The sequence below is a fragment of the Streptosporangium sp. NPDC001681 genome, from assembly GCF_040298085.1.
GTDB lineage: Bacteria > Actinomycetota > Actinomycetes > Streptosporangiales > Streptosporangiaceae > Streptosporangium.
Genome location: NZ_JBEOZN010000060.1, coordinates 1 through 57,303, shown reverse-complemented (window position 1 = coordinate 57,303; position 57,303 = coordinate 1). Strand labels below are relative to the sequence as shown.

39 protein-coding genes and 1 pseudogene are annotated in these 57,303 nt (G+C 70.5%); 30 read left to right on the top strand and 10 right to left on the bottom strand.

Annotated features, from left to right (window positions below; translation table 11 throughout):
• A pseudogene (locus tag ABT130_RS25855) lies at positions 1-303 on the top strand (hypothetical protein); the annotation flags it as partial.
• A 147-nt stretch (positions 304-450) separates the two neighbouring features.
• Here the strand turns inward: ABT130_RS25855 and ABT130_RS25850 are convergent.
• Together ABT130_RS25850 and ABT130_RS25845 are read right to left on the bottom strand one after the other, a co-directional pair.
• Positions 451-885, bottom strand: coding sequence for an SRPBCC family protein (locus ABT130_RS25850; RefSeq protein ID WP_350959421.1), 435 nt, complete (start codon positions 883-885; stop codon positions 451-453).
• Positions 885-1,259 carry an ArsR/SmtB family transcription factor gene (locus ABT130_RS25845; protein WP_350959418.1) on the bottom strand — a complete coding sequence of 125 codons (375 nt, stop codon included), beginning with the start codon at positions 1,257-1,259 and terminating at the stop codon, positions 885-887. The genes ABT130_RS25850 and ABT130_RS25845 overlap by 1 nt, the downstream gene beginning before the upstream one ends.
• 62 nt (positions 1,260-1,321) lie before the next feature.
• Between ABT130_RS25845 and ABT130_RS25840 the strand changes: the two genes are divergently transcribed.
• The 4 genes from ABT130_RS25840 (at position 1,322) to ABT130_RS25825 (ending at position 7,455) form a co-directional block, all read left to right on the top strand.
• Positions 1,322-1,780: a DUF1579 family protein gene (locus tag ABT130_RS25840; RefSeq protein ID WP_350959415.1), complete on the top strand. Its 459-nt coding sequence runs from the start codon at positions 1,322-1,324 to the stop codon at positions 1,778-1,780.
• Between the two features lie 142 nt (positions 1,781-1,922).
• Positions 1,923-2,942, top strand: a complete 1,020-nt coding sequence (locus tag ABT130_RS25835) for a FecCD family ABC transporter permease (RefSeq protein WP_350959412.1) — start codon at positions 1,923-1,925, stop codon at positions 2,940-2,942.
• A gap of 2 nt (positions 2,943-2,944) precedes the next feature.
• Positions 2,945-3,967 (top strand): FecCD family ABC transporter permease, encoded by a 1,023-nt coding sequence (locus ABT130_RS25830; protein ID WP_350959424.1) that lies wholly within the window; start codon positions 2,945-2,947, stop codon positions 3,965-3,967.
• Positions 3,968-4,053: 86 nt separating this feature from the next.
• Positions 4,054-7,455: a non-ribosomal peptide synthetase gene (locus tag ABT130_RS25825; RefSeq protein WP_350959409.1), complete on the top strand. Its 3,402-nt coding sequence runs from the start codon at positions 4,054-4,056 to the stop codon at positions 7,453-7,455.
• A 26-nt stretch (positions 7,456-7,481) separates the two neighbouring features.
• On the opposite strand, the gene entS is transcribed toward ABT130_RS25825, so the two are convergent.
• Entirely contained in the window at positions 7,482-8,723 is a 1,242-nt protein-coding gene (entS, locus tag ABT130_RS25820; RefSeq protein ID WP_350959406.1) for an enterobactin transporter EntS, read from the bottom strand.
• Positions 8,724-8,801: 78 nt separating this feature from the next.
• On the opposite strand from entS, the gene panD reads away from it, so the two are divergent.
• Positions 8,802-9,209, top strand: a complete 408-nt coding sequence (gene panD, locus ABT130_RS25815) for an aspartate 1-decarboxylase (protein ID WP_350923836.1) — start codon at positions 8,802-8,804, stop codon at positions 9,207-9,209.
• A 3-nt stretch (positions 9,210-9,212) separates the two neighbouring features.
• A complete protein-coding gene (locus tag ABT130_RS25810; protein ID WP_350959403.1) occupies positions 9,213-10,787 on the top strand; it encodes a (2,3-dihydroxybenzoyl)adenylate synthase in 1,575 nt (524 codons plus the stop codon).
• Positions 10,788-10,870: 83 nt separating this feature from the next.
• On the opposite strand, the gene ABT130_RS25805 is transcribed toward ABT130_RS25810, so the two are convergent.
• The gene (locus ABT130_RS25805) at positions 10,871-12,154 is read right to left on the bottom strand and encodes a salicylate synthase (RefSeq protein ID WP_350959400.1); all 1,284 of its coding nucleotides are present in this window, start codon (positions 12,152-12,154) and stop codon (positions 10,871-10,873) included.
• A 167-nt stretch (positions 12,155-12,321) separates the two neighbouring features.
• On the opposite strand from ABT130_RS25805, the gene ABT130_RS25800 reads away from it, so the two are divergent.
• The 5 genes from ABT130_RS25800 (at position 12,322) to ABT130_RS25780 (ending at position 28,031) form a co-directional block, all read left to right on the top strand.
• Positions 12,322-24,432, top strand: a complete 12,111-nt coding sequence (locus ABT130_RS25800; RefSeq protein WP_350959397.1) for a non-ribosomal peptide synthetase — start codon at positions 12,322-12,324, stop codon at positions 24,430-24,432.
• A gap of 92 nt (positions 24,433-24,524) precedes the next feature.
• Positions 24,525-25,550, top strand: a complete 1,026-nt coding sequence (locus ABT130_RS25795; RefSeq protein WP_350959394.1) for an iron-siderophore ABC transporter substrate-binding protein — start codon at positions 24,525-24,527, stop codon at positions 25,548-25,550.
• Between the two features lie 73 nt (positions 25,551-25,623).
• Complete coding sequence (locus tag ABT130_RS25790) at positions 25,624-26,898, top strand: lysine N(6)-hydroxylase/L-ornithine N(5)-oxygenase family protein (protein ID WP_350923846.1); 1,275 nt, start codon at positions 25,624-25,626, stop codon at positions 26,896-26,898.
• Between the two features lie 119 nt (positions 26,899-27,017).
• A complete protein-coding gene (locus ABT130_RS25785) occupies positions 27,018-27,323 on the top strand; it encodes a hypothetical protein (RefSeq protein ID WP_350959391.1) in 306 nt (101 codons plus the stop codon).
• A gap of 237 nt (positions 27,324-27,560) precedes the next feature.
• Entirely contained in the window at positions 27,561-28,031 is a 471-nt protein-coding gene (locus ABT130_RS25780; RefSeq protein WP_350959388.1) for a hypothetical protein, read from the top strand.
• A 164-nt stretch (positions 28,032-28,195) separates the two neighbouring features.
• Here ABT130_RS25780 and ABT130_RS25775 read toward each other — a convergent pair whose 3' ends face one another.
• Positions 28,196-28,606, bottom strand: a complete 411-nt coding sequence (locus ABT130_RS25775) for a DUF2000 family protein (RefSeq protein ID WP_350959385.1) — start codon at positions 28,604-28,606, stop codon at positions 28,196-28,198.
• A 66-nt stretch (positions 28,607-28,672) separates the two neighbouring features.
• Here ABT130_RS25775 and ABT130_RS25770 point away from each other — a divergent pair, with 66 nt between their 5' ends.
• Positions 28,673-29,509, top strand: coding sequence for a helix-turn-helix transcriptional regulator (locus tag ABT130_RS25770; RefSeq protein WP_350959382.1), 837 nt, complete (start codon positions 28,673-28,675; stop codon positions 29,507-29,509).
• Between the two features lie 112 nt (positions 29,510-29,621).
• Here the strand turns inward: ABT130_RS25770 and ABT130_RS25765 are convergent, their stop codons facing one another.
• A complete protein-coding gene (locus ABT130_RS25765) occupies positions 29,622-30,377 on the bottom strand; it encodes an SDR family NAD(P)-dependent oxidoreductase (protein ID WP_350959379.1) in 756 nt (251 codons plus the stop codon).
• A 372-nt stretch (positions 30,378-30,749) separates the two neighbouring features.
• On the opposite strand from ABT130_RS25765, the gene ABT130_RS25760 reads away from it, so the two are divergent.
• The 6 genes from ABT130_RS25760 to efeB all read left to right on the top strand — a co-directional run bounded on the left by ABT130_RS25760 (position 30,750) and on the right by efeB (position 36,921).
• Positions 30,750-31,904 carry an alkaline phosphatase PhoX gene (locus ABT130_RS25760; protein ID WP_350959376.1) on the top strand — a complete coding sequence of 385 codons (1,155 nt, stop codon included), beginning with the start codon at positions 30,750-30,752 and terminating at the stop codon, positions 31,902-31,904.
• 96 nt (positions 31,905-32,000) lie between these two features.
• Positions 32,001-32,786 carry an SDR family NAD(P)-dependent oxidoreductase gene (locus tag ABT130_RS25755; protein ID WP_350959374.1) on the top strand — a complete coding sequence of 262 codons (786 nt, stop codon included), beginning with the start codon at positions 32,001-32,003 and terminating at the stop codon, positions 32,784-32,786.
• On the top strand, positions 32,776-33,438 hold the full coding sequence (locus ABT130_RS25750; RefSeq protein ID WP_350959371.1) for a TetR/AcrR family transcriptional regulator: 663 nt from the start codon (positions 32,776-32,778) through the stop codon (positions 33,436-33,438). The genes ABT130_RS25755 and ABT130_RS25750 overlap by 11 nt, the downstream gene beginning before the upstream one ends.
• 182 nt (positions 33,439-33,620) lie before the next feature.
• The gene (gene efeU, locus ABT130_RS25745) at positions 33,621-34,472 is read left to right on the top strand and encodes an iron uptake transporter permease EfeU (RefSeq protein ID WP_350959368.1); all 852 of its coding nucleotides are present in this window, start codon (positions 33,621-33,623) and stop codon (positions 34,470-34,472) included.
• A 21-nt stretch (positions 34,473-34,493) separates the two neighbouring features.
• Positions 34,494-35,639 carry an iron uptake system protein EfeO gene (gene efeO, locus ABT130_RS25740; RefSeq protein ID WP_350959365.1) on the top strand — a complete coding sequence of 382 codons (1,146 nt, stop codon included), beginning with the start codon at positions 34,494-34,496 and terminating at the stop codon, positions 35,637-35,639.
• Between the two features lie 28 nt (positions 35,640-35,667).
• Entirely contained in the window at positions 35,668-36,921 is a 1,254-nt protein-coding gene (efeB, locus tag ABT130_RS25735) for an iron uptake transporter deferrochelatase/peroxidase subunit (RefSeq protein WP_350923920.1), read from the top strand.
• Positions 36,922-37,364: 443 nt separating this feature from the next.
• Here efeB and ABT130_RS25730 read toward each other — a convergent pair whose 3' ends face one another.
• The gene (locus ABT130_RS25730; RefSeq protein ID WP_350959362.1) at positions 37,365-38,843 is read right to left on the bottom strand and encodes a hypothetical protein; all 1,479 of its coding nucleotides are present in this window, start codon (positions 38,841-38,843) and stop codon (positions 37,365-37,367) included.
• A gap of 787 nt (positions 38,844-39,630) precedes the next feature.
• Here ABT130_RS25730 and aspS point away from each other — a divergent pair.
• From aspS to ABT130_RS25685, 9 genes are all read left to right on the top strand, one after another.
• A complete protein-coding gene (gene aspS, locus ABT130_RS25725; protein WP_350959359.1) occupies positions 39,631-40,935 on the top strand; it encodes an aspartate--tRNA(Asn) ligase in 1,305 nt (434 codons plus the stop codon).
• A 241-nt stretch (positions 40,936-41,176) separates the two neighbouring features.
• Positions 41,177-41,383, top strand: a complete 207-nt coding sequence (locus ABT130_RS25720) for a hypothetical protein (protein WP_350959356.1) — start codon at positions 41,177-41,179, stop codon at positions 41,381-41,383.
• Between the two features lie 155 nt (positions 41,384-41,538).
• The gene (locus tag ABT130_RS25715) at positions 41,539-43,389 is read left to right on the top strand and encodes a sensor histidine kinase (protein WP_350959353.1); all 1,851 of its coding nucleotides are present in this window, start codon (positions 41,539-41,541) and stop codon (positions 43,387-43,389) included.
• Complete coding sequence (locus tag ABT130_RS25710; RefSeq protein ID WP_350923976.1) at positions 43,386-44,054, top strand: response regulator; 669 nt, start codon at positions 43,386-43,388, stop codon at positions 44,052-44,054. Before ABT130_RS25715 ends, ABT130_RS25710 begins: the two co-directional genes overlap by 4 nt.
• A 42-nt stretch (positions 44,055-44,096) precedes the next feature.
• Complete coding sequence (locus tag ABT130_RS25705) at positions 44,097-45,242, top strand: alpha/beta fold hydrolase (RefSeq protein ID WP_350959350.1); 1,146 nt, start codon at positions 44,097-44,099, stop codon at positions 45,240-45,242.
• Between the two features lie 363 nt (positions 45,243-45,605).
• Complete coding sequence (locus ABT130_RS25700) at positions 45,606-46,829, top strand: cytochrome P450 (protein WP_350959347.1); 1,224 nt, start codon at positions 45,606-45,608, stop codon at positions 46,827-46,829.
• On the top strand, positions 46,823-47,482 hold the full coding sequence (locus ABT130_RS25695) for a TetR/AcrR family transcriptional regulator (protein ID WP_350923949.1): 660 nt from the start codon (positions 46,823-46,825) through the stop codon (positions 47,480-47,482). The genes ABT130_RS25700 and ABT130_RS25695 overlap by 7 nt, the downstream gene beginning before the upstream one ends.
• Before the next feature lie 257 nt (positions 47,483-47,739).
• Positions 47,740-48,966 carry a cytochrome P450 gene (locus ABT130_RS25690; RefSeq protein WP_350959344.1) on the top strand — a complete coding sequence of 409 codons (1,227 nt, stop codon included), beginning with the start codon at positions 47,740-47,742 and terminating at the stop codon, positions 48,964-48,966.
• 38 nt (positions 48,967-49,004) lie between these two features.
• Entirely contained in the window at positions 49,005-49,199 is a 195-nt protein-coding gene (locus tag ABT130_RS25685; protein ID WP_350923953.1) for a ferredoxin, read from the top strand.
• A 55-nt stretch (positions 49,200-49,254) separates the two neighbouring features.
• Here the strand turns inward: ABT130_RS25685 and ABT130_RS25680 are convergent, their stop codons facing one another.
• Both ABT130_RS25680 and ABT130_RS25675 read right to left on the bottom strand, forming a co-directional pair.
• The gene (locus ABT130_RS25680; protein WP_350959341.1) at positions 49,255-50,004 is read right to left on the bottom strand and encodes a Mut7-C RNAse domain-containing protein; all 750 of its coding nucleotides are present in this window, start codon (positions 50,002-50,004) and stop codon (positions 49,255-49,257) included.
• A gap of 81 nt (positions 50,005-50,085) precedes the next feature.
• Entirely contained in the window at positions 50,086-50,685 is a 600-nt protein-coding gene (locus tag ABT130_RS25675; protein WP_350959338.1) for a TetR/AcrR family transcriptional regulator, read from the bottom strand.
• A 69-nt stretch (positions 50,686-50,754) separates the two neighbouring features.
• Here ABT130_RS25675 and ABT130_RS25670 point away from each other — a divergent pair, with 69 nt between their 5' ends.
• On the top strand, positions 50,755-51,486 hold the full coding sequence (locus tag ABT130_RS25670; RefSeq protein ID WP_350923959.1) for an SDR family NAD(P)-dependent oxidoreductase: 732 nt from the start codon (positions 50,755-50,757) through the stop codon (positions 51,484-51,486).
• 233 nt (positions 51,487-51,719) lie between these two features.
• Here the strand turns inward: ABT130_RS25670 and kstD are convergent, their stop codons facing one another.
• The gene (gene kstD, locus ABT130_RS25665) at positions 51,720-53,453 is read right to left on the bottom strand and encodes a 3-oxosteroid 1-dehydrogenase (protein ID WP_350959335.1); all 1,734 of its coding nucleotides are present in this window, start codon (positions 53,451-53,453) and stop codon (positions 51,720-51,722) included.
• A gap of 773 nt (positions 53,454-54,226) precedes the next feature.
• On the opposite strand from kstD, the gene ABT130_RS25660 reads away from it, so the two are divergent.
• On the top strand, positions 54,227-57,303 hold a 3,077-nt coding region (locus ABT130_RS25660), incomplete at its 3' end, for a type I polyketide synthase (RefSeq protein WP_350959332.1).

The window sequence follows — 57,303 nt, the reverse complement described above, 5'->3', positions numbered from 1 at the left end:
GGCCTGTTCGGCAACTTCGGCCAGACGGCCTACGCGGCGGCCAAGGCGGGCATCATCGGCGTCACCAAGACGCTGGCCCTGGAGGGCCCGCTCGTCGCGTCGAGCGGGGAGAGAGCCGGTCGTGACGGGCCCGTTCCGGCCCTCGGTGTCGGGATTCGCCACACCGGGTGGGGCGGCCGGGTCGCTGCCAGAGCACCTCCGGCAAGCAGGGTGGCGAACACGAAGGCGCCGACAAGACTCTGCGGAGGGCATACCGGGCCGGCCAGGATCGGCTGTGGCGGCGGCGCGTCTTCCCGTGGATGAGACGGCGGTGTATCAACCGACCACCACGCGCCCTCGTATTCGTCGGTGTGCTGCGCGACGTACCCGAGGCTGAGCGGCACATCGCCGTTGACGGTGAGCCTCGCCGCGCGAAGACAAGCCTCGGCGTGGTGGTGCGCATTGCGATGGTCAGTAGTACTGCCGTTCCGCCGTTTCGCCGAGACGGTGGAGTAGGTGCGTCCAGCCGTGGCCGGTCTCGTGTTCGAGCAGGGGTGGCAGGCCGCTGTGTCGTAGGGTGAGCTCGGTGCCGCCGCCATCCCGGACGAGGGTGATTTCGACGCGGGAGCTGCCGGGTGGGATGTCGGGCACTCCGGGAGCGGCTTTCCAGCCGAAGGTGAAGACGATCCGTTCATAGGGCACGAGTTCGACGAACTGACCGCACATCACCGGGCGCGGGCCTTCCTGCATGTACACGCGCAAGGCGCCACCAGAGCGGGCGTCCAGTTCTGCCGCACCCCACCATTGGGCCAAGCGGGCCGGATCGGTGAAGAACGGCCAGATCGTCTCGGGCCGGGCCTGGATGCGCAACGTCTGCTCGATCGTCCTGCTCTCCCTGGCGCTCATCATGATCCCTTCACGTCGTCCTCACCGGTGCGCACGCGTTCCTCTCGCTCGGCCGCGTCCTTGAGTCGGCCAAGCGGGGCCGACCACATCGTCTCCAGGAACGTCGCCGCCTCGGCGAGCCCTTCGGGGCGTAGCCGATAGAAACGCCGGTTGCCGGCGCGACGGATGTCGAGGAGCCCGGCTGTGACCAGGATCCGCAGGTGCTGGGAGACCGCAGGGCGGCTGATATCGGAAAAATGCCGGGCGATGTCGCCCGCCGATACTTCGCGGTCGCGTACCAGCATGAGGATCGTGCGACGGGTCGGGTCGGCGACCGCTCGCAACGCCTCGTCCACCATCCACCGCCTTCCCCCAGGTCCGCTTGCGGCATCCACCGGAGCTATTGTAAGTATTTAAGCAATATCTTACATACTTTTCGGATCAGGGGAGACACGTCATGACTGACAAGAATCGAGTCTCGATGTCAGAGAACGAGCGCCTGAACGCGCTGGTCGGCCAGTGGCGTTCACAGGGGCAGACGGTCGCCACTCCGGTCGAACCCGCGATCCAGATCGCCGGATTCGACACATACGAGTGGCTGGGGGGTGGGTTCTTCCTCATCCACCGTGTGGACGTGCGCATCAACGATGACAAGGTCGAAGTCATCGAAATGATAGGCCCCTACGATCCGGCGACCCGGACCTATCCCATGCGCTCCTTCGACAACCAGGGCAACTTCGTCACGATGCGGGCGAGCGTGAACGACGACGGCGTCTGGACGTTCACCGGCGAAACAGAACGGGCCACACTGGTGATCGCTGAAGATCGCAACACCATGACGGCCAGGTGGGAACGCGTCGACAATGGCTCGGATTGGCGGCACTGGATGGACATGACCTTCACAAAGGTCTCCTGACCTCGGCCGCCTTCTCGGGGCGCCGCCAAGCTCCGGGCAAGTGGCAAGGGGACGCCGCCGCAATCGGCTCGCGGCGTAGGTCGAAGAGCAGGCTCGGGGCCGCGCGTCGCCATTCTTATTAGGTTAGGCTAACTTAATCTCTGTGGCTCCCCCCGTGAAGAGCGCGTATATCCGGAGACGGCTGACCGGCCTGTGTCTGCTCGGTGGCCTGTTGCTGCTCACCGTGCTGGCAGGCATCGCGATCGGCGCCAAGCAGATCCCGCTGGACCAGGTCCTCTCGGGCGTGTTCGCTCCCGACGGCTCGGAGAACGCGCTGATCATCCAGGAGTTGCGGCTGCCGCGCACGCTGCTGGGGGTGGCCGTGGGGGCGGCGCTCGGCCTGGCGGGCGCGCTGATGCAGGCGCTGACCCGTAATCCCCTGGCCGAACCCGGTCTGCTCGGCGTCAACGGCGGCGCGGCGATGGCGGTCGTGACGGTGGTCGGCCTGTTCCGGGTGGACGAGGTCCTCGTCTACGTGTGGGCGGCGTTCCTCGGGGCCGCCGGGGCCGCGCTGCTGGTCTACGTGATCGGGTCGCGCGGCCGTTCCGGCGCCACCCCCGCGCGGCTGGTCCTGGCGGGAGCCGGGATCAACGCGGTGTTCAGCTCGCTGACGGCGGGGGTGATGCTGCTCAGCCCGCGTGGTTTCAACGGCTTCCGGTTCTGGCAGGTGGGCTCGCTGTCCGGACGCGACCTCGGCGTCTTCGCGCAGATCGGCCCGTTCCTGCTGGCGGGGACGGTGCTGGCGCTCTGCCTGGCGCGCCCGCTCAACGCGCTGGCGCTGGGGGAGGACACGGGACAGGCGCTGGGCGTACGCGCGGGCCGGATCCGCGCGCTGGGGGCGCTGGCGGTCGTGGTGCTGTGCGGCGCCGCCACGGCGGCGGTGGGGCCGATCGCCTTCGTCGGGCTGGCGGTGCCCTTCGTGGCCCGGGCGCTGGTCGGCCCGGACCAGCGCTGGGTGCTGCCGTACTCGCTGCTGCTGGCGCCGGTGCTGCTGCTCGGCGCGGACATCGTCGGTCGCGTGGTCGCGCCGCCCGGCGAGCTGGAGACGGGCATCGTCACCGCGTTCCTGGGCGCCCCCCTGCTGGCACTGATGGTCCGTCGCGGAAGGGTTCCCCAGCTGTGAGCATGAATCGTGTGCTGCGCGTCGGGAGCATGTCCGTGCGGTGGCGGCCGCGGGCCGTCGCCGTGTGTGCCGTGCTGGCGGGCGTCGCGCTGGGGGCGGCGGTGCTCGTGGTCGGCAGTGGAGACTTCCCCGTCTCCGTCACCGAGGTGGTGGAGGCGCTGGCCGGGCGGGGAGAGCGCGCGACGGAGTTCATCGTGCTCACGTTGCGCCTGCCCAGGGCCGTCACCGGCCTGCTCGCCGGGGCGGCCCTGGGCCTGAGCGGTGCGATCTTCCAGAGCATCACGCGCAACCCGCTGGGCAGTCCCGACCTCATCGGGTTCACCACGGGTTCGGCCACCGGCGCGCTGCTGCAGATCCTGGTCGTCGGCGGCGGCACCGCTGCCATCGCGGCCAGCTCCGTCCTCGGTGCGGTGCTGACCGCGCTCGCCGTCTACCTGGTCGCCTACCGCGGCGGGGTGCACGGCTACCGGCTGGTACTGGTCGGGGTCGCCGCGGCCGCGATGCTGGAGTCGTTCAACGCCTACCTCGTCACCCGGGCCGAACTGCGCGAGGCGTACGAGGCGGCGTTCTGGCTCACCGGCAGCCTGACCGGCAGGGGCTGGCCACACGCGTGGCCGCTGGCCCTGGCCATGGCCGTGCTCGTTCCGGTCACGATGGCGTTCGGGCGCCGGCTGCGGATGGGGGAGCTCGGAGACGACGCGGCCCAGGCGCTCGGTGTGCCGGTCCAGCGGACGCGGGCCGCGCTGGTGGTGACGGGCGTGGGGCTGGTGGCGGTGGCGACCGCGGCGGTGGGACCGGTCCCGTTCGTCGCGCTGGCCGCACCGCAGCTGGTGCGGAGGCTCACCCGCCGGCCCGGCACGCAGCTCGTGCCGGCCGCGCTGATGGGCGCGGCGCTGCTCGTCCTCAGCGACCTGGCGACGCTGCACCTGCCGGTCACGCCGCCGGTCGGTGTGGTCACCGGTGTGCTGGGCGGCGTCTACCTGATCTGGCTGCTGTCGACCGAGGGGATGCGGGGGCGGGCGTGAGCGGGTCGCACGGTTGGCCGGAGACGAGCGTTGACGCCCGAACATCCTTAAATTAGGTTAGCCTTACCTAACTTAGGGAGGGCTCTGTGCTGACCAGGGAAGAACTGCACGATTCGCTGACAGAACTGCTCGGAGAGCCGGTGGAGGCGGACGACAATCTCATCGAACTGGGCATGGATTCGATCCAGCTGATGGGATTGACCGGCCGCCTGCGCCGCCTCGGCGTCGAGATCGGTTTCGCCGAACTCGCGCGGCGGCCCACGCTGGCCGAGTGGTGGGAGCTACTCGCCGAACGCGGTGCCCTCGCCCCGGTTCCGAGTTCAGGCCAGGACCGCGTTCCCGATCCCGAGCGGGAGGCCACGGAGCCGGGCGAGTCGTTCCCTCTCGCGCTCATGCAGCACGCCTACTGGATCGGCCGAGACTCAGGCCAGTCACTCGGCTCCGTCGCCGCACACCTCTACGTGGAGCTCGACGGCCGCGAGATCGACCCCGGCCGCCTTGAGAGGGCGGTCCTGGCACTCGTCGAGCGGCATCCGATGCTACGGGTCGCCGTCCGCGACGACGGCACCCAGCGCGTCCTGCCGGAGCGGCCGGGACCCGCGGTCACGGTGCACGACCTGCGCGCCGCGCCGGACCCCGAACAGGAGCTGGAACGGCTGCGCGCCCAGATGTCCACCCAACGGCTTCCCATCGAGACGGGCCGGGTCTTCGACGCGCGGCTGAGCCTGCTGCCCTCCGGGGCCGCGCGGCTGCACCTGGACGTCGACATGGTCGCCGCCGACGCGATGAGCTACCGCACGCTGCTTGCCGACCTCGCCGCGCTCTACGAGGGCGAGAACCTGCCGCCGATCGACTACAGCTACGCGCGCTATCTCGCCGCCGACCCCCGCGCCAAGGCCCGCGACCGGGACCGCAGGTGGTGGGGCGAGCGGCTCGGCGAGCTGTCCGGGCCGCCAGAGCTGCCGGTCGTGCCGCGCCCGGGAGAGAAGGTCGTGCGCAAACACCACTGGTTGCCCCCCGAGGGCAGGCAGCGGCTGATCGCCCGCGCGCACCGCGAGGGTGTCACACCGGCGATGGCGCTCGCCGCGGTCTTCGCCGAGGTGATGGGGGCCTGGTCGGCGACCCCGCGCTTCCTGCTGAACCTGCCGCTCTTCCACCGTGAGCCCATCCACCCCGACGTGGACGCCCTGGTCGGCGATTTCACCGGCTCCATCCTGCTGGAGGCGGACCTGTCGCGGGAACTGCCGTTCGTCGAGCGCGCCCGCGAACTGCAGGCGCTGCTGCACACGGCCGGTGAGCACAGCGACTACTCCGGGGTGGAGGTGCTGAGAGACCTGTCGCGGGCGCGGGGTGAGCAGGTGCTGGCCCCGATCGTCTACACCAGCGCTCTCAACCTCGGCGAGCTGTTCGGGGAGCGGGCGCGGCGCAGCTTCGGCGAGCCGGAATGGATCATCTCCCAGGGGCCGCAGGTGCTGCTGGACGCCCAGGTCACCGAGGTCTCCGATGGCCTGCTGCTGAACTGGGACGTGCGCGATCCGGCTTTCCCCGACGGCGTCGCCGACGCGATGTTCGCCGCCTACACGGGCGCGATCACCCGCCTGGGCGCGCCGGGCGCCGACTGGAGCGAGCCGCTGGGGATCGGCGCCCCGCCGGACCAGCTGCGCCGGCGGCACGAGCTCAACGCCCAGCCGCCGCCACCCGCGCGGACGCTGCACGAGGGGTTCTTCGCGCGGGCCCGGCGTACTCCGGACCTGGTGGCGCTGCACTGGGGCACCGACGGCACGCTCACCTACGGCGAGCTGGCCGACCGCGCCCTGCGCGTCGCCGCCCACCTCGCCGAGCGGGGGGTGCGGCCCGGCGACCGCGTCTCGGTCGAACTGCCCAAGGGACCCGACCAGGCCGTCGCGGTGCTCGGCACGCTGGCCGCCGGTGCCGCGTACGTACCCGTCGGGTCCGGACAGCCCGCCGCCCGCCGGGAGAGGATCCTGAAGGCGGCGGGGGTCGTGGTCTCGCTCACCTCGGCCGTGACGCACCCCGCGCCGCTGGAAGGACCGGTTCCCGTTCCTCCCGGGCAGGTCGGCTACGTGCTGTTCACCTCGGGCTCCACCGGGGAGCCCAAGGGGGTGGAGGTCTCGCACCTGGCCGCGATGAACACGATCGGGGACCTGGTCGAGCGGTTCTCGCTCGGTGAGGCGGACGTCTCGCTCGCGGTGTCGGCCCTCGACTTCGACCTGTCGGTGTTCGACCTGTTCGCGCCCTGGTCCAGCGGTGGCGCCGTGGTGATCCCGGAAGAGGACGAGCGGCGCGACGCCACCCGCTGGGCCGAGCTGGTCGAGCGGTGGTCGGTGACCGTGCTGAACTGCGTGCCCTCGGTGCTGGAGATGCTGCTGCGGATCGGCCCCGTACCGAGCCTGCGGCTGGTCCTGCTCGGCGGCGACTGGGTCGGCACCCACCTGCCCGCGCTGTTGCGTGACCGTTCGCCGAGGTGCCGGTTCGTCGCGCTCGGCGGTACGACGGAGACGGCCATCCACTCGACGGTGCTGGAGGTCGACGGCGAGGTGCCCACGGACTGGACGGCGGTCCCCTACGGCGTGCCGTTGCGGGGAGTGGCCTGCCGGGTCGTGGACGAGACCGGGCGCGACCGCCCCGACTGGGTGCGGGGCGAGTTGTGGATCGGCGGCGCCGGTGTCGCGGACGGCTACACCGGTGACGCCGAGCGCACCGCCGACCGTTTCGTCGTGCACGAGGGCACCCGCTGGTACCGGACCGGGGACATGGCCAGATACCGGCCGGACGGCACGCTGGAGTTCCTCGGGCGGCGCGACCACCAGGTGAAGGTGCGCGGGTTCCGGATCGAGCTCGGCGAGGTCGAGACCGCGCTGGAGAGCCACCCCCGGGTACGCAGGGCCGTCGGCCTGCTCGCCGGCTCACGGCTGGCCGCCGCGGTCGTGCTCGCGGAGGAGCCCGAAATGGAGACCGGAACGCCGGAGCTGCTCGCCCACGTACGGGAGCTGCTGCCCTCGCACATGGTCCCGGACCTGCTGGTGCCCCTGGCCGGGCTGCCGCTCACGGCCAACAACAAGGTGGACCGCAAGGCGCTCGCCGCCCTGGTCGCCGCCGCTGCGGGGGAGACGGGCACGCCCTACACCGCCCCGGCCACGGCGCTGGAGCGGGTGCTCGCCCGGGTGGTCGGCCAGGTGCTCGGCGTGCCGCGGGTCGGCGCGCACGACGACATCTTCGCGCTCGGTGGCGACTCGGTGCTGGCCACCACCATCATCGCGCGGCTGCGCGAGGCGCTCGACGCCTCGTCCCTGCCGCTGAGGGCGCTGTTCACCGAGCGGACCGTCTCGCGCGTCGCCCGCCGGTTCGCCGAGGTGGAGGAGACCTCCGGCAGGCTGGAGGCGGTCGCGGAGATCTGGCTCATGGTGGAGGGCATGTCCGAGGACGAGCTCGCCGAGCGCCTGGGCACGGGCGGCGGGGGCGACTGACCGGTCGTCACCGCGGGGTGGCGCGGCTAGGCGTCCTGAGGTTCGCTCTCCAGGGTCGCGCCGCGCAGGCCGGTGAGCGTGAGGGCCAGGGCCAGCGCCAGCGCGGCGCTGGCCGCTCCGTACACGACGATCGCGGTACCGGGGGCCAGGTAACGGCCGAGCGCGCCCGCGCCGAGCGCGCCGACGGCCTCGCCGCCGGTCTCCTGGGCGGCCCACAGGGCGTTCACCCGGCCGAGGTAGCCGTCGGGGGTGTGCGCCTGGATGAGGCCGTAGCGGAGGATCTCCTCGATGGACGCGACGAAGCCGTACCCGAAGAGGATCGCGATGGCGAGCGCGGGATGCCCGGCCAGTCCGAGGCAGGCCAGGAGCACGAAGCCGCAGACCGACGCGACGAGCAGTGCCCTGCCCGGTGCGCGCGAGTGCACGACCCACCCGCTGGTGAGCGAGCCGAGCACCGCGCCGCAGGCCGGCGCGGTGTAGAGCAGGCCGATCGTGGCCGGGCCACCGCCCAGCTGCAGGGTCGCGAACGCGGGCATGAGCACCGGGATGCCGCCCGCCACCATGAACAGCAGGCCGAGCAGCATGAGCGAGCCGACGACGCGGTGCGAGGCCACGAACTTCAGCCCCGAGCCGATCGCCCTCAACGGGTTCTCGGTGACCACGACGGCCGGTCTCAGGGCGGGGAGCCTCGTCAGCAGGCCGAGGGTGACCAGGGTGCCGAAGGCCGCGGCCGCGTAGTTCCAGCCGACGCCGAACGCCGAGATGGTCAGGCCGCCGAGCGCGGGAGAGATCATCGAGCCGAGCCGTACGGTCAGCGCGTTGAGCGCGCCCGCCGCGACGAGCTTGTCCGGGGGGACCAGGGCGGGGGTCGCGGCCAGCAGCGCGGTGACGCTGACACCGGTCGCCAGCCCGTCCCAGGCCGCGAGCAGGTAGATCGCGGCCAGCGAGGGGGAGGGCAGGAAGGCGTTCAGTGCCAGCAGCGCGAAGCCCAGACCGGCCGCGCCGCGCGCCAGGAGCATCAACCGGCGCCGGTCCTGCCGGTCGGCCAGCACCCCGCCCCACAGGAACCCGGCAAGCAGGGCGAACCCCTCGGCAGAGGAGACGGCGCCGACGTGTACCGTCGATCCGGTCATCGCATAGACCTGTACGGGCACCGCGACCAGGAGCATGCCGATGCCGAAGACCGACACGGTACGTGCGACGAACACGTCGCGGAAGGCCCTGCTGGTCCTCAGTGGGCTGATGTCCATGGCCAGGCGGCGCAACATCTTCGGGGTTCTCCTCAGCAGGCAGAATTAGTAAGGTGAGGCTAACCTTAGTTGACCTTAAGGAAAGAGGACAGAGCAGTGCAGCGGGTCCTTATGAATGGAAAGATCCACCGTGCCACCGTGACCCAGGCGGACCTGCACTACGTGGGTTCCCTGACGATCGACGCCGAGCTGATGGCCGCCGCCGACATCGTCGAGGGCGAGCAGGTCCACGTCGTCGACATCGACAACGGTGCCCGTCTCGTCACCTACGCGATCACCGGTGAGGCCGGCACCGGGATCATCGGTGTCAACGGCGCGGCCGCCCACCTGGTCCACCCGGGGCACCTGGTCATCATCATCTCGTACGGGACGTTCGACGCCGCGGAGGCGAAGGCACACCGGCCCAAGGTCGTCCACGTGGACGGCGCCAACCGCGTCGTCGCGCTCGGCTCCGATCCGGCCGAACCGGTCGCCGGCGCGGCGGCCCAGATCGCGGGGCGGTGACCGGTGGAGGGGTTCACCCCGTGGCCCGAGGAGTTCGCGGCGCGCTACCAGGCCGAGGGCTACTGGGGCGACCGGCTGCTCGGGGACGTGCTCGGCGGGGGCGAGAAGGAGCGGACCGCGCTCGTGGCCGGGGAGGAGCGGCTGACCTACGCGGAGCTGGATCGCCGCGCCGAACGCACCGCCGCCGGCTTCGCGCGGCTGGGCATCCGGCAGGGCGACCGTGTCGTGGTGCAACTGCCCAACACCGCCTCCTTCGTCGTCGTCTTCCTCGCCCTGGTCAGGATCGGCGCCGCCCCGGTGCTGGCCCTGCCCGCGCACCGGGGGAGCGAGATCGGCTACCTGTGCGAGCTGAGCGAGGCCAGGGCGTACGTCATCCCCGACACTTACGGCGGGTTCGACTACCGCGACCTGGCCCGCTCGCTGGTGGTGGAACATGTCGTGGTGGACGGGGACGCCCAGGAGTTCCGCGCGCTGGCCGACCTCGGCACCGGCGCGGGGACGGAGGTGTCCTACGAGCGGCCCGACCCCGCGGACGTGGGGGTGTTCCTGCTCTCCGGTGGCACCACCGGGCTTCCGAAGCTCATCCCGCGCACTCACCGCGACTACGTCTACAACCTGGAGGCCAGCGCCGAGGTCTGCGGCTTCACCTCCGAGACCGTCTACCTCGTGGTGCTCCCGGTCGCGCACAACTTCGCGCTCGCCTGCCCGGGCATCCTCGGGGTGTTCGCCAAGGGCGGCACGGTCGTGCTGGCGCCCTCCGGGGCGCCCGACGAGGCGTTCCCCCTCATCGAGCGCGAGAGGGCGACGGTGTGCGCGGTGGTGCCGCCCATCGCGCTGCTCTGGCTGGAGGCGGCGTCCTGGTCGAAGGAGGACCTGTCGTCGCTGGAACTGCTGCAGGTGGGCGGCGCCAAGTTCGCGGCCGAGCGGGCCGCGCAGGTCCCCGGCGTGCTGGGCTGTGCGGTGCAGCAGGTGCTGGGGATGGCCGAGGGACTGCTCAACTTCACCCGCCTGGACGATCCCCGGGAGCTGGTCGACACCACGCAGGGCAGGCCGCTGTCGCCGGCCGACGAGATCCTGGTGGTGGACGCAGGCGACGTGGAGGTCGCCCCCGGCGAGGTCGGCGAGCTGCTCACCCGCGGTCCCTACACCCTGCGCGGCTACTACCGCGCGCCCGAGCACAACGCGCGCTCCTTCACCCCCGACGGTTTCTACCGGAGCGGAGACCTGGTGCGGATGCTCCCCTCCGGCCATCTCGTCGTGGAGGGCAGGGTCAAGGACCAGATCAACCGGGGCGGTGACAAGATCTCGGCCGAGGAACTGGAGAACCACCTGCTGGCCCATCCCGCGGTGCACGACGCCGCCGTGGTCGGTGCGCCGGATCCGGTGATGGGGGAGCGCACCTGCGCCTTCCTGATCGTGCGGGACCAGGCGCCGACGCTGCGGGAGATCAAGCGGTTCCTGAAGGAACGCGGCGTGGCGGGATACAAGTGGCCCGACCGTGTCGAGCTGGTCGACGCCTTCCCCCGCACCCCGGTCGGCAAGGTCAGCAAGAAGGAGCTCGCCGCCGGCCTGCGCTGAGCGCCCGCACGCACGAGCCGCCCGGTTCCCCGGGCGGCTCGTGCGTGCGGCGCTCCTGTTTTCACGACCTGAGGAAAGCACCCTCACCCGCGCGCGACCACGTACGGTGCGATGCTGGAGAGCTTCTCGCAGGTCTCCTCGTACTCGCGCTCGGGCGTCGAAGCGGACACGATGCCGGCGCCGGCCCGCAGCCATGCCCGGCCGTTCTCGGCGTAGAGGGCACGCAGCACCAGGGCGGCGTCCATCGACCCGTCCCGCGAGACGGTCAGGACGGCACCGGAGTAGAGCTCGCGGCGCTCCTCCAGCCGGGTGATCGCGTCGATCGCCTCCGGCTTGGGGATGCCGGAGGCGGTCACGCCGGGAAACAGCGTGTCGAGCGCGTCCCAGCAGGTGCGGCCGGGGGCCAGTTCGCCGCTGACACTGGAGCCCAGATGCTGCACGCTGCCGCGCTCCTTCACCGCCATGAAGCCGGTGACCCGGACCGTGTCGGGCGCGCACACCCGATACAGCTCCTGCTGCGAGGTGCGCACCGAGACCGCGTGCTCGAAGATCTCCTTGGGGTCGCTCTCCAGCTCGTGGCGGGTCAGTGAGTCCGTGCTCTCCCCCCGGCCGAAGGCTCGCGTACCGGCCAGTGGCTGGGTCGTGACCGTGCCGTGCCCGTCGACACTCGCCAGCACCTCGGGGCTGAACCCGGTGGCCTGGAAGCCGTCCAGATCGAGGAGGAACGAGCGGGCCGGGGTGTTGGCGGCACGGCCGCACACGTACGTCGCGACGACGTCGACGGGGAACGGGATCGGTAGCCGGCGGGAGACGATGACCTTCTGGTAGAGCCCGGCGGCGATCTCGGAGATCGCCTGGGCGACCCGCGACCGGTAGTGGTCTCCGTCGGAGCGCACGTCGACCGGCGACGGTGCCGCGACCCGGGACGCGCCGGGGGCGGACAGCAGCTTGGCGACCCGCTCGGCCTCGCCGGCGTCGGCGCTCACCACCAGCGCGCGTCCCGCCTCGATGCGCACCTCGGTGCGAGGCACGATCAGATGGGCGAGCCGGCCCGCCGGGTCGCTCGCGGCGAACTCGAACGCGATCCAGCCGTAGGCGTTCCAGGCCGGCCAGGGGGCCGCGCCGAACACCGCCTCCAGCGCCGCGGCGGGCCGGTCCGACCAGGCCTCGTCCACGGCAGGCCCGTCCAGCCAGCGGCTGCGCACGACTCCGGGTTCGAGGATCACCTCGCCCGACACCCCGCCCGCGAAGGTCCACAGGCCCGGTCTTTCGTACACGGTGTAGTCGTCGAACAGCCCTGAGCCGGCCAGACGGGCGACCAGGTGCAGCGGATCGACCAGGCTGTCGACGACCACCTCCGTGCGCATCTCATCTGTACTGATGCCAAAGGACACAAGACCCACCCCTCTGAGGGACCGGAAAATCCGATCAATTTAGGTAAGGCTAACCTTGTGTCGATTTAATAGGCAAGGCTAACCTAACCTTCAGGCGGGGCGGCTGTCCGGCCCCCGGACCCACAAAGAAAGAGTTGAGCGTGCGGGAACAGCAGGACGTCGCACGGCGGCGCGAACTGATGCGGCGGATGATGGCCGAGGCGGGGCTCAGCCCCGGCAGGGACCGGATCGTCCCACGCGGGTCCGGCGATCCCGCACCGCTGTCCTACGCGCAGCAGAGCATGTGGCTGCACCACCGGACGTTTCCCAGCAGCCCGGCCTACAACGTCTGCCTGCTGGTGCACATGTCGGGTGAGCTCGACCCGGAGGCGCTGCGCGAGGCGCTGCGCGCCCTCATCCGCCGCCACGCGGTGCTGCGCACCGTCTACGACGACCATGACGAGAACGGGCCGGTGCAGCACGTCCTCGCCGACGACTCCCTCGACCTTCCGGTGCGCGACTGCGCCGACGCCGAGGCGCGCGCCGGGCGACTCGCGGCGCTCCCCTTCGACCTGCGCGTCGAGAGGCCGATCCGGCTGGAACTGCTCCGGCTCGACGCGCGAAGGTACGCCCTCGTCCTGGTCGTGCACCACATCGCCTGGGACGGCATGACCTGGGGTTCGCTCTCGCGCGACCTGTCGGCGATGTACCGGGCCGCCGTCCTGGGGGAGCCCGACGGTCTTCCCACGCTGACCGTCCAGTATCCGGACTTCGCCGCCTGGGAACAGGGCCGCCCGCACTCTCCAGAGGAGATGGACTACTGGCGGCGGCGCCTCGACCCGCCGCCCGCGCCCCTCGACCTGCCCGCCGACCGCCCACGGGGCGCGACCGTCTCCGAGCGGGGCGGACGCCGGGCCCGCCGTTTCGACGACGCGGTCACCGAGGGGATGCGGAAGCTGGCCGCCGCTGAGAACGTCACCCCGTACATGGTGATGCTCGCCGCCCACGCGGTGCTGCTGCACCGCTACACCGGCGCCACCGACATCGCGATCGGCTCGGCGGTCATGAACCGCGAGCACACCGAGATCGAGCGGCTGGCCGGCAACTTCGGCAACACCCTCGTGCTCCGCACCGACCTGTCCGGCACGCCCACCTTCCGCGAGGTCCTGCACCGGGTCCGTGACACCTGCACCGAGGGGTTCGCCCACCGGACGCTGCCGTACGACACGATCGTCCAGGAGTTGCGGCCCGCCCGGCAGCGCGGCAGGTCGCCGTTCTTCGACACCATGCTGCTCTTCCTCACTCAGGAGATCGGCGACCTGGACCTGCCGGGCGTCACCACGAGCTGGACGCACATCCACAACGGCACCACCCACTTCGACCTGTCGCTTGAGGCATTCGTCAGGCCACAGGGCATGACCGTCGAGGCCACCTTCCGGCGCGAGCTGTTCGACGACGAGCGCGTCGACGCGCTCCTGGTCCACCTGGAGACGCTGCTTGAGAGCGCGCTGAGCTGCCCGGACCTGCGGATCGCCGACCTGGAGCTGCTCGGCGCGGACGAGCTGGCCCTGCTGGCGGAGTGGAACGACACCGCGTGTCCCGTCCAGGACACGACGGTGACCTCCCTGTTCGAGGAGCAGGTCGCGCGCACCCCGGACGCGGTCGCCGTCGAAGGTGGGGTCGACGGTGGGGCCGACGGTGAGCCGGGCACGCTCACCTACGCGGAGCTGGACCGGCGGGCCTCGGGCCTCGCCCGGCTGCTGCGCGAGCGTGGCGCGGGACCTGACCGGGTCGTCGCGCTGGCCCTGCCCCGTACCCCGGACCTGGTGGTCGCGCTGCTGGCCGTGCTGAAGTCCGGCGCCGCCTACCTGCCGCTGGACACCGACCACCCGGCCGACCGGCTGGCCTACATGATCCAGGACGCGGACCCGCTCTGCGTGATCGCGACTGCGGAGACCGCCGCCCTCCTCCCGGAGGGAACCGCCGTGCTGACACCGTCCGGGGCGCTGCCCGAGCCGGAGCCGTCACACCCGGCCCGAGGCGGCGACCTGGCGTACGTCATCTACACCTCGGGCTCGACCGGCCGCCCCAAGGGCGTGGCCATCCCGCACTCCGCGCTCACCGCATTCCTGCTCACGATGCGGGAGCGCCTGGCCCTGGGCGCCGCCGACCGGCTCGTCGCGGTGACCACGATCGCCTTCGACATCGCGGCGCTGGAGCTGTACATACCGCTGATCAGCGGCGCGACCGTCGTGCTGGCCGGACGCGCGACCGTGCGCGACCCCGCGGCGCTGGGCGGCCTGCTCGCCGGGGCGACCATCGTCCAGGGCACCCCGTCGCTGCTGGGCTCGCTGGAGCCGGCCGCCCTCGCCGGGCTGCGGGTGCTCGTCGGCGGCGAGGCCCTGCCGGCCGCGCTCGCCGGGACCCTCCACTCGGTGGCGGCGTCGGCGGTCAACGTGTACGGACCGACCGAGGCGACCATCTGGGCGACCTCCGCCGACCTGCCGGCGACGGGGATCGGCCGCCCGTTCCCCAACACCCGCGCGTACGTCCTGGATCCCGCGCTGCGCCCCGCGCCGGTCGGCGTCCCCGGGGAGCTCTACCTCGCGGGCGAGCAGCTGGCCCGCGGCTACGCAGGCCGCCCGCATCTGACCGCGGAACGCTTCGTCGCCGACCCCTTCGGCCCGCCGGGCGAGCGCATGTACCGAACCGGGGACCTGGCCCGCTGGAGCCGCGACGGGTCGCTGGAGTACCTGGGGCGCGGCGACGACCAGGTGAAGATCCGCGGATTCCGGATCGAGCCCGACGAGGTGCAGGCCGTGCTCGCCGCCCACCCCGGTGTCGTGCGGGTCGCCGTCGTGGTCCGCGAGGACAGCCCGGGCGAGCGGAGACTCGTCGCCTACGTCGTGCCGCGCCCCGGCTTCCGGGAGGCGGACCTGCGGGCCGCCGCGGCCAGAGTGCTGCCCGAATACATGCTGCCCGGTGCGATGGTCACCCTTGAGGAACTGCCGCGGACCGTCAACGGCAAGCTCGACCGGGCCGCACTGCCCGCACCCGAGGTCCAGGTGTCGAGCCGGGGGCCGCGCGACGACCGAGAGGCGGCGCTCTGCGCGGTCTTCGCCGAGACGCTCGGCCTGAAGACGGTCGGCATCGACGACGACTTCTTCGCGCTGGGCGGCCACTCCCTGCTGGCCACCCGCCTCGCCGGCCGGGTGCGCGCCACGCTCGACGCCGAGCTCACCATCGCCGACGTCTTCGAGGCGCCCACCGTCGCCACGCTGGCGCCCAGGCTGGTGCGGGGCACCCGGCCGAGGGTGCGCGACGTGACCAGACCCGAGGTCGTCCCCGCCTCGGCGGCCCAGCGCGGCTTCTGGTTCGAGGAGCGGCTGCGCGGCCCATCGGCCGCCGACGCGCTCCCGCTCGGCCTGCGCCTGCGCGGCCCGGTCGACGTCGACGCGCTGCGCGCCGCGTTCGGCGACGTCGTGGCACGGCACGAGGCGCTGCGCACCCTGCTGGTGGAGGGCCCCGACGGGTTGCCGGTTCAGCGTGTCCTGAAGGCCGGCGGGGTCGCGTTCGACGTGGTGGACGCACGCGGCTGGACCGAGGAGCGGCTGCGCGCTGCCGAGGCGCGGGCCGCCTCGCACGTCTTCGACCTCGGTGCCGACCTGCCGATCCAGGCGACCCTGCTGCGTGTCTCCGCCGAGGAGTCCGTCCTGGTCGTGCTCCAGCACCACGCCGCCGCCGACGAGTGGTCGTTCACGCCGCTGCTCGCCGACCTGTCTCGTGCCTACACCGCCCGCGGCGCGGGCACCGCGCCGGACTGGGCCCCGCTGCCCGTGCAGTACGCCGACTACGCCGTCTGGCAGAGCCGGACCGCCGAGTTCGCCGACCAGCTCGCCTTCTGGGAGCGGACGCTCCACGACCTGCCCGAGGAGAGCACGCCACCGGCCGACCGGCCCCGGCCCGCCGAGGCGAGCCACCGGGGCGGGCTGGCCTCGTTCGAGCTGCCGCTGGCCGGTGCGCGCAGGCTGGCCCTGGAGACCGGAACCAGCGTGTTCATGGTCCTGCACGCCGCCGTGGCCGCGCTCCTGCACCGGGCGGGCGCGGGCGACGACGTGGCGCTCGGCTCGCCCATCGCGGGCCGGACGGACGCGGACCTCGCGGACCTGGTCGGGGTGTTCGTCAACCTCGTCGTGCTCCGCACCGACCTGTCGGGGGACCCGACCTTCACCGAACTGCTTGAGCGGGTCCGGCACACCGACCTGGCCGCGTTCTCCAACTCCGACGTGCCGTTCGAGCAGGTCGTGGAGCGGCTCGCGCCGGAGCGCTCGCTCGCCCGCAGCCCGCTGTTCCAGGTGATGATCGTCCACCAGCGGCTGGAGGACGTGCGACTGTGGCTGCCCGGCGTGCGCGCCGAGCCGTTCCTGCCCGAGACCGGTGGCGTCAAGTTCGACCTGGACATCTACTTCGCCGAGGGCGAGGAGCGGATCGAGGGGTTCGTCGCCTACGCCACCGACCTCTTCGACGCCGGGACCGTCACCGGCCTGCTCACCGATCTCGGCGAACTGCTCGATCGGGTCACCGAGGATCCGGCGCGGCGCCTGTCGTCGCTCGGCGCCCCGGTCACCAGGCCCGACACCGTCCGCGAGTTCCCCCCGCTCACCGTCGCCGAGCGGATCGAGGCACAGGTGGCGCGCACCCCGCACGCCACGGCCGTCGTCTGCGGCGGAACCGCGCTCGGCTACGCCGAACTGGACGAGCGGGCCGAGGCCCTCGCCGACCGGCTCGCCGCCGCGGGAGCGGGCCCCGAGAAGATCGTCGCGATCGCGCTGCCCCGCTCGGCCGAGTTCGTCGTGGCGCTGCTCGCCGTGCTCAAGACCGGTGCGGCCTACCTGCCCATCGACACGACCTATCCCCGCTCCCGGATCGAGATGATGCTCGGAGTCGCCCGGCCCCTGCTGGTGGTCGGCGCCGACGAGCCGCCCCTGGACGCGCCGCCCCGCGCCCGGTCCCGGCCCCACCCCGACCACCCCGCGTACGTGATCTTCACCTCGGGGTCCACCGGGACGCCCAAGGCCGTCGTCGGGACCCAGCGGGCGCTGGCCAACCGGCTCGCCTGGGGTGCCGATCTCGCCGCGGCTGGCGTGAGGGTGGCCAAGAGCTCCCCGGCCTTCATCGACGGCAGCACCGAACTGCTCGGCGGCCTCATCGCCGGTGACACCGTCGTCGTCGCGGACGACGAGACCGCCACCGACGCGCTCGCCCTGGCCGAGCTGATCCGCGGCCACGGGGTGAACCTGGTGACCGTCGTGCCGAGCCTGCTGGCCGCGCTCCTGGAGACCGGGGAGCTCGGCTCCGTGACCACGTGGGTGAGCAGCGGCGAGGCCCTGCCCGCCGCCCTGGCCGAGCGGGTCCCCGCCCGGCTGGTCAACCTGTACGGCTGCTCGGAGGCGGCCGGGGACAGCCTGATCGCCGAGGGCGGCGGCGGGCTGGCCCCGATCGCCAACACCGTCGCGTACGTGCTGGACGCCGGGCTCCGCGAGATGCCGGTCGGCGAGCTCTACCTGGCCGGAGACGGCCTGGCGCGCGGATATCTCGGTGACCCGGCCCGCACCGCCGAGCGGTTCGTGGCCAACCCCTTCGGCCCGCCGGGCTCGAGGCTCTACCGCACCGGCGACCGGGTGCGCCGCCGCCGCGACGGCACCCTGGACTTCCTGGGCAGGGCCGACGACCAGATCAAGATCCGTGGCTTCCGCGTCGAACCCGGTGAGGTCGAGGCGGTGCTCGCCGCCCGGCCCGGCGTGCGGCAGGCGGCCGTGGCGGCCCGCTCGGGCCCGCGCCTGGTCGGCTACGTCGTGGGTGAGACCGGCCTCGACCTCGACGCGCTGCACGCCGGGCTCGGCGAGATCCTGCCGGACTACCTGGTCCCCGCCGTGCTCGTCGGCCTCGACCGGCTACCGCTCACTCCCAACGGCAAGCTGGATCGGCGGGCGCTGCCCGAGCCCGCGGCCCGCGAGGGCAGGGCGCCGCGGACCGACGCCGAGCGCGGCCTCGCCGGGCTCGTCGCCGAGACCCTCGGGCGGGACGGCGTCAACGCCGACGACGACTTCTTCCGCACCGGCGGCGACAGCATCAGCGCGGCCCTGCTCGTGGGACGCGCCCGCCGCGCGGGTCTCTCCTTCACGGTCCGCGACGTCTTCCGGTCGCGTACCGTCGAGGCCCTGGCCCGGATCGCGGTGGCCCTGCCCGGTGATGCGCCCGGTGACGTGCCCGGTGCTGCGCCCGCCGACGTCGCGCGGGCTCACCCCGAGGGCGTGACGGCCGGCACCGCACCCCCGCTCGGCGCCCCCGGCGGGACCGTGACGCCGCCCTCGGGCGGGTCGTCCGAGTTGCGGGCCGAGCTGCCGCTCTCGCCGCTGCAGGAAGGGCTGCTGTTCCACCTGATGCTGGCCGGTGAGGACCGCGACGTCTACGTCCAGCAGGCCGTGGTGACCCTGTCAGGGCCCGTCGACCCCGGCCGCCTCGCCGGGGCCGCGCGCCAGGTGCTGCTGAAGTTCCCCAACCTGCGGGCCGGGTTCCGCACCGACGGCGGCCGGGCCGTGCAGTTCGTCCCGGAGCGGTTCGAGGTCGACTGGACCTATGCCGAGACCGGCGAGGCGGAGGCGCTGGAGGCGTTCGTCGAGGCACAGCGCGCCCGGCCGTTCGTCCCCGACTCCCCGCCGCTGATCCGCTTCGCGCTGGCCAGGGTGGGCGAGGACGACTTCCGGCTGGTGCTCACCTCCGAGCTGATCCTGCTGGACGGCTGGTCGGGTGGCCTGCTGGTCACCTCGCTGCTGGAGTTCTACACCGACGCCGACGCCGAGCGGGACCGCCCCGTGGTCGGTTTCCACGCCTACCTCGACTGGGTGAACGGGCAGGACCGGCAGGCCGCGCTCAAGTCCTGGGGCCGCGCTCTGGACGGGCTCGACGAGCCGACTCTGCTCAGGCCCGAGTCGGCCGACCGCCCCGCCGACCTCGCCGGTGCCGGGGAGATCCACCGCACGCTGCCCGAGGGCCTCACCGCCCGGCTCGGTGCCCTCGCCCGAGAGTCCGGGCTCACCCTCGCCGCCCTGTACGAGAGTGCCTGGGGACTGCTGCTGGCAGGCCTCACCGGCCGTGACGACGTGGTCTTCGGCGTCTCGGTGTCCGGTCGCCACCCCGACGTCGACGGCGTCGAGTCCGTCGTCGGGCTGCTGTTCAACACGGTCCCCGTCCGGGTGCGGGCCGGCGCGGCGGACCCGCTGCGCGCCGTGCTGGAACGGACGCAGACCTTCCAGTCGGAGCTGTTCGACCACTCCTACGTCGCGCTCGCCGACGTGCAGCGGGTGACGGGCCTCGGGACCCTCTTCGACACCCTCTTCGTGTTCCAGAACTTCCCCGGCATGCCCACCGACCGCGGCTTCGGCCCCGGAGGCGACGTGCGGGTGCTCGGCCGCCAGGTCCGCGACGCGACCCACTACCCGATCACCATGGTCGTCGAGCCCGGTGCGGGCCTGCGCGTCATGTACCGGGGCGACGCCTTCACCGAGGCCGAGACCGAACGGCTCACCGACCGGTACGTGCGGGTCCTGGAGACGCTCGCCGCCGCGCCCGAGACCCCCTGCCACCGGCTCGACCTGCTCCTGCCCGGCGAGCACGACCGGCTGCGCCGGGACTGGGCCGAGGCCGAACGGCCGGTGCCCGACCTCACCATCGCCGAGCTGCTCGCCGAGCAGGCCGAGCGCACCCCGCACGAGCTCGCCCTGGTCTCCCAGCCCGACGTGCGGCTCACCTACGCCGAGCTGGACGCCGCCGTCAACCGCCTGGCCAGGCTGCTCAGGGCGCACGGAGCGGGCCCCGAGCGGGTGGTCGCCCTGGCACTGCCCCGGTCGGCGGAGATGGTCGTCGCGCTGTTCGCGGTGCTCAAGACGGGCGCCGCCTACCTGCCCCTGGAGCTGGACTATCCGGCCGAGCGGCTCGACTTCATGCTGGCCGACGCCGCCCCGGTCTGCCTGGTCTCGCACCGCGACATCGCCGCCGGACTGACCTGCCCGGGTGACTCGATCCTGCTCGACGACCCGGCCGTACGGGCGAGGCTGGCCACGCTGCCCGGCACCGGGCTGACCGGGGAGGAACTACCCGATTTCGGCAGGGACGTGCCGGGCCGGCTGGACCATCCGGCGTACGTGATCTACACCTCCGGCTCCACCGGGCGCCCCAAGGGGGTGGTCACCCCCTACCGGGGGCTGACCAACATGCAGTTCAACCACCGGGCCAACATCTTCGACCCGGTGGTGGCCTCGGCCGGGCGCCGGTTGCGGATCGCCCACACCGTGTCGTTCTCCTTCGACATGTCGTGGGAGGAACTGCTCTGGCTCATCGAGGGCCACGAGGTGCACGTCTGCGACGAGGAGCTGCGGCGCGACGCCGAGGCGCTCACCGAATACCTGCGGCGTCACCGGATCGACGTGATCAACGTGACGCCGACCTACGCGCAGCAGCTCCTGGAGGAGGGACTGCTGGAAGGGGAGCACCGCCCGCCGCTCGTGCTGCTGGGCGGCGAGGCCGTCCCCGTGGCGGTCTGGGACCGGCTCGCGCAGGCCGAGGGGGTGCTCGGCTACAACCTCTACGGCCCGACCGAGTACACGATCAACACGCTGGGCGGCGGCACCGAGGACAGCGCCACGCCCACGGTCGGCAGGCCGATCTGGAACACCCGCGGCTACGTGCTCGACGGCTGGCTGCGGCAGGTGCCGCCGGGCGCGCCGGGAGAGCTCTACATCGCGGGCGCGGGCCTGGCCCGAGGCTACCTCGACCGGCCTGGCCTGACCGCCGAACGGTTCGTGGCCGATCCCTTCGGCGGCGGCCGGATGTACCGGACCGGCGACCTCGTACGGGTGCGCCAGGACGGCAACATCGACTTCCTGGGCCGTACCGACGAGCAGGTGAAGATCCGCGGCTACCGGGTCGAGCTTGAGGAGGTCGAGAGCGCGCTGGCGGCCGAGCCCGGCGTCGGGCAGGCGGCCGTCATCGCGGTCGGCACCGACGTGCCCGGTGTGAAGCGCCTCATCGGCTACGTGGTGCCCGACGGCGCCGCGCGGCCCGACGCCGAGCGCGAGCACCTGGCGGAGTGGCGGCAGATCTACGACGCCGAGTACACCGAGATCGGCACGGCGGTCCACACCGAGGACTTCGCGGGCTGGGACAGCAGCTACGACGGGCTGCCCATCCCGCTTGCGCACATGCGCGAGTGGCGCGACACCACGGTGGCCCGCATCCAGGACCTCAACCCCCGGCGGGTGCTGGAGATCGGCGTCGGCACCGGCCTGCTGCTGTCGCGGCTCGCCCCCGGTTGCGAGGAGTACTGGGGTACCGACTTCGCGGCCCCCGTCATCGCCAAGCTCCAGGCGGACCTCGGCCCCGACTCGCCGGTACGCCTGAGCTGCCGGCCCGCTCACGACACCGCGGGGTTGCCCGCCGGTCACTTCGACACGGTGGTCGTCAACTCCGTGGTCCAGTACTTCCCGGGTGCCGGATACCTCGCCGACGTGATCGCCGCCGCGATGGACCTGCTCGCCCCCGGTGGTGCGCTGTTCATCGGCGACGTGCGCGACCTGCGGTCGGTGCGCTGCCTGCACGCGGCGATCCAGCTCGGCAGGGAGGGCGCCGGCGGCGCCGACATCGGTGCGGCGGCGATCGACCGGGCGGTGCGGATGGAGAAGGAACTCCTCCTCGACCCCGCGTTCTTCGCCGCCCTCGACCTGGCCGCGCGGGTGGAGGTCCGTACCAAGCGCGGCGTCCACCACAACGAGCTCAGCAGGCACCGCTACGACGTGACACTCTGGAAGTCACCCGCCGAGCCCCCCACCGTGCTCCCCGCCGAGGCCTCCGTCGTGGACTGGGCGGGCCTCGACGACCTGGCCGGCCGGCTGTCCGGCGGTCTTCCCGGGCCGCTCAGGGTGCGTGCCATCCCCGATCCCAGGCTCTCCGCCGAGCTCGCCGCGCTACGCGCGATCGAGGGCGGGGCCTTCGCGGGGGAGGCGCGCGAGCTGCTGCGGGCATCCCCGCGGGGCGTCGAACCCGAACTGCTGTACGCGCTCGACCCAGGCGTGGTGACCACCCCCTCGGCCGAGATCGGTCACTACGACGCGGTCTTCGGCGGCGGGGCCGCCTTCCTGCCGGCCGATCCGGAGCGCAGGCCCGCGTCGTACGCGAACAACCCGGCGGCGGCCCGCGACCACGGGGCGCTCGCCGCCCGGGTGCGCGAGGGGCTCAGGCGGCGGCTGCCCGGCTACATGGTGCCGAGCGCGGTCATGACGCTGGACGCGCTCCCGCTGACCGTCAACGGCAAGCTGGACCGGCGGGCACTGCCCGCCCCCGACCGGCAGGGGCCGCGCGGCAGTGGCCGCGCCGCCAGGACCGCCGTGGAACAGCTGCTGTGCACGCTCTTCGGCGAGGTGCTCGACGTCGCCGGCGTCGGGATCGACGACAACTTCTTCGAGCTGGGCGGGCACTCGCTGCTGGCGACCCGGCTGGTCGGCAGGGTCCGCGCGGTGCTCCGCGCCGAGCTCGCGATCCGGGACCTGTTCGAGGCGCCGAACGTCGCCGAGCTCGCCACCCGGTTGCACGACAGGGCCGGTGTCGCGCTCAGGCCCCCGCTGACTCCCCGGCGGCGTCCCGAACGCATCCCGATGTCGTACGCGCAGCGCCGGCTCTGGCTGCTCGACCAGATCCTGCGCGAGGACGAGGGGCCCCGCGAGGCGTACCACCTGCCGCTGGCCGTGCGGCTGAGCGGCGAGATCGACGTGGCCGCGCTGGAGGCCGCGCTCGGCGACGTGACGGCCAGGCACGAGAGCCTGCGGACCGTCTTCGCCGAGCACGAGGGCGTGCCATACCAGCGGGTCCTGCCGCCGGAGTCGGCACGCCCCGCCCTGGAGATCACGACCCGCCCGCCGGGGGAGGTGATCGCGCGCCCGTTCGATCTGGCCACCCAGATCCCGCTGCGGGTCGCGCTCATCCCGGAGGGGGAGAACGAGCACCTACTGCTCGCGGTCTTCCACCACATCGCGTTCGACGAGTGGTCCTTCGGGCCGTTCGCCAGGGACGTGGCGCGGGCCTACGCCGCGCGGCTGGACGGAGCGGCGCCCGCGGGGGAGCCCCCCGCGGTGCAGTACGCCGACTACACGCTCTGGCAGCGTGAGCTGCTCGGCGATCCGGTTGACCCGGGCAGCCCGCACGCCCGCCAGCTCGCCTACTGGGCGAAGGCGCTGTCGGGCATGCCGGCGGAGATCCCGCTGCCGGTGGACCGGCCCAGGCCGGCCACCGTCGGCCAGCGCGGCGCGACCGTGACCAGGCGACTGCCCCAGGCGCTGGTCGAGCGGCTCCGCGGGCTCGCGCGCGGGGCCCAGGGGAGCATGTTCATGGTCTGCCAGAGCGCGGTCGCCGCGCTGCTGCACCGCGCGGGCGCGGGGGATGACATCCCGCTGGGCAGTCCCGTCGCGGGCCGCACCGACGAGGCGGCCGGTGACCTGGTCGGCTTCTTCGTCAACACGCTCGTGCTCCGCGCCGACGCCTCGGGCGACCCCTCCTTCGCCGAACTGCTCGCCCGCGTCCGCGACACCGACCTGGCCGGTCTGGCCAACCAGGACCTGCCGTTCGAGGCGCTCGTCGAGGCGCTGCGGCCACCCCGGGTGCCCGGCCGCAACCCGCTCTTCCAGGTGATGGTCGGCTACGAGAACCAGGCCATGGGCGAGGTGCGCTTCCCCGGGCTGCGGCAGCGGGAGGCGCTCTTCAGCCCGCCCGCGGCCAAGTTCGACCTGGACTTCATCTTCAGGGAGCGGGCCGAGGAACTCCATCTCGTCGTCGACTACTCGGCCGACCTGTTCGAACCGGCCACGATCGACACGATGCTCCGCGCGCTCCTCGACGTGCTGGAGGCCGTCGCGGACGACCCGGAGACGCGGCTGAGCGACCTGCCGGTGGCACTCGAGGCCCGTACGGTCACCCAGGCCGGCGCCGGGCATGTCGTCCGGCGCGACGACGACCGCGAGGCGCTGCTGTGCCGGGCGTTCGCCGAGGTCCTGGAGGTGGACGCGGTCGGGCCGCACGACAACTTCTTCGAACTGGGCGGTCACTCGCTGCTCGCCATGGAACTGGTGCGCCGGATCCGCAGGGAGCCGGGCTGCGCCGGAATGAAGATCGCGACGCTCATGACCGCCCAGACCGTCGCCGAACTCGTGAACCGGCTGGAATAAGGCGCTTCACACGGCCTTCAAAGATTGCTAAGTTAGGTTAGCCTTACCTAATCTTTAGAGCCCTTACCGGCTCTGGAAGGACACCCATACCCATGCGCGACACGATGCGCCGCCTGGCCGCGACAGGAACGCTGCTGCTGGGCCTCGGCCTGGTGGGCGCGTGCGCCGGTGACGGCGGCGAACAGCCCGCCGCGAGCGCCTCCGCGACCCAGGCCGCCTCCGGATTCCCGGTCACCATCACGCACAAGCTCGGCACCACCACGATCGAATCCGCCCCCCAGCGCATCGTCGCCCTCGGCGAGGTCGACCAGGACACCCTGCTCGCCCTGGGCGTGCAGCCGATCGCCATGGCCGAACTGACCGGCATCCAGGCCGACGGGCTCGCCCCCTGGACCGCGCCCAGGATCTCCGGGGCCAAGCCGACGCTGCTGAAGGCCGGTGAGTCGGGTTTCTCGCTGGAGCAGATCGCCGCGCTCAAGCCCGACCTGATCCTCGCGGGCGGCGACTACTACATCGACAAGGAGTACGCCAACCTCTCCCAGCTCGCGCCGACCACCGCCTACGAGACCGGCCCCGCCGAGGACTCCTGGCAGACGGTGGCCCGCCAGGTCGCCAAGGCGGTCGGCAAGGCCGACGAGGGCGAGAAGCTCGTCACCGACGTCGAAGCGAGAATCGACTCGGTCAAGACCACCTATCCCGAGCTGGCCGGCAAGAAATTCGCGCTGACCAGCGTCTTCCCCTCGGGGAACATCGGCGTGCTGAAGTCCGACACCGACATCAGTGTCCAGCTCTTCGAGCAGTTCGGGCTGGTACTGCCCGAGGAGATCAGGACGCTTCCCGGCGACGGCTTCGCGGCCGAGCTGAGCATGGAGAAGGTCAAGGTCCTCGACGTCGACCTGCTGCTCAGCCACTACAACGACGACGCCGCCACGCAGAAGAAGATCGAGGCCAACAAGCTCTTCGCCGGCCTCGACGTGGTCAGGCGGGGCTCCTACGTGCCACTGGACCTCACCGCGTTCTGGCCGCTGCGCACGCCGACGCCGCTGGCGGTCCCCCACGTGATCGACCAGGTCGTGCCACGGGTCGCCGAGGCGGCCAAGGCCGTCGGCGCGTCCTGACACACCCCGCCCACCCCTTCCCCCCGCCACCTCGGTGGCGGGGGACCATCTCCTCAATATGTGAGAGGCGAACATGTCGAGCCCGGTCTATGACGTCGTGGGCATCGGTTTCGGTCCTTCCAACCTCGCGCTCGCGGTGGCACTGGAAGAGGAGCACGGCTCCGGCGTGAACGCGGTCTTCTTCGAGAGGCAACCCAGGTTCGGCTGGCACCGCAACATGCTCATCGAGGGCGCCACGATGCAGGTGCACTTCCTCAAGGACCTGGTCACCCTGCGCAACCCCACAAGCCCCTACTCCTTTCTGTCCTACCTCCAGGACAGGGGGAGGCTGATCGACTTCATCAACCACAAGACCATGTTTCCCACCCGGCTGGAGTTCCACGACTACCTGGAATGGGTCGCCGCCTCCTTCGCCGGTCTGGTGCGCTACGACTCCGAGGTCGTCGCGGTGCGCCCGTACGACGACGACACCCTGGAGGTCGTCGTGGAGCGCGGTGACGAGCTGCACACCTGCCTGACGCGCAACCTCGTGATCGCGGCCGGGCTGGAACCCGTGCTGCCCGACGGCGTGCGGCAGGGTGAGCGGATCTGGCACACCGAGGAACTGCTGGCCCGGCTCGAATCCCTCGGCGAGCGCGTCCCGGGACGGTTCGTCGTGGTCGGCGCAGGGCAGAGCGCGGCCGAGGCCGCCGAGCACCTGCACCGCACCTACCCGTCCGCGGAGGTCTGCGCCGTCTTCACCAGGTACGGTTACTCGCCGGCCGACGACAGCCCCTTCGCCAACCGCATCTTCGACCCCCAAGCCGTCGACCACTTCTTCTCCGCCCCCGAGGAGGTGAAGCGCATGCTGCTCGCCTACTCCAGAAACACCAACTACTCGGTGGTGGACCTCGACCTCATCGACGAGCTCTACCGGCGTTCCTACGCGGAGAAGGTCGCCGGCGTCGAGCGGCTGCGCATGCTGAACGCCTCCCGTCTGCTCGGCGTGGACGACGACGGCGACAGCGCCCGGGTCAGGATGTGCTTCCTGCCCACGGGCGAGGTGAGCACGATCGAGGCCGACGCGGTCGTCTGCGCGACCGGCTACCGCGAGCGTGACCCGCGAGACCTGCTCGGCGAGGCGGGCGAGCACTGCCTCACGGGTGAGACGGGCGAGCTGCTGGTGGAGCGCGACTACCGGGTCGCCACCGCCCCCGGCCGGACCTGGGGCGTCTACCTCCAGGGGGCCACCGAGGACACCCACGGGATCGCCTCCTCGCTGCTGTCCATGACGGCCGTCCGCACCGGAGAGATCGTGCGCTCCATCGCCCGGCGCTCGGCGGGGGTCCCCCAGGGGGCCGAGCCGTAACCGGCGTTCCGGAAGGTGGTGCCGAACGTCCCGACACGGGGCGATCGGCTACGTGACTCCATGTGTTCACATGATTACCTTTGGTGTTGTCGTGTTCCGTAGATAACCCGAGGAGGATCATGAACACCTTCATCCGCAGTGCCCGCATCGGCCTGGCAGGGGCGGTTCTGGCCGGTGCCGGCCTGCTCGGCGTGCTTCCCGCGACCGGCGCCCACGCCGCGTCGTCCCAGGCCGCACCGGCGGTCGTCTGCTCGCACACGACCGCGGACGGCTGGATCTGCTACCTGCGGTACTGCGACCGTTACTACTGCTACTACGACTGCTATCCGACTCTGACCGCGCGCAGCAAGGGAGAGAAGCCCTCCGACACCATCCGGGTTCCCAAGCCCGAGGGGACACCTCCCGCCCAGATCACCAGGCCCTGACCGGCGGAGCCGTGACACCGTGGACCGGGTGCGCGCGGTCGTGCCGTCCACACTGGGAAAAGCGCACCGCGGGGGTTCCCGCGGTGCGCCGGGCGGCCACCCGGCGCGGCCGTCCGGGTAGCCGCGGCCGGCCTCCACCGTCGACGGGGCCGGGCTGAGCTCTTCTCGTCCCGGGGCTCGCTCCAGGACAAGCCGGACGCAAGAGGCTTCCAAGTCGACGGGGATATCCCTTTAGCCATGCGTAAGGGATTGATCGGTGTGATGTTGACGGCGCTGCTCGCCGGAGGACCGGCCGTGGCGGCGGAGGCCGCGACGGGGAAGGCGACCGCGGGAGCGGCGAGCGGGGACCTGCTCCACTGGGGGCCGGTCCGGTCGGCGGGCGGGCACGGCGGGTACGCCAGGGCCAACGTGTGGATCACGGACTTCGGCGCCGAGACGTTCACCGTGTCCGGGACGCTCCACGACCGCGACGGACACCGCGGCCACTGCGCCTACATCCGCGCCAGGTTCCACTACACCGGAGGCGGTACGGGCTGGGCCCGGCCGCGCTCGACCTGCCACGCGAACGACCTGTTCAGGCTGTCCTCGGACGGGCAGATCACCCGGGTGGACGTCAGGGTCTGCGTGCTGGACCGTGGGAAGCGCAGAACCTCGCACTGCCACGTCGACGTCATCCGCGCCGAGACCGTCGCCAACTGGCCGCGCTAAGGCGCGCCTCGGAAACGGAACACGACGACCTGTTCGAAGGAGGCTCACCCCACCGCGCGACTCCTCCGGCGGGCTCGTTCGGTGACCGGGACGTTCGGAGGCGTCACCGGACCAGGGCACGCCGTCGAGCGGCTCCGTCCCCGTCGGGCGATGGGACGTCCGGTTCAAGGGTGGAGGGCGAGCCCCTTGAGCACCTTGTCGACCCCGTTGCGCGGCCCGTGCACCGCGAGCCCGACCAGGCGGAGCTCATCGGAGGGCACGGCGCGCACCGCGGCCCTGTTGTCCTCGTCGTTGTCGGTCTTGAACAGCTCCTCCGTGTACAGGGCCACCTCCAGCCCGCGTGCCAGCGCGCGGGCGTGTGCCGCGGCGAGGCCGGGGCCGTCCGCGGCGTAGACCAGGACGGGCTGGCGGAACATCGCCAGGTAGTGGTTGCCGGACCCGTCGGCGTACGGCTCGCCCATCACCTCGGGCCCGCCACCGGCCACGCCGCTCGCCAGGAACGCGGTGACGTTGAGCTTCTGCCAGACGGCGAGGTCCGCGCGCACCACAATGCCGATCTTCGTGTCGAAACGCATGTCCCGCAGCATCGTCGGACCCGTCTCGCCGGGTCTTGAACGCTCGTGCGGCACCAGAATGGATTCATGTCGGGTGACTGGTCGCGCTACTGGCGCTCGCCCCTGCCGGGGCTGGAGGCGATGCACGCCCACTTCGAGCGGCACACCTACCACCGGCACAGCCACGAGACCTACTCCTTCGGGATCACCGACGACGGCCGGCAGGCGTTCACCTGCCGGGGATCGGGCCACACGAGCACGGCGGGGATGGTGCTGGCGTTCAACCCGGACGACCCGCACGACGGCCGGGCGGCCGACGAGCTCGGTTTCACCTACCGGATCGTGCACATCGGCCCCGAGCTCGTCTCCGGTGCGCTGGCCGGGTTCGCGGGCCGCGCGGCCGGGCTGCCGCTGTTCGCCGAGCCGATCGTCCACGACCCGGTGCTCGCCGGAGGGCTGGGCCGCCTGCACGCAGCACTCCTCGGCGGAGCCCCCGCCCTGGTCGCCGACGAGCTGCTGGACGCGGTCATCCCCGCCCTGGTCCGCCGCGCGGCCCTCAGCGGCCCCGCCGCGAGGGGCCCGCGGTTCCGGGCGGGGAGCCGGGGTGCGGCGGGCGTCGCCGAGCGCGTGGCGGAACTGCTCGAGGACGACTACCGGACCGACCACACCGCCGACTCCCTGGCCGCCGTGTCCGGATCCAGCAGGTTCACCGTCTACCGGGCCTTCCAGGCGGTGTACGGGATGGCGCCGAGCGAGTACCAGCGGCAGGTCCGCCTGCGCGTGGCTCGCGGGCTGCTGTCGCGGGGCACGCCGATCGCGGACGTCGCCGCGGAGACCGGTTTCGCCGACCAGAGCCACCTGACCCGCTGGTTCGTCCGCTGGTACGGCATCACTCCAGGGGTCTACCGCCGTGCCGTCCGCTGACGGTGAATCGCCGGCCCGCCCGGACCATGGCCCACCGGATTCCTCCGGCGGGCTTCGCCTGCTGACCTGGACGGTCAGCGGCCGCCATCCCGGCGAAGGTCTCCGGCCACGGCTAGTCGATCAGTGAGCCGCAGCTGATGTTGGCGGTGGCGGCGGTCATGGCGCGAGCGCGGTCGGAGGCGACGAAGGCCGCCACGTTGCCCACGTCGTCGAGCGTCGCGGCCCGTCCGAGCATCGTCATCTTCTCGATTCCCTCGACGATCGCCTCGCGCCCCTCGAAGCCCTCGGGGAGGGTCTCGGGCACGCCGCCGGTGCGCAGGGTCACGACGCGCACGCCGTGCGGTCCGAGCTCGGAGGCCAGCTGCCTCCGCATGGATTCGATCGCTTCGAACGCGGCCTGGATGCCTCCCAGGTAGTGGCCGCGCAGCGGGTGGCCCGAGCCGCCGAACGCCAGGATCACCCCCGAGCCCTGCCGCCTCATGTGGCGGGCGGCGGCCCGCGAGGTCAGGAACATCGTCCTCACCGCGGTCACGACCGGTCGTTCGTAGTCTTCCAGCGACATGTCGGCCATCGGGGTGCCCTGCACATCGCCGTGCGAGATCAGGTTGAAGGACACGTCTATGCTTCCGGCCTCCGCCGCCACGGCGTCGGCGTGCTCGTCGACCATCCTCGCGTCCAGCGCGTCGACCTCGGCCGTCCGCGCCACCCCGCCCGCGGCGCGGATCTCCTCGGCGACCTTCTCCAGCCTCGCCAGGGTGCGCCCGGCAAGGAAGACGGTCGCCCCCTCACGGGCGAAGGCGCGGGCGACCGCGCCGCCGATGCCCCCGCCCCCGCCGTAGATCACGGCGTTCTTGCTCTCCAGCAACATCTCGTACCTCCTGTTTGGTGGTTCTCCCGTCCGGATGTCGAGCGCCGGAGCGGCCCTTCGCCCACGTGCCGGAACCGATGCGCCCGGCGAACGAGCCGGAGGCCCGGCCGCCCCGCCCCGAATCTCGCGCGCCCCTCAAGGGCAAAATAATCTTGTACATAAAATTTTATTTTGTCAATGGTCGGGTGACCTCTGGCACCCGATCGGACGCGGCGCGGCGGACCGGGGAACGCCGCCCCCCTTCCCCTGATCAAACGGCACATGCCGGTCATGTGCCGTTAACCACATTCACGGGTGGCCGTTCACCGGTGCTCCTATCGTCGAGATCACTTGGAAAGTGGTTCTGCTGATCCTCGCCCTGGAGGTTCGTTGATGGAACGCCGCACATTCCTTCGCGCCTCGGTGCTCGGCACGAGCACCCTGGCCCTCACCGGAAGCCTCTGGCAGGACGCCCTCGCGGCCCCGGCTCAGAACGCCGCAGGTCCCTACGGCCCTCTGCTGGCCGCCGACGCCAACGGCATCCAACTCCCCGCCGGATTCACCAGCCAGGTGATCGCCCGATCCGGTCAGGTGGTCCCCGGCACCTCCTACACCTGGCACAGCGCCCCCGACGGCGGTGCCTGCTTCGCCGACGGCAGCGGCTGGATCTACGTGTCCAACTCGGAGATCAACCCCGGCGGCGGCGCCTCGGCGATCCGCTTCGACTCCGCGGGCAACGCCGTCTCGGCCACCTCGATCCTGTCGGGCACCCGGCAGAACTGCGCGGGCGGCGCGACACCGTGGAACACCTGGCTGTCATGCGAGGAGGTCGACCGCGGCTACGTCTACGAAACCCGTCCCTTCGGCGGCGCGGCGACACAGCGCCCGGCCATGGGCCGTTTCAAACACGAGGCGGCCGCCGCCGACCCGGTCCGCAAGGTCGTCTACCTCACCGAGGACGAGACCAACGGGCGGTTCTACCGCTTCATCCCCACCATCTGGGGTGACCTGTCCTCGGGCACGCTGCAGGTGCTATGCGCGGGCTCGGCCACCTCGGGCTCCTTCACCTGGGCGAACGTTCCCGATCCCGACGGTTCTCCGACCGCGACCCGCAGCCAGGTCTCCGGGTCGAAGTCCTTCAACGGTGGCGAGGGATGCCACTACGCGGGCGACACCGTGTGGTTCACCACCAAGGGTGACAACAGGGTCTGGCAGGTCAACGTCGCCGCCGGCACCTACGAGCTCGCCTACGACGACAACCTCGTCAGCCCCGGCACCGCGCCGCTGACCGGCGTGGACAACGTCACCGGCTCGACCTTCGGCGACCTCTACGTCGCCGAGGACGGTGGCAACATGGAGATCTGCCTGATCACTCCCAACGACACCATCTCCCCGTTCCTGCGCATCAGCGGCCAGGGATCCTCGGAGATCACCGGTCCGGCCTTCACCCCCGCCGGCAATCGCCTGTACTTCTCCTCCCAGCGCGGCACGTCGGGTTCCTCCTCCGGGGGGATCACCTACTGCGTGACCGGCCCGTTCCGCACCTGAGGGACGGCCGGGCCGTGCGGCGCCGATCGCACGGCCCGGCCGTTCGGCGGTTTCTCGAATCTAGAGAGACTCTCTAGAATCGGCTACGATTTTGCCATGGGACCTACCGTCGTCATCACCGGTGGCAACCGCGGGATCGGGCTGGCCACGGCCGAGGAGTTCGCCCGCCGCGATCACCGGGTGGTGATCGTGGCCAGGAATCCCGCCGCGGCGGGCGAGGCCGCCCGGCTCGGCGCCGATCTGGTCGCCGGAGATCTCTCAACTTTGAAAGGGGTCCGGGCTGTCGCCGAGGCGCTGGCCGAAACCTGCCCGCGGCTCGACGTGCTGGTGCACAACGCCGGGGTCTGGCCATCGGCGCGGCGGCTCACCGAGGACGGGTTCGAGGAGTCCTTCGCCGTCAATCACCTGGCGCCCTTCCTGCTCAACCACCTGCTGGAGGATCGCCTGGCCAGGGTCGTCCAGGTCACCGCGGGCCTGTACGTCAAGGGCCGTGCCGACCTCGTGCGCACCCCGGCCGGTACGGACTTCTCTCCCCTGCGCACCTACGCCGACACCAAGCTCTGCAACCTGGCGCTGATGCCGCTGTGGGCCGAGCGCTGGAAGCCGCAGGGCATCACGATCGACGCCGTCCACCCCGGAGTGATCAGGACCGGGCTCGGCGACCGGGGCGGCCCGGTGGGGGTGCTGCTGAAGACCGCGAAGCTGCTGTGGAAGGCACCGGCCGACGGCGCGGCTCCGGTCGTACGGCTGGCGCTCGACCAGGCCGGCACCGGACGGTACTTCGACGTCGACCGTGAACTGCCCCTCGCCTCCGTGGCCGCTGACCTCGCGTGGGCGGGGAAACTGTGGACGCAGGCCGCGGAGCTGACCGGTGTCGCCTAGACAGCGGCGCGGCGAGGAGACCCGGGAGCGGCTGCTGGCGGCGGCACTGGACCTCTACGCGGAGAAGGGCGCCGACGGCTTCACCATGACGGCGGTGACCGCTACCAGCGGCGTCAGCGTCGGAAGCCTCTACCACCACTTCGGCAGCTTCGACGGGCTGGCGGCCGCCCTCTACGCGCGCTGCCTGTCCGACCTGCTCGACGCCGTCATCGCCGCACTCGACGCGGTGCCGCAGGGGCAGGAGGGAGGCCCCCGTGACGGCACGGAGGCGCGGGCCGCCGCCGGCGTCCAGGCCGTGGTCACCGGATATCTCGGTTTCACCCGCGAGCACAGGGCCGCCGCGCGCTTCGTCCACGCCTCCGCCTACGCCGACTTCCTGGCCGCGCACGTGGATCTGATCGCGGCGGAGAGGGAACCCAGGCTGACCTGGATCCTGGGCTGGCTGCGACCGTACGTCGAGGCGGGGCTGGTCGTGGGACTGCCCGACGAGTTGATCGAGATGCTGGTCGTCGGCCCGGTCGCGGAGACGGCCCGCCGCTGGCTGGCCGGGGCCCCCGGCATCGACCTGGACGAGGCGTCCCGGCTGCTTCCCGAGCGGATCTGGCGATCCCTGCGGGCCGCCGAGGCCGCAGAGGCCTCGGTGACGAGGTAGGAGAGGGCACGAGGTGCCAAGGGTGGAACGCCCCAAGGTGGCGTGAATCACTTGATCGTACGCATACGGCATTATCACCGCCCTGTTCATGTCTTTCGTACCCCTGTGGGAATTACCTCCTTGTGAAGAGTAAGGTTGCCCTGCCCTAATTTAGGTAAGGCTTTCCATCTCATGGAGTGACGGTGTTCGCCAGCTATCTCATCGGGTTACGCGAAGGCTTGGAGGGCGCCCTCGTCGTCTCCGTGCTCGTCGCCCTCCTCGTCAAAAGCGATCGACGTGACCGGCTTCCCCTCGTCTGGGCCGGGGTCGGCGCCGCTCTCGTGCTGTCGATCGCGTTCGGCGCGCTGCTCACCTTCACCGTCGCCCATCTGGAGCACCGGCAGCAGGAGTTGTTCGATGCGACGACCTCGCTGCTGGCCACCGTGTTCGTCACCTGGATGATCTTCTGGATGCGGGGTGCCGCCCGCACCATCTCCGGTGACCTGCGCGCCAAGCTGAGCGAGGCCCTGGAGGTCGGCGCGCTCGCGGTGGCCGTGATGGCCTTCCTCGCCGTGGCGCGCGAGGGCCTGGAGACCGCGCTGCTGTTCTTCGCCTCGGTGCAGGGCGCCACCACCACCGCCGTCCCGCTGATCGGGATCAGCCTGGGCCTGATCACCTCGGTCGTGCTGGGCTGGGCCATCTACCGCAGCGCGATGCGGATCAACCTGACCAGGTTCTTCACCTGGACCGGTCTCCTGCTGATCCTGGTCGCCGCCGGAATCTTCAAGTACGGCGTGCACGACCTGCAGGAGGCCGCCATCCTGCCGGGCCTGTCCACCTACGCCTTCGACATCAGCGGCGTGCTGCCCGCCGACTCCTGGTACGGCACCCTGCTGTCCGGGATGTTCAACATCACTCCGCAGCCGAGCGTGCTGGAGATGTTGGCATGGGCCGTCTACGCGGTGCCCACGCTTATCCTCTTCCTGCGACCGTGGCGTAGCCGCCCGACGCCCTCACCCGCCACCCCCTCGACCGACCCGCAGCCCGCGGGCTGAAACCGCCTGAACAGGACGATCATGCGTACTTTCCTTGCCATCGCCGCGGGTGCACTCGCTCTCACCGGCCTCGTGGCCTGCTCCTCCGAGCCCACCACGGCCACGGGCACGGGCGCCTCCGCCGCCCCGGCCAAGGGCGGCCCCGTCGCGGTGGCCGCCACCGACACCGAGTGCAAGGTCGCCGTCACCGAGCTGGCCGCGGGCACCTCGACGTTCGCGATCACCAACGGCGGTGCCAAGGTCACCGAGTTCTACGTCTACGCACCCGGTGACCGGGTCATGGGCGAGGTGGAGAACATCGTGCCGGGCCTGACCCGCGAGGTGATCGTCGAGCTGCCGGCCGGCAGCTACGAGGCCACCTGCAAGCCCGGCATGGTCGGCAAGGGTGTCCGCAGCCCGCTCAAGGTCACCGGCGAGCACAAGCCGCTCAGCGACGACGCCCAGCTCGCCGAGGCGACCGCCAGCTACAAGCGCTACATCAAGTCGCAGAGCGACACGCTGCTGATCAAGGCGCAGGAGTTCGTCGACGCGGTCAAGGCCGAGGACATCGAGAAGGCCAAGGCGCTCTTCCCGGTCTCCCGCACCTACTGGGAGCGGATCGAGCCGGTCGCGGAGATCTTCGGCGACCTCGACCCGGCCATCGACGCCCGGGAGAACGACGTGGCCGAGGGGGAGGAGTGGACCGGCTTCCACCGGATCGAGAAGGACCTCTGGGTCAAGAAGGACATCAGCAAGGACGGCCCGATCGCCGACAAGCTGATGGCCGACATCAAGACCATCGTGGAGCAGTCCAACTCCGCCGAGCTGTCGCCGGTGCTGCTGGCCAACGGTGCCAAGGGCCTGCTCGACGAGGTGGCCTCCGGGAAGATCACCGGTGAGGAGGACCGCTACTCGCACACCGACCTGTGGGACTTCGACGCCAACCTGCAGGGTTCCAAGGCCGCGGTTCAGTCGCTCCGTCCCGTTCTGGAGGAGCGCGCCCCCGAACTGGTGAAGACGCTGGACGAGAAGTTCGCCGGGGCCGAGGCCGCGCTCGGCGCGCACCAGAAGGGCGACGGCTGGAAGCTGCACACCGAGCTGTCCAAGGACGACCTCAAGAAGCTGTCAGACGCGATCAACGCGCTCGCCGAGCCGATCAGTAAGATCGCCGCGGTGGTGGCAAAGTAACGATCGTTCCAGGTGGGGGAGAGGTGCGATGAGCGAGCGGATCAGCCGCAGGAAGCTGTTCGGCATGGGGGCGGCCGGCGTGGCGGTCGCCGGTGCGGGTGTGATCGCGGTGCGTGGGATCGGTGACGAGCCCGCGCCCACCACGGTCGCCTCCGTCTCCGACGCGGTCCCCTTCTACGGCGAGCACCAGGCGGGCATCGTCACCCCGGCACAGGACCGGCTGCACTTCGTCTCCTTTGACGTCATCACCGAGAAGAAGGCGGAGCTGGCCGAGCTGCTCCAGGAGTGGACCGCCGCCGCGGCCAGGATGACCCAAGGCCAGGAGGCGGGCACCTTCGGCGCGGTCGGCGGCCAGCCGGAGGCGCCGCCGGACGACACCGGCGAGGCGCTCGGCCTGCCCGCCTCCGGGCTGACGCTGACCGTCGGCTTCGGTGGATCGCTCTTCGACGACCGGTTCGGGCTGGCTTCGCGCAGGCCGGCCGCGCTGGCCGACCTGCCGCACCTGCCCGGCGACGCGCTGCTGCCGGAGATCTCCGGCGGTGACCTGTGCGTGCAGGCGTGCGCGCACGACCCGCAGGTGGCGGTGCACGCCATCCGTAACCTGGCGCGCATCGGCTTCGGCCGGGTCTCGGTGCGCTGGTCCCAGCTCGGCTTCGGCCGCACCTCGTCGACCTCGCGCGCGCAGGCGACGCCGCGCAACCTGATGGGGTTCAAGGACGGCACGGCCAACCTCAAGCTGGAGGACGTGGCGCTGCTGAAGGAGCAGCTCTGGGTGGGGCCCGGTGACGGCCCCGACTGGATGGCCGGCGGCAGTTACCTGGTCACCCGCAAGATCCGGATGCTGGTCGAGACCTGGGACCGGGCACCGCTGGCCGAGCAGGAGCAGATCTTCGGCCGGGACAAGGGAGAGGGCGCCCCGCTGGGCAAGAAGAACGAGTTCGACCTGATCGACTTCGAGGCCAAGGGCCCCGACGGGAAGGCCCTGATCTTCGACGACGCGCATGTACGGCTCGCCCACCCGTCCCACAACGGCGGTGCGCACCTGCTGCGCCGCGGCTATAACTACGTGGACGGCTCCGACGGCCTGGGCCGGCTGGACGCCGGCCTGTTCTTCATGGCCTACCAGCGCGACCCCCATCGCCAGTTCGTCACCGTGCAGCGCTCCCTGGCGGGCAAGGACTCCCTCAACGAGTACATCAAGCACGTCTCCAGCGCCCTGTTCGCCTGCCCTCCCGGCGTACGCGACGCGGGCGACTACTGGGGTCGCGCCCTGTTCGCCTGACCACCGAGGCCGGGCCGGGCGTGATCAACCCCTTACCTCGAACCAGACGACTCGACCGGCTCCGCTCTCTTTCCAGCCCCAGGCCGATGACGGTTCCCGAACAAGCCGCAGACCACGGTCGTTCTCGCTGAGCGAGTCCACCCGTACGGGAACCTGCGGAATGGCGTCCGACGAGCCCTCGTCGATCACGTCCACATGCAGGGAGGAAGCCGGGTGCAAGGGCTTGCGGCGGGTGCGATCGCAGGGCTTCCGGCAAGGATGGGACGCCTGAAAAGAGGAAGGTCGGCGGTTCGACCCTGCCCCTGATCACCACACTTCACCAGCAAGAATGCCCCGGGCGGATCATCGCTCGGGGCTTTTTGATCTCCAGTGACAGCAACGCGTCGGTGATCAGGTGGTGCTTGCTGCCGGGCCGTCCGCGATCGACCGATCTGAGCTCCCTTTTAAGGCTTTGATGTAGGAGAAGCCCACCGCGACCCGGGAGAGGTCGGAAGCATGGGGCTCGACGTGAGGTCCAACCGGGTGAGCCATCTGGGGGAGGCGAGGGCTGCGATCGCTGCGGCGAGTATGGGAAGTCCGGCGACCAGAGTGGCGATCGGCGTCCATGGGGTCTCGAACGGTGCCCGTGGGGGCGGATCCCAGGCGATCGGGGCGGTCATGGGCCACGCCAGGAGCAGGCCGATGACGCACCCGGCGGATGCGCCCATCGCCGTTCCGCAGGCCGCGCTGAAGGCTGCTCGGCAGGTGACTAAGGACCGCAGGGTCGCGGCTGAGCCGCCGCTGACCCGTAGCAGGACGCGCCTCGATCCGGCCAAGCGGGTCGCGGTCAGCGCGCCGGCGAGGGCGATGAGGGCCACCGCTGCGACGAAGTACAGCCAGCCGGTCGGAGCTTGGAATCCCCGCTCCAGGTAGGTGACCGCGGTCTCGCCCAGTCGGCGGTCGAGCCGCTCCTGCTCGATCGCCGAGGTTCGATGAAAAGAAGGGTCGATGATCAGCTGCTCCGGCTCCAGATGGAAGCCGAGATCTTGTATGACCTTCGCGGGGATGAAGACTCCGCCCACACGGGGATCGGTGGGTCTGACGGTGATCGCCGGGATGGTTTTGGCGGATGGCGAGTGGTCGGTTGTGGAGAAGGTGTACTGGATCTGTGCTGAGTCGGCTTCTTCGTCGTCTGCCGTGACCACTACGGCTGTGCCCTCGTCGTAGGGGGTTGACGGATCTCCGGTGAGGTAGTGGAGCAGTGCCTGGTCGCCGATGTAGGCCTCCGTCCAGACGGAATGGTCGAAGGTCCGCACACTGAGGTAGCCGGTCTCGCGCTGGCGATTGTTCTGTGCGATGGGTGCGCCGGACAACTCGTGCTGGACGGCTGCTCGCACGGTGGCCGCCTGGCCTGCGGAGAACCCCTCCACGACGAGCGTGCTTGGCCGAGCCGGGGGTTGATACTCCGCCCTGGCCTGCGCCGTTACGGCAACCGCGATGATCATCACCGCGACTGCGACGGCAGTCGCGCTCATTGTCGTCGCCACTGCGGGAGCAGTTCGTGCAGGTTTGTCGGCCATGTGACGGGCTGCCAGCCGAAATGCCGGCGGCAGCCGTACGGCGTTTCGCCCGAGCACTCCCAGCAGCCATGGGGTGAAGGGTCCTAACCCGAGGATCAGCAGTGTTCCGCCCATCACGCCTGCCAGGGCGGTCATTGTTGACCCGAAGTCGTCATAGTGCTGGTCTTCATGGGTGGACCACGCCGTGAGCGCCATCACCACGATGCCGGCCGTCGACAGTGCCGCACCCCAGGCCAGGTGATGTCCATGCATGTGGCTATATCGGCCGCGAGGGGCTGATCGCGCCGCGAAGAGTACCGAGCCCCACACGAACGCCGCAGGGATGCTCAGCAGCACTGTAAAACCCACGATCGCTTCAAACATGGGGAAATGGTAGGCAGCTGTCACATGGGAAAGCAGTGACCTGGCCGGTGGCCCGTCTTGGCGGCGGTTTTCTCTACGCCCGCACGGTCAGCGCTACTCGGGACGCCTGAAATGCCAGACGCAGCGTGAAGGTATCCAATGTGAACAGGTCGGTGCCGTCCCAATTGCCCCAGTCACAGGCGGGGCGGTAGCCGCTGGGCCTCACTGACCACTCGTCGAAAACTCAGGGTGCACTCCGCCCCGCGGGAATCCTGCATGTCCGCTGCACGGTCCCGCCGAAGGTTCCGGCGAGGAACCACACATCCTCTGGCTGGTTCCGGTCGCAGAACTTCCCGGTCGTGTCCGCCACAGGGTTCGTGCTCTCGCCTTCTGAGGCAGCCCAGGTCCACCAGCGTCCCTGGATCGTCTCCGCCGACGAGGCGGTCGGCTTCGGAGAGGCAATTCTGTCCGCTTAGGACGGTCAATGGGCTGGGCGCGACCTGAGTGGGCCGGGTAGGGTGGCGGTCAATAGCGATGACGGAGACGAGTAGCGCCTCGATCACCGGAGTCGGAGAGAGCCGCCGGCAGCTGCGAAGGCGGACTCCGGCCGGGGTGCGAAGACCCTCCCGAGCTGCGGGGAAGAACGGCCTCCGGGCCCAGTAGAGTCCCGCCGAATCGCCCACGTCAAGGGTTTGCAGAGGCCACGCCGCACAAGCCGGCGGCGTGGCGAAGGTGTGGTGGCACCGCGAGGATCCCGCTCGCCCACGCCTCTCAGGGGACGCGTTGCGAACCAGAGGAGGTCACCACCATGCAACGCATCCTGTCCACCCAGCTGTCCGCGCACGTCGGTGAGACCGTACACGTCGCGGGCTGGATTCACCGTCGCCGACTGCTGAAGTCGGTCGCCTTCCTGATCCTGCGCGACGCCGCCGGCCTGACCCAGGTCGTGGTGTCCGAGGAGGCCGTCCGCGCTCGGCTGGAGGCCCTGCCGGAGGAGACGACGGTCTCCGTCGTCGGCATGGTCACTGTCGAGCCGTCCGCGCCGGGCGGCGTCGAGATCACCTCGCCGGTGATCGAGGCACTGACCGACCCCGCCGAGCCGGCCCCGTTCGACCTCTACCGGCCCGACCTGCGCGCGAGCCTGCCGACGATGCTCGACCACGCGCCGGTCGCGCTGCGCCACCCGAAGCTCGCCGCCACCCACCGCATCGGCGCGGCCGCGGTCGGCGGCTTCCGTACGGCGCTCGAAGCGATGTCGTTCGTCGAGATCCACACCCCGAAGATCGTGGGTACCGCGACCGAGAGCGGCGCCAACGTCTTCAAGCTCGACTACTTCGGCCGTCCGGCCTACCTGGCGCAGTCCCCTCAGCTCTACAAGCAGATGATGGTCGGTGTCTTCGAGCGGGTCTACGAGGTCGGACCGGTCTTCCGCGCCGAGCCGAGCGACACCGCCCGCCACCTGGCGTCGTACATGTCCCTCGACGCCGAGATGGGCTTCATCGAGGACCACCGCGACGTCATCGCCGCGTGCCACGCGACGGTCGGGGGCATGCTGGCCGGCATCCGCGCGTCGGCCGGTCCCTCACTTGAGCTTCTCGACGTCACCATGCCCGCGCTGACGGAGAGACCAGTGGTGGTGCACTTCACCGACGTCCTTGAGATGATCAGTAAGGAGACCGGCCAGGACATCACCGCCGAGCCCGACCTCGCACCGGCGCACGAGCGCTGGATCGGGGAGTGGGCCCTGCGCGAGCACGGTTCGGACTTCGTGTTCGTCGAGGGCTACCCGACCGCGCACCGCGCCTTCTACACCCATCCGGACCCTGCGCGGCCCGGCTACTCGCGCGCGTTCGACCTGATATTCCGGGGCCTGGAGCTGGTCAGCGGCGGCCAGCGGATGCACCGGCACGCCGACTACGTGCGAACGCTGACCGCGCGCGGCGAGAGCGACCTGTCGGCGTACTCGGGATACCTCGACGCGATGCGCTCCGGCATGCCGCCGCACGGCGGCTTCGCCTTCGGGCTGGAAAGGTTCATGGCACGCCTGCTCGACGTGCCGAACATACGCCAGGTCACCCTCTTTCCCCGCGACCTGCACCGGCTCGCTCCGTAAACGACCCGCTTGTGGCCGAGGTGGGGGAGGCCGGCGTCCCGGACGATGGTGGGATCAGGTCCGTGGACGCCGGCCTTTTGTACGGTCCACGCCCGGCACGGGGGAGCCGTCGGCGTGGACCGGCTCCGGAATCAGCGGGAACGCGGGGACGGTCCCGTCTGCCCGGAGATCCGGGAAGGCTGTGGCTGCTAGGGGCGGGTGGGAATCTGCCAAGACCCATGCGACCTTCGATGCGGAACGCGTGGTCGCGTACGGCGGACCGGGGCCGATAATGCGGCCGGCCCGGGAGAACCGGCGGCCGAGCACGTCGCACACGCACACCAAGATCGGCGGCAAGAGCGTGCTGGTACGAGGGCTGAACGTGCCCGCCTCCACGCTGTCCACCCCGCTGGCCGTCCCGGTCGTGCCCGGCACCCGGTTGCGCGGCGGGAGCGTGAACGCTGAATGAGGATTGGGCGGTCAGATGTGCTACTGATGCACGATGGGGAGCGTAAGTATCGGTAGAAGTCGGCGGATCCTGGTTGCGGCCGTCGTGGTGATCAGGCTGGTCGTCCTGGACACCCGGATTTCGCCCTGCCGCCGCCTCGAACCCTCCTGACCTCCATGCAGTGGGTTGCGCTCGTCCTCGCCATGCTGATCGTGTACGGCGCGGCTGTACGGCGCACCGCGGAGGCGGCCGGGGTGGTGGCGCTTGCCTTTGTCGTCATTACGGGTGGGGTCTCCGGCTTTCTGGGGTGGCGGGTCCGTGATGTCGTCGGGAGCCTGTTGCTGGCCGCCGGATTGGCCGCGGTGGCGTGGGCGCTGGGGCGGTGGCGGCGGCGGGTCCTTGCCAAGCGGGATGCGCTCGCCGCCTTTCTGGCGGGGGTTGAGGCAGTGCCCGCGACGGCTGCCGCGGTGGAGCGGCTTCGGCTGGCCGGCGAGTTGCACGACACCGCGGCTCATCGGCTCACCGGCATCGTGGTCGGCGCGGCCTCAGCGCTGCGGCTGGGGGACGCGCGGCTGGTGGCGTCTGCGCTGGAGCACGCGGCGGCTGAGGGGCGGCTGGTGGTGAGGGAACTGGCCGCGCTCACGGATGGCGTTCCCAGGGTGCCACGGTTGGCCGACGTCGACACGCTGGCCGGACCCGGGGTGGTGTACCGCAGGACGGTGGACGAGGTGCGGGAGGAGGTGGCGGCGGTCGCGTACCGGGTGGTGCGGGAGGCGCTGACCAACGCCGCCCGATACGCGCCGGGCGCGCAGGTGCGGGTGGAGCTCGCCGCCACCGACGGAGACCTGGTGGTGACGGTGATCAACCAGGCCGGGGAAAGCGGCAGGGTGGAGGACGGCTTCGGGGCGGGAAAGGGGCTGGCCGGGCTCAGGGCGGCCGTGGCCGAGTGCGGAGGAACGCTGACCGCCGGCCCCCAGGGTGATGGGTGGGCCGTGGTGGCGTCCTTCCGGATGACGACACGGGGGCGGGGGAGGAAGGACGGGTGGCGAGGGAGGCGGGGGGCGGATTGGGCGTTGGCGGCGTTGGCCGTCGGGTTGTCGGTCGGGACCAGCCTGCTCGACAGCGACCCCGCCGACCTGTTGCTTCTCCTTCCCCTCTGCACCCTCCACGCACTACCGCTCGGCTGGCGCAGACGGGCACCCGGCTTCGCACTGGCGGTGGCGCTGTCGATCTACCCGGTGCTGGTGGCGACGCGAGCCGTACCGCCCGCGGGAGATGTGTTCCTGTGGTGCTCGTGGGTGGAACTGGCGCTGCTCTACGCCATCGGACTAAGCGGGAAGGGCCTTCCCGCTTGCCTGGGCATGGCGGCGGTAGGTGGGCTGGCGCTGGCGGCCGGCCCGGGGATCACGGGCAATCGGCTGGGCGCGTGGGTGGTGCTGAGCCTGGGCGTCACCGTGCCCGCCGTCACCGCCTGGGCACTCGGCGCGGCCGTCGCGACGATCCGGGCGCGGCGGTCGGTCGGGGAGGCGCAGGCGCGCACGGCGACGGGTGAGCTGACGGCGGCAGCCGTACGAACGGAGCGGGACAGGATCGCGGGCGGCTTGCGGCGTACGGCGATGCGCCACGCGGAGGCGGTCGTGGCGGCGGCAGATGCGGGCAGGCTCGCCGACGCGCTGGCCGAGGCCAGGGGTGGACTCACCACACTCAGAGACCTGCTCGAAGAGCTGGGCGAGACGGGAGATCCGGCCCCTACGCTGGCTGGAGTAGCGGCGCTGGCCTCCCGCAAGGGCGCCATCGTCAAGTTCACGGGCGAGCGCCGCGAGGTGGACCCGGCGGTTCAGGTGGCCGCGTTCAGAGCGGCAGAGCAGTTCTTCGAGCACGGCGACGAGGTGACCGTGGCCTACCTGAACGGTGGCGTAAGCATTGAGGGCAAGGCCACGGCCGGGCTCCGAGACCTCGCCGACGCGGTTGGAGGGGAACTGATCACCATGGCTGATGGCACGATACGGGTATGGCTACCCGAATGATCACCATTCTTGTCGCCGACGATCAGGCGGTCGTGCGGGCGGGCATAGCAGCCGTCCTGGACGCCGAGCGCGATATGACCGTGGTGGGTCAGGCGGCCGACGGGCAGGCGGCGGTCGAGCTGACTCTCCAGTCGCGCCCCGACGTAGTGCTGATGGACGTCAGGATGCCCGGCCTCGACGGCCTGCGGGCCACGGCGCGCATCACCGCCGAGGTGCCCGGGACGCGGGTGGTGGTGCTGACCACGTTCGGGCTGGACGACTACGTCTTCGGCGCGTTGCGCGCCGGCGCCGCCGGGTTCCTGCTGAAGGACGCGGAGCCCGAGCGGGTGATCGACGCGGTCCGGGTGGTCGCAGCCGGAGACGCCATGCTCGACCCAGGCATCACGAGGCGGCTTATCGACCGATTCGCGCAAGAGCCGCCGCCGTACAACGGCAGCACGGGCGTGCTCACGCCGCGCGAGACCGAAGTGCTCAAGCAGGTCGCCACCGGCTTGAGTAACGCCGAGATCGGCGCGGTGCTCGGCATCAGCCCGGCCACCGTCAAGGACCACATCGCGGTGATCCTCGGCAAGCTCGGCGTACGCAACCGCCTTCAGGCCACCATCGCCGCGTACGAGACGGGCCTGGTCCGCCCCGCCGCGCGGCGGGGGAGCAGTCCGTTCTGACGGAGGAAGAGCCGGGCTCCTCGCCTTCCTAGCGTTGATCCCATGAAGCTTGTCCTGGGGGCTGTCCTCGCCCTGATCCTCTCGCCGCTGATCTTCTTCGGCGTCGCCATGGTCGTGCCCGTGTACCCGGTCTTCGCCGGAGCGGCCGCCGTCTCGATCGTGTCGATCACATGGCTGGTCGCGCGAAAAGCACTGTATGTCGCAGGTGTCACCGTTGTGCTCTGCGGTATCGTCGCCGTCACCGTCCTGCTCCCGTTTCCCGCGCCGGTGCCGGTGATTCCGGCTGGTGTGCGGTTCTGGGACCTGCCCACCGGCTCCCGCCTGGCCTATGTCAGCGAACCGGCCAGGGGTACGGCCAGGCCGTACCCGGTGATCTTCCTGCACGGCGGCCCCGGCACACCGGGTGAGGGGGTCCCGGAGGGCGGGTGGGAACTGGCTGGTGAGGGGTTCGACGTCTATGCCTATGACCAACTCGGCGCTGGACGCTCCACGCGCCTCGACGATGTCAGTGGTTACACGGTGGCCAGGCACGTCGCCGATCTCGACGCCGTCCGCAGCGCGCTCGGCGCCGAACGGGTGATCCTGGTCGGCCGGTCCTGGGGCGGCACCCTGGCGGCCGCGTACATGGCGGCCCATCCCGACCGTGTCGCCAGGGCCGTGCTGACCTCGCCGGGAGCGATCTGGGAGCCTGCCTATCCCGACGGCGTGGGCTCGCCCTGGGGCAACGGGGACGGGCCCGACGGTTCGCTGCGCTTCCTCGTCCAGAACGTCCTGCTCGGCCTCAACCCGGCGGCCGCCCACAGCATGGTGCCCGACCGCGAGGCGGACGCCTACTTCCGCGAACTGCTCATCTCCGCCAAGGACGCCACCGGCTGCCCCGGGGCGGCACCCGCGCCCACGCACACCAACCAGCCCGGCTTCTACGTCAACCAGGTCACCTCCGCAGACGCGGAGACCGTACCTGATCCCAGGCCCAAGCTGCGCCAGGTCCAGGTGCCGACGCTGATCGTGCGCGGCCAGTGCGACTACCTCAAGTGGCAGGTCACCGACGAATACCGGCGCACTCTGCCGAACTCGACATTCCTCTACGTGCCCGGCGCAGGGCACTCCATCGCCAACGGCCGTCCTGACCTCTACCGCGAGCTTCTGACGGCCTTCCTCCTCGGGAGAAAACTACCTAAGCCCTAGTAGGACTTGGTTACTTCGGGTAAGAGACGGTATGTCACATGCTTTGGGGGCGAGGAAACATGACCCCTCAAGGAGTCGAGGCCGTGCGGGCGCGACTGGAGACGTTTGCCGCTGAGGCGTTCTCCTGTTTCGCCCGTGCATCGTCGAGACCACGATCCCGGCGAGGGCAGGCACCACCACGACGGTATTCGTCCGCGGGGGGATGCCACGGCAGGTTCGGCATGGGGCATGGCGAAATCTCCGGCCTGACAGTACGGGTGCGGATGGTCTGACAGATTTTGGACAGGCTTTAAGTCAGTTGCTTGACTTAAGTTGACAGCCCCGGTTGACTGATCGTGACTCGAAGGTCGGTTCGGAGGGGGCATGGTGAGTCAGGGTGACGGTGGGCCGAAGCTGAGCTATCCGATTCCCGGCGAGGCGGCTTTGGAGCCGCCGGCCGAATGGGCGCGACTGCGGCAGGGGTGTCCGGTAGCGCGGGTGACGCTGCCCAGCGGGGACGAGGCGTCACTGGTCACGCGCTATGAGGACGTCAGGCGGGTGCTGTCCGACCCGCGGTTCACCCGGCCGACGCACGCGGACGACGCGGCCCGGATCTCGGCCAACGAGTCGGGCGGGCTGTTCGACAATGAGATGTCGATGTCGATACCGCAAGCCGGTGACGGGCATAAGCGGTGGCGGCGGATGATCGGCAAATGGTTCACCGTCAAGCGCATGACCGCGCTGCGACCGGGGATGGAGGCGATGGCCGAGCGGCTCGTCGACGACATGCTGGAGCGGGGCCGGCCGGCGGACCTCAAGGCGAGCCTGGGCTTCCCGTTGCCGGTGTGGGTGATCTGCGACCTGCTCGGGGTTCCGGACTCGAACCGGGACAGGTTCGCGTACTGGTCCGACACGTTGCTCAACCTGACCCGGTACACGCAGGCGGAGATCGACGCGGCACAGGCCGAGTTCGTCACGTACATGGCCGCCCACATCGCCGCCAAGCGCGCGGAACCGGGTGAGGACCTGCTCAGCGAGCTCGTCACCGGCGCCGACGCCGACGGCGAGCGGCTGTCCGACGCGACACTGGTGGCCACCGGCCAGGGTCTGCTGGTCGCCGGACACGAGACCACCGCGAACATGATCGGCAAGATGGTGGCGATGCTGCTGGCCGACCGGCGGCGCTGGGAGCGGCTCCTGGCGGATCGGTCGCTGGTGCGCTCCGCGGTGGAGGAGGCGCTGCGGTTCGACGCCAACCCGGGATTCGGCATGCCGCGCTATCTCGGCGAGGAGCTCGAGGTCGCCGGGACCCTGCTACCGCCTGGGACGACCGTGGTGTGCAGCATGGCCGCGGCCAACCGCGACGAGAGTGCCTTCGAGGGTGCCGACGAGATGAACCTCGGCCGCAGCCCGAACCCCCATCTGGCCTTCGGTGTCGGCGCGCACTCGTGCCTGGGGCAGGCATTGGCCCGCACCGAGTTGCAGGTCGTGCTCGAGGTGCTGCTGCGCCGGCTTCCCTCCCTGGAACTCGCCGTTCCGGTGGAAGAGCTGCACAAGGTCGAGGGACTCGTCGTCGGCGGGTTGCGTGAGGTTCCGGTGCGATGGTGACCATGGCCGGCAGGACCGCCAGGGCCGAGCGGGCCGATGCGACGCGGGAGTCGATCCTGGTGGCGGCGGAGCGGCTGTTCGCCGAGCACGGGGTGTTCGCCGTCTCCAACCGCCAGGTCAGCGAGGCCGCGGGGCAGGGAAACAACGCCGCGGTCGGCTATCACTTCGGGACCAAGGCCGATCTGGTCCGCGCCGTCGTGCGCAAACACGCCGAGCAGATCGAGCGGGTACGCGTGCGGATGCTGGCCGAGATGGGCGACAGCTCGAACGTGCGGGACTGGGTGGCCTGCCTGGTGCGCCCGAGCGCCGAGCATCTGGCCGCCTTGGGGGACCTCACGTGGTATGCCCGGTTCGGTGCCCAGGTGATGACCGACCCCGCATTCCGCGAAATCATGGTCGACGAGTTTCTCACCTCGCCGTCGCTGCACCAGGTCCTCGACGGGCTGAACCGCTGCCTTCCCGAACTGCCGGCCGAGGTGCGTGCCGAGCGCGGTGACATGGCCCGTCAGCTGATGGTGCACATGTACGCCGAGCGTGAGCGCGCTCTCGCGGAGGGCACCCCCACCCCCCGGTCCAGCTGGCACGACGCCGCGACCGGGTTGATCGACGCGCTCGTCGGGCTGTGGCTGGCACCGGTCACGCCCTGCCCATGACGAGAGCCTTCGCGCCTCGGTGAATCGCGGGCAAAGGAGGAGCTGACCATGAAAGTCACTGTGGACGAGGTCGAATGCCGCGGTGCCGGCCAGTGCGTGCCGGTCGCACCGGAGGTGCTCGATCAGCCCTGCGATGACAGCCGAGAGACGCCGGTCCGACACCGCTCTCGGCGACGACCACTGCCCCTTCAGGAGGGGAAGTGCTCATCAACGCCTGCCGCGAACATGTCGCGGTACGGGTTCCATTGGAGGAATCAATGACCAGTACGTTGAATCCGGCGAGTGAGCACCCCGCGGAGATTCCGGAGTACCCGATGGCCCGGGCGGCGGGCTGCCCGTTCGACCCGCCCCCGACCCTGCGGGCCAAGCAGCAGGAGGGACCGCTCGCCAAGGTCCGTCTGTGGGACGGCAGCACCCCGTGGCTGGTGACCCGTTACGCCGAGCAACGGGCACTGCTGGCCGACCCGAGAGTCAGCGCCGACGTCACCCGGCCCGGCTACCCGAGCTCGGCCCCCGTCAACGATTCGTCGAAGGTCAGCTTCATCCTGATGGACGATCCCGAACATGCTCGGCTGCGGCGGATGGTGACGGCGCCGTTCGCCATCAGGCGGGTGGCCGCGCTGCGGCCGGCCGTGCAGAAGATCGCTGATGACCTGATCGACGACATGCTCGCCGGCCCGAAACCGGTCGACCTGGTCGAGGCGTTCGCCCTGCCGGTGCCCTCACTGGTGATCTGCGAGTTGCTCGGTGTGCCGTACGCCGACCACGACTTCTTCCAGGACAACAGCAAGACCGTCATCAAGCGGGACGCGACGCCCGAGCAGCGGTCGGCCGCCCTCGGCCGGCTGGCCGGCTACCTGAACGACCTGTTGGGCGAGAAGCTCACCAACCCCGGTGACGACATGCTGTCCGGGCTGACCGAGCGGATCAGGGCCGGGGAACTGTCCCGGCAGGAAGCGGCCCGGATGGGGGTGCTGCTGCTGATCGCCGGGCACGAGACCACCGCGAACATGATCGCGCTCGGCACGCTCGCCCTGCTGGAACACCCCGACCAACTGGCCCTCCTCCGCGACTCAGGCGATGAGAGGCTGGTCGCCTCGGCGGTGGAGGAACTGCTGCGCTACCTGCACATCACGCACAACGGGCGGCGCCGGGTGGCGCTGGAGGACATCGAGATCGCCGGGCGGCTCATCCGCGCCGGCGACGGGCTGATCTTGGCCAACGACATCGGCAACCGTGACCCCGAGGCGTTCCCCGACCCCGACCGGCTGGACATCCAGCGCGACGCCCGCCGCCACATGGCCTTCGGCTTCGGAGTGCACCAGTGCCTGGGCCAGTCGCTGGCCCGGCTGGAACTGCAGATCGTCTACAGCACCCTCTACCGGCGCATCCCCACCCTGCGGCCGGCCGCGGATCTGGACCAGATCCCGTTCAAGCACGACGGGTCCGTCTACGGAGTCTACGAACTCCCCGTGACCTGGTGACCTTCCCCCGCAGGGCAGACAAACGACAGGAGGATCTCATGAAGGTGACCATCGACCAGGACAAGTGTGTCGCTTCCGGACAGTGCGTGGTCGCCGCCGCGGACGTGTTCGACCAGCGTGACGAGGACGGCATCGTCGTGCTGCTCAACCCGGACCCGCCGGCGGAACAGGCCGCCGACGTCCGGCACGCCGCGGTGGTCTGCCCGGCGCTGGCCATCCACATCGAGGAGTGACGGGTAGATCGACTCCGGACGCTGCGCCATGGTTCTCTGTCTCAGTGCTCCGTGCTCAGCCGTTCTCCGGACCCAGGTCGGCCGTGCGCATGGCCGATCGTATGATCTCTTCCAGGCGCTCGCTGTGCGCGCCGCGCCAGTAGACCTGGCCGCATTCCGAGCATCGGCCGTAGACGTCGTAGGAACGCTTGGTCCCGGGCTCCAGCAGGCGATCGATCTCGTGTTTCTCAACGGGGATCAACTCCCCGTTGCAGGCCGTGCAGCGGGTCCACGGCCGCAGCGGTGGCGCGAATCGCTCCAGCAGGTCACGGAGCTGGTCGTTCGCCTTGTTGCCTCGTACGTAGGCGCCGAGCCAGAGCGCCCGGCGGCAGAGCAGGCCGTGGTCCTGGGTCAGCAGCACGCGGCGTTCCCGGTTCGCCTCGACGACCAGGGAGGGGTCGTCCATGTCGTTGTGGTAGGTCGCGTCCACGCCCAGCAGCCGGAGCCGTCGCGCGAGGGTGCCCAGGTGGACGTCGAGCAGGAACCGGGGCGCCTGCTGTCCCGGTTCGAGCGGCACTCGCTGGGGGCGGGGCACGGCGTGAACGTGGACCACGTCACCGGCGGCGGGCTGGTAGGACGGGCCGACCTCCGCGCCTTCGACGGTCAAGGGCCCCACCTCCGGTAGCGGAATGCCAAGTGACTCCACGACATGCCCCAGCGTCGATGTCCCGTCGGGCGCCACCCGCTGCCACTCGCCTCGCCGGCGCGCGGGCAGGAACAGGAGCAACTCGGGGGCGATATGCAGGCGGATGTCAGATTCGATCACACTTTCAGCATGCCATCCACCGCAGGTGCTTCGAGGTTGTGGTGCGGGATGGGTGACGGCCGTGACCCGGGCCTGCGTGATCTATGTTGGCGTCGACTCTGAACGCGGGCTTATGGCCAGCGCGGCCAGCTCCGCTGCCTGTTCGGGGTGGAGCGGGGGCAGCGCGGTCAGCAGGCGCAGGTAGATGATGCCCAGCACGGCCTCGGTGGCCAGCGCGACGCTCGGGAGGTTCAGCCGATCTTCTCGCTGGGCCCTTTCCATGATGGGGGCCAAGGATGCCTGCTGGTGCTGATGAGCCTGCGACAGGGCCTTTCCCAGGGCGTCGTCGGCCGCGAAATGCGGTGCGAGCTGTCTGATCAACTCTCCGGCGAGGGTGGTCGTCAGCACGGTGATCTTTTTGTGGAGCAGGGTTTCCAGGGCGGCGGCGACGTCGTCGGTCTCCTCGGTGGTCTCGCTCACCTGGGCGAAGGCCATGTCCACCGCGTCGGAGATCAGCGGGGCGATGTCGGGCCAGCGTCGGTACACGGTGGGGCGGCCCACGCCCGCGCGGCGCGCGATGGCCTCGATGGTCGTCCTGCCCAGCCCGTTCTCCGCGACGATTTCGAGCGTGGCCCGCAGGATGCGCTGAGAGGCGTCACTGTCGAGGGGTCTGCCGCCGCGCGGCCGGTCGATGTCACGCATGGGCTTATCTTCTCACCTAGATACGTTACGATACACAGACGTAACGAATCAGGGTGAGAGGAGCGTGTCATGCCCCTGGCGTTGATCACAGGAGGGTCGCGCGGAGTGGGTGCCGCACTGGCGCACGAGCTGGCACGGCGCGGATATCGGCTGCTGCTGTGCGGTCGGGACGCCGATGCTCTGGCCCGTGTCGCTGCCGCCCTGCCGCAGGTCACGGCAGTCCCGTGCGATCTCGCCGATGTGACGCAACTGCGTCTTCTCGCCGAGGCGGCGACCCGCCTGGGCGAGCTGTCGCTGCTGGTCAACAATGCCGCTGTCCAGGACGTCTACGAACTCGGAGACCTGACACCGGACCAGGGGTGCGATCGCATCAGCCGGGAGATCGCGATCAACCTGACCGGACCCTTGCGGTTGACGGCACACTGCCTGCCGTTGCTACGGGCCCGGCCAGGCTCTCGGATCGTCAACGTGACCTCGGGGCTGGCCATCGCGCCCAAGCGCGGTGCCGCGGTGTACTGTGCGACGAAATCGGGCCTGCGCACCTTCACCCGGAGCCTGCGCTACCAGGAACAGGCCGCGGCGTCGGGAGTGGCGGTCACCGAGGCGATGCTGCCGCTCATCGACACCGACATGACCGCGGGCCGCGGCAGGGGAAAGATCAGCCCGCAGGACGCCGCCCGGGCCATCGCCCGCGCCATCGACCGAAATCGCGACCACGTCTATGTGGGCAAGATCAGGCTGCTCAACGCGCTGCACCGGGTGAGTCCGCAGCTGAGCTACCGGGTGACGCGCGACGGGTAGCACCGCTTTTCGTGACCTGTCCGGAATAGCCGTCGCGCGAGGGTGCCCAGGTGGACGTCGGGCAGGAACCGGGGCGCGTGCTGTCCCGGTTCGAGTGGCACTCGCCGGGGGTGGGGCACGGCGTGAACGTGGACCACGTCACCGGCGGCAGGCTGGTAGGCCGAGGCCGACCTCCGCGCCTTTTCCGGCCGCCTGCACATAGGAACCCCGGATCGCCGCGTGACCGTCCTTGCTCAGCGGTTGTCCGCGATGTGGTTGGCGGCGACGTAGCCGAACGTCATGGCGGGGCCGATGGTGGAACCGGCGCCGGCGTAACTGTGGCCCATGACGGCGGCGCTGGCATTGCCGGCCGCATAGAGGCCGGGGATGACCGCAGCGGACGGAGAGAGCACCCGGGCCTTGTCGTCAGTGACCATTCCGCCCTTCGTGCCGAGATCACCGGGGACGATCTTGAAGGCATAGAACGGCGGAAGCCACAGCGGGGCGAGACAGGAGTTGGGAATGACCGCCGGGTCGGTGTAGTAGTGATCGTAGGCACTGTTGCCACGCTTGAAATCGAGGTCCCTGCCGGTTGCGGCGAAGCCGTTGAAGCGGCTGATCGTGCCCTGCAGAGCATTGGCGGGGACGCCCATCTTGGCCGCCAGACCCGCGATCGTGCTCGACCTGACGAGGGCACCGTTGCCGTACCACGCGTCCGGGAACGGCAGGGTCGGCGCGAGATCCTTGAAAAGGTAGCGGTTGCGGTAGCTCTGATCGATGATCATCCAGGAGGGGATGTCCGGCGCCGTGGCGTTCTTCTGGTACATGACATGGACCACGTCGCTGTAGGGCGCGGCTTCGTTCACGAAGCGCATGCCTTGCTGGTTGACGATGATGCTGCCCGGAAGGGTGCGCTCGGCCAGACAGAAGTACGGTTCGCCGGGCAGCGGGATCACCGGCCCCCACCAGGAGTCGTCCATCAGCGCGACCTCGGCGCCGGTCGCGAGGCCGGCCAAGATGCCGTCGCCGGTGTTGGAGGCGGCACCGATGGTCCAATCGGTGCCGATGGGCTGCTGCTGATATCGGTTGCGCATGCCGGCGTTGTGCTCGAAGCCGCCCGAGGCGACCACGACCCCGTACTTGGCCTTGAGCAGGGTCTGCGTGCCGTTGCGGGTCACCAGCACGCCGGTGACCCGGCCCGCGTCGACGCGTAGATCGACGAGCGGGGTGTTCAGCCAGACCGGCACACCGGCCTGCAGCAGTCCGGCCCGCAGCGCTCCGGCCAGCGATTGGCCCATGGTGAGCGGTTTTTTGCCCTGTGCGGTGGCCTTGATCCAGCGACTGTAGGTTTCGAGCGCGATGGCGGCGCCCTTGGCGTTGACCAAGGCGAGGTTGAGCCACTTGTAGTCGGCGCTGAAGACCACCTGGCCGTTCGGAACCGGGATGTAGGCAGGGTTCAGGTTGGCCAGTTCCGGGCCGAGGAGATTCCCGTCGAACATGTCCGGCTCGATGGATCGGCCGTTCGGCAGGCCGCCGGTCCGTTCGGGATAGTAGTCGGAGTAGCCCTCCATGTAGCGGAAGCGCAACGGGCTGTTCTGCATCACGAAAGAGATCATGGCGGGGCCGTTGTCGAGAAACGCCGCCTGTCGGCCCGCGGGCACCTCGCTCCCGACGACCGCCGCGAGATAGGCGGCGGCTTTGGCCGGGGTGTCCGGTACCCCCGCGGCGAGAATGACCTGGTTGTTCGGTATCCAGATCCCCGCACCCGACCGGGCCGCCGAGCCGCCGAATTTGGCCGCCTTCTCGACCACGAGCGTGTTCAGCCCTCGCTCTGCCGCCACCAGCGCAGCAGTCATCCCGGCCGCCCCGGCCCCGACCACCACGACGTCATACTCCGGCGCGTCAGCGATATCCGCATGGGCGGCGACACTGCCGATTATCTTTGAGCCGAACGCGATCCCGGCGCCGGCGGCGGCACCGCGCAGCACCTGCCGGCGGGTCGGATGGGAACTGTGAGCAGGCATTCGAAGACCCTTCGCATGAGAAACGGCCTTGCCGGCACCTCGCGCCCGGTACCTGCTGTTGAAACATGTTCTATTTAGAAGTGCCAATCATGCGCTTGGTTGGTATGCCTGTCAACGGCGGACGGCGTCGATCTTGACGGATCCGGATGTCCGCCACCGGGCGGCCGGCCGACTGTGGTTCCCGTCGCTGTCGTCCCTCCGCCACGCCGGGTCGCCCTGCTTCGTCGCCGTCGCTCCCATTTTCGGGTGGCGCCCTTGGCGTATCTTCTGATCATGGAGAGGGGCCTGATCGAGCGGTCCCGGCTGGCGACGAGTAATCCCAAAGAGCGGGTGAGAAGGAACTTCGGCACGGCAAGTCACATTCGAGCGGCTGACTCGGCACCCACTACTGCGAATCTATCCGGCCAAAGACGAACGCGGCACTGGGCCATACAGGGAAAACCCAGGTCGACGCAGCATTTCCAGCCGAAGCGTGCCCCCAGGAGAATTCGCCCGTCCCGATAGGCCCTCACGCGCCGAGCTGCGCAAACGAGCCCATCATGACCCCAACAGAGCAATTATCTGTTGAACTCGGGTCGGTATTCAGGACCGAATGAGAACTAGGCATTGCCCTAGATACACCGTCCTTACAATCCCGGGGAAAGTGGATCACAAACTGAGGCCAGCCCCTTGGAGACAACCCCATGAGCAAACTGGCGACTTCGGCGGATATAGCTGTTGTGGGTCTTGCTTGTCGGTTGCCTCAGGCCGATGGTCCAGCGGCGTTCTGGGAGCTGTTGACCGGTGGGGTCGACGCGGTCACCGAACGGACCGGTGACGGTGGGCCGAGGTGGGCGGGACGGTTAGCGGACAAGGCGGCTTTTGACGCGGCCTTCTTCGGACTCTCCCCACGAGAGGCCCGGTACACCGATCCGCAGCAGCGGATCATGCTCGAACTCGGCTGGGCGGCGCTGGAAGACGCCGGAATCATTCCAGGCGTCCTCAAAGGGACGCCGACCGGCGTTTTTGTCGGTGCGATGGCCGACGACTATGCGTATCTGAGCCATCGCGCCGGGCGCATCGGCCACCACTCGCTGACTGGAATCGGCCGCGGGATCATTGCCAACCGCCTCTCGTACTTCCTGGGTGTCAACGGGCCGAGTCTGACCGTCGACACCGGGCAGTCCTCGTCATTGGCCGCCTTGCACCTGGCGTGCGAAAGTCTGCGGAGCGGCGAGAGCGAGATCGCCCTGGTCGGCGGCGTGAACCTCATCATGGCCGAGGAGAGCACCAATATCGTCGAGGAGTTCGGTGGGCTGTCCGCCGACGGGCGATGCTTCACCTTCGACGCTCGCGCCAACGGTTACGTGCGCGGTGAGGGCGGCGTCTGTGTCGTGCTCAAACGGTGGGAGGACGGCGACGACGCGTACGCCGTCATACGGGGGACCGCGCTGAACAACGACGGCGGCGGTGACTCGCTCGCGGTGCCGCGCGGTGAGGCGCAGCAGGCGGTGATTCGGGCCACTTGTCGCCGGGCCGGGGTGGCGCCGAGCGATCTGCACTACGTGGAATTGCACGGGACCGGCACGGCGGTCGGCGACCGGATCGAGGCGGCGGCGCTCGGCGCGGTCTTCGCCCCGGGCCGGGACTCGCCGTTGCTGGTCGGGTCGGTCAAGACGAACATCGGCCATCTGGAAGGCGCGGCCGGGCTGGCAGGTTTCCTGAAGGCCGTGCTTTCGCTGCGGCACCGGATGGTTCCGCCCAGCCTGAACTTCGCCGAACCCAACCCCGAGATCGACTTCGACGCCTGGCGCCTCCAGGTCGTCCAGGAGAACACCCCGCTGCCAGACGGTGCGGTGGCGGGTGTCTCGTCGTTCGGAGTCGGCGGGACCAACTGTCACGTCGTGCTTTCGTCGACCGGGCGCGGGGCCGACGCACCGGAGAACCCCGTCGAGGCACCGCTGTTGTGGCCGATGTCGGGCAAGACGGCGGGCGCGGTCCGCGACCAAGCCCGCGCCCTGCACGCGGAGCTTCTGGCCCGTCCCGACCTGAGTCCCGCGGACGTCGGCTTCTCGTTGGCGACGACCCGCACCGTGTTCCCGCACCGGACGGTGATCAGCGCGACCAGCCGGACCGAGTTTCTGGGGGCTCTCGACACCCTTACCGGACCGAACGTGGTCAGCGCCAAGGCCCGTGCCGAGGTGAAACCGGTCTTCGTGTTCCCTGGGCAAGGGACGCAGTGGGTCGGTATGGGGACCGAACTCCTTGACACGTCACCGGTCTTCCGCGAGCAGTACACCGCCTGCGCGGAGGCGTTGAGATCGTTTGTGACCTGGGATCCGTTCAGCGTGCTCGACGACGAAGCCGCGCTCGCCCGAGTGGACGTCGTGCAGCCGGTGCTCTGGGCGTTCATGGTCTCCGCCGCCGCGCTCTGGCGTTCCTACGGTGTCGAGCCCGCAGCGCTCGTCGGTCACTCCCAGGGCGAGATCGCCGCAGCGAATGTGGCCGGCGTGTTGTCCATAGAGGATGGTGCGCGTGTCGTCGCCATGCGCAGCAAGGTCATCGGTGCGGGGCTTGCCGGTCGCGGGAGGATGGCATCGGTCGCGATGTCCCTCGACGAGCTGCGACCGTTGCTCCCGCCGGTAATCTCGGTCGCGGCGGTCAACGGCCCCAAATCCGTCGTCGTGGCAGGTGAACCTGGTCCGATGCGGCAACTCGTCGACGAACTTACCCAAGCCGGTGTCAGGATCAAGCTGATCGGTGTCGACTACGCCTCCCACACGGCACAGGTCGAACCTGTCATGGCGGAACTGGCCGAGCTGCTCGCCCCGATACGACCACAGGAACCTCGGATTCCCATCCAGTCCACGGTGGACGGCAGCGAAGTGCTGGACGGCGACTACTGGGTGCGCAACCTGCGCCAGACCGTTGAGTTCGAGGCGGCGACGGATGCGCTGAAAGCCGCCGGGCACGAGGTCTTCCTGGAGATGAGCCCGCATCCGGTGCTGACGCCCTCGATAGAGGGTGATGTCTCGGTGGTGGGCACACTGCGCCGCGACGACGGAGGACTCGACAGGTTCCTGTTGTCCTTGGCGACCGCGTACACCCACGGCGTCACCGTGGACTGGCACGCGGTGTTCGATGCCGGGCGCCGCGTTCGGTTGCCGGGCTATGTCTTCCAGCGCCGGCGGTACTGGCTTGATGAGCCGGAGAAGGCCGAGCGGCCGGCCGCGGTGAACATGGCCGGAATCGTCGCCGCCGAGATCGGCGCCGTGCTCGGCCACACCGACCTCGACCCCACTGCCACGTTCAAAGAACTCGGCATCGACTCGGTCACCGCGGCCGACCTGCGGGCGAGACTCGTCGCCGCGACCGGGCTCTCGCTGTCCACCACGGTGATCTACAACCATCCGACTCCGGCGGTGTTGACGTCCTACCTGGACTCTCTTGCCGACGGATCGGAGCCGGTCCGGGTGAACCAAGAGCCGGTAGCCGGCGACGACGATCCCGTGGTGATCGTGGGAATGGCATGCCGTCTGCCGGGAGGAGTGGACTCGCCGGCCGCGCTCTGGCGTCTCATGGACTCCGGTGCCGACGCGATCTCCGCGTTCCCGGTCGACCGTGGCTGGGATCTCGACGCGTTGTCAACGCTGCCGCAGCAAGGCGGATTCCTGGCCGATGCGGCCGGGTTCGACAGCGACTTCTTCGGGATCTCGCCGCGTGAGGCGCTGGCGATGGATCCGCAGCAGCGGCTGGCGCTGGAGGTGACCTGGGAGGCGGTGGAGCGGGCCGGGATCCCGCCGTCGTCGCTGGGCGGCACCCGGACCGGCGTGTA

Coding starts and splice junctions, on each gene's coding strand:
- ABT130_RS25850 (WP_350959421.1), bottom strand. CDS start 885: ATGAGCGCCAGGGAGAGCAGGACGATCGAGCAGACGTTGCGCATCCAG.
- ABT130_RS25840 (WP_350959415.1), top strand. CDS start 1,322: ATGACTGACAAGAATCGAGTCTCGATGTCAGAGAACGAGCGCCTGAAC.
- ABT130_RS25830 (WP_350959424.1), top strand. CDS start 2,945: ATGAATCGTGTGCTGCGCGTCGGGAGCATGTCCGTGCGGTGGCGGCCG.
- entS (WP_350959406.1), bottom strand. CDS start 8,723: ATGTTGCGCCGCCTGGCCATGGACATCAGCCCACTGAGGACCAGCAGG.
- ABT130_RS25805 (WP_350959400.1), bottom strand. CDS start 12,154: ATGCGCACGGAGGTGGTCGTCGACAGCCTGGTCGATCCGCTGCACCTG.
- ABT130_RS25795 (WP_350959394.1), top strand. CDS start 24,525: ATGCGCGACACGATGCGCCGCCTGGCCGCGACAGGAACGCTGCTGCTG.
- ABT130_RS25790 (WP_350923846.1), top strand. CDS start 25,624: ATGTCGAGCCCGGTCTATGACGTCGTGGGCATCGGTTTCGGTCCTTCC.
- ABT130_RS25785 (WP_350959391.1), top strand. CDS start 27,018: ATGAACACCTTCATCCGCAGTGCCCGCATCGGCCTGGCAGGGGCGGTT.
- ABT130_RS25780 (WP_350959388.1), top strand. CDS start 27,561: ATGCGTAAGGGATTGATCGGTGTGATGTTGACGGCGCTGCTCGCCGGA.
- ABT130_RS25775 (WP_350959385.1), bottom strand. CDS start 28,606: ATGCGTTTCGACACGAAGATCGGCATTGTGGTGCGCGCGGACCTCGCC.
- ABT130_RS25770 (WP_350959382.1), top strand. CDS start 28,673: ATGTCGGGTGACTGGTCGCGCTACTGGCGCTCGCCCCTGCCGGGGCTG.
- ABT130_RS25765 (WP_350959379.1), bottom strand. CDS start 30,377: ATGTTGCTGGAGAGCAAGAACGCCGTGATCTACGGCGGGGGCGGGGGC.
- ABT130_RS25760 (WP_350959376.1), top strand. CDS start 30,750: ATGGAACGCCGCACATTCCTTCGCGCCTCGGTGCTCGGCACGAGCACC.
- ABT130_RS25755 (WP_350959374.1), top strand. CDS start 32,001: ATGGGACCTACCGTCGTCATCACCGGTGGCAACCGCGGGATCGGGCTG.
- efeO (WP_350959365.1), top strand. CDS start 34,494: ATGCGTACTTTCCTTGCCATCGCCGCGGGTGCACTCGCTCTCACCGGC.
- efeB (WP_350923920.1), top strand. CDS start 35,668: ATGAGCGAGCGGATCAGCCGCAGGAAGCTGTTCGGCATGGGGGCGGCC.
- ABT130_RS25730 (WP_350959362.1), bottom strand. CDS start 38,843: ATGTTTGAAGCGATCGTGGGTTTTACAGTGCTGCTGAGCATCCCTGCG.
- aspS (WP_350959359.1), top strand. CDS start 39,631: ATGCAACGCATCCTGTCCACCCAGCTGTCCGCGCACGTCGGTGAGACC.
- ABT130_RS25715 (WP_350959353.1), top strand. CDS start 41,539: ATGCAGTGGGTTGCGCTCGTCCTCGCCATGCTGATCGTGTACGGCGCG.
- ABT130_RS25710 (WP_350923976.1), top strand. CDS start 43,386: ATGATCACCATTCTTGTCGCCGACGATCAGGCGGTCGTGCGGGCGGGC.
- ABT130_RS25705 (WP_350959350.1), top strand. CDS start 44,097: ATGAAGCTTGTCCTGGGGGCTGTCCTCGCCCTGATCCTCTCGCCGCTG.
- ABT130_RS25700 (WP_350959347.1), top strand. CDS start 45,606: ATGGTGAGTCAGGGTGACGGTGGGCCGAAGCTGAGCTATCCGATTCCC.
- ABT130_RS25695 (WP_350923949.1), top strand. CDS start 46,823: ATGGTGACCATGGCCGGCAGGACCGCCAGGGCCGAGCGGGCCGATGCG.
- ABT130_RS25690 (WP_350959344.1), top strand. CDS start 47,740: ATGACCAGTACGTTGAATCCGGCGAGTGAGCACCCCGCGGAGATTCCG.
- ABT130_RS25685 (WP_350923953.1), top strand. CDS start 49,005: ATGAAGGTGACCATCGACCAGGACAAGTGTGTCGCTTCCGGACAGTGC.
- ABT130_RS25675 (WP_350959338.1), bottom strand. CDS start 50,685: ATGCGTGACATCGACCGGCCGCGCGGCGGCAGACCCCTCGACAGTGAC.
- ABT130_RS25670 (WP_350923959.1), top strand. CDS start 50,755: ATGCCCCTGGCGTTGATCACAGGAGGGTCGCGCGGAGTGGGTGCCGCA.